Below are 56,820 nucleotides of genomic sequence, written 5' to 3' on the forward strand. Positions count from 1 at the left end.
CCGGTGCGGGCGATCGGCTTGTGCTCGGTGCCCCGGGGCACCGTGAAGACGGCTCCCTTGGTGAGCGTGACCGTGCGCTCCCCGGCGGGCCCTCGCAGGGCGATGTCCAGCTCGCCGTCGAGGACGAGGAAGAACTCGTCGGTGTCGTCGTGGACGTGCCAGATGTACTCGCCCTCGACCTTGGTGACGCGTACGTCGTAGTCGTTGACGTGGGCGACGATGCGGGGGCTCCACAGGGCGTCGAAGGAGGCCAGGGCGTCGTGCAGGGCAATGGGTTCCCGCCGGTGGACGGGGGTTTCGTTGGTCATGGACTCATCGTGGGCCTTGGACCGGGACGCCACGAGTGCTAGAAATCGCACATGGCGCAAGAAAACTCTCAAGGCTCCGGGCGGCGCGGCAGCGCCCCGCACCGCGTCGTCGTCATCGTCGACGAGAACTCCAACCCCTTCGAGCTCGGCTGCGTCACCGAGATCTTCGGGCTCCGCAGGCCCGAACTGGGCCGGGAGCTCTACGAGTTCACGCTCTGCTCGCCCGAGCCGCGCACCCTGATGCGGGACGGGTTCTTCACGCTCACCGGGGTCGCCGCGCTCGGCGCCGCAGACTCGGCGGACACCCTGATCGTGCCGAACCGGCCCGACACGGAGGTCCCGCGCCGCCCCGCCGTCCTGGACGCCGTCCGCCGGGCACACGCGCGCGGCGCCCGGCTCGTCGGCTTCTGCAGCGGCGCCTTCACGCTCGCCGAGGCCGGGGTGCTCGACGGGCGCAGGGCCACCGCGCACTGGCAGTGGGCGGACGACTTCCGGCGGCGCTTCCCCGCCGTCCGCCTCGAACCGGACGTCCTGTTCGTCGACGACGGCGACATCCTCACCGCCGCGGGCAGCGCCGCCGCGCTCGACCTCGGGCTGCACATCGTGCGCCGGGACTTCGGCGCGGAGGTCGCCAACTCGGTGTCGCGGCGCCTGGTCTTCGCCGCCCACCGGGACGGCGGACAGCGGCAGTTCGTGGAGCGCCCCGTGCCCGACGTACCCGACGAGTCGCTCGCGCCGCTGCTCGCGTGGGCGCAGGAGCGCCTCGGCGAACAGCTCACCGTGGCCGGGCTCGCCGCGCGTGCCGCGGTCAGCCCGGCGACGCTGCACCGCCGCTTCCGCGCCCAGCTCGGCACGACACCGCTGGCCTGGCTGAACGGGGAGCGCACCGCGTTCGCCTGCCGCCTCATCGAGCGCGGCGAGGAGCGGCTCGACGTGGTCGCCCACCTCAGCGGCCTCGGCACGGCGGCGAACCTGCGGGCCCGGCTGCGCAGGGAGACGGGCCTGAGCCCGTCCGCGTACCGCCGCCGCTTCGGCCCGTCCTAGGGCGCCTGCGGCGGGCCTCCCCGCTGCGTCCATTAGCGCGCTCCGCGCGCGGGCGCCCCTTCCCGAAACCGGGGGCTCCGCCCCCGGACCCCCGCTATCGGCGCTCCGCGCCTCGTCCTCAAACGCCGGACGGGCTAAAACCTTGCCGCACCCGGCACATATCCAGCCCCAGCCAGGCCTACCCCCGCACCAACTCCAGCACCCGACCGCCCACCTCCAACGCCTCCCCCGGCTCCCGCACGCACTGCTGAAGGTCGACGAAACAGCTCTCCGCCCCGGACTCCCGCACCCCGCGCAGCACCGACGCGATCTCCTCCGCCGAGGCGCCGGGCTTCGGGTTGCAGCGGATGTGGCGGCGCAGCGCCTCAGGGTCGCGCCCCGCCTCCTCCGCGCCGCGCCGGGCCATGCCCCACAGCCCGGCCAGGGTTCGGCAGCGTGGTGCGGGCCGCCGAGGCGGCGGTGGGCGCCCCGATGCCCACGATATGGCTCACCCCGGCGCGCCACCCCGGCCTGCCGTTCACGGACATCGACGAGGTGCGGGCCTGGTTCCGCACCGAGCACGCGCTGCTCGCGGCCGTCGTCGAACAACTCCTCAACTCCGGGCCGCAGTTCCTGCGCAAGGCGATCGACCTGCTGATCATCGTCGCGGCCAGCGGCATCTTCCTGGGCCGCGCCCACTACGCGGAGGTGGCCCGGATCACGGGCCTGGCCGCCGACCGCGCGCGGGCCCTCGGGGACGACGAGTGCCAGGCGCGCGCCCTGCACACCCGGGCCTGGCTGTCCGTCGTCGTGACGCGGTACGCGGCCGCCGAGGCCGACGAGCGCGCAGCCCTCGACTGCGCGGCCCGCATCGGCAACGCGCTGCGCCACCACATGTCCGGCGTTCTCCTCGCCCTGATCCTGCGGGCGACGGGCCGCACCGCCGAGGCCGACGAGGCCATGCGCACGGCCCAGCGCTACGCGGGCGACCCCGAGGACCCGTCCAGCCCCGCTTCCGTGGCCCGCTTCGTGTCCCGGCTGCACGTGATCCTCAGCCCCGAACAGCCCGGCCTGTCCGTGATGACAACGGCGATGCGGGCGGTCGACGCGACGGGCGCATCCCTGACCACAAACGACGGGGTGGCCCGCCTGGGCAGCGAACTGCACCGGGCGGCGCCGTTCAGCGGTTGTTGACCCCATCGAGACAACGGTGTCGCACAGTCACGCCATGACCGACAGCACGCCTTCGCCCGCCGCCCGCACCGCCGACACGGCCCACGACCTGACCGGCATCCGCCTCGCCCACCGGGCGATCCTCGGCGACATCGACCGCCTCGTCACACTGCTCGCGGACCTCACCTCGACGGCCGTGGACCCCGCTCACGCCCGCGCCGTCGCGGCGTACGTACACCGCTACAACGCCGCCGTGCGCCACCACCACCGCAACGAGGACGAGATCCTCTGGCCGGTCGTCGCGGCCGCCACCGAGGGGGGCTGTCGACCTGGCGCCGCTCTCCGCGGAGCACGACGCCCTCGACCCGCTGCAGGACGCCTGCGACTGGGCGGCGACGCTCTTCGGCGAGGCCCCGGCAGGGCACGCGGGCCGCCTCGCCGAGGCCCTCACCGCACAGCGTGACGTGCTCGTCGACCACATCACCGCTGAGGAGCGCGACCTCTTTCCCGTCATCACCCGCCATGTCCGCGCCCAGGACTACGCCGACGCCGAGGCCAGGATCCGCCGCGCCGTCCCGGTCGAACACGCGACGTGGATGCGGGGCTGGCTGATGTCGTACGCCACCACGGAGGGCCTGCGTGTCCTGGCACCGGGCGGCGCGAGCACGCCCGCGGCGGGCGCCGAGTCGGTGTTCCGCGCGCACGCGGACCACGAAGTGGAGGTGTTCGGCGCGCACGCGGACCACGAAGTGGAGGATCTCGGCGCCACGCCTGGCCATAAAGATGCTGCCTCCCCAACCCTGTCTTTCCTTACCGTTGGTGGATGAACCTGGTCGAAACGCGGCAGCCGACGAGCGACCTCCCCGTGCGTCGCGAGCGCGAACACCGCGCCCACCGGCTCCTGCTCGCCGTCTGCGCCGCGTTCGCGCTCGCCTCGCTCACCCTCGTACCACTGGATCTGCGCCTCGGCTGGGACGAGCTCGTCTACGCGAGCCGCTTCGGCCCGTACGCCCCCGACCAGGCCCCCGACGTGCCGTTCAGCGCGCCCCGCACCCGCGGCGTGCCCGTGCTCCTCGCGCCCGTCGCCGCCTGGAGCGACTCGGTCGTGCTGCTCCGGCTGTGGCTGACGGTGCTCTCCACCGCCGCGCTCTACCTGGGGTTCCGGCCCTGGCTGCGGGCCGTGCCCCGGCTCCCGGAGGTCGCGGCGGCCGCCGCGGCGCTGTACGGCAGCCTCTGGTTCGCGGTGTTCTACGCCAACGCCGCGATGCCCAACCACTACACCGCCATGGGCGCGACGGGCGCCGTCGGCCTCTTCCTGCACCGGCGGCCCGGGCCGCGTACGTACGCGGGGATCACCGCCGGACTCCTGCTCGCCACCCTGATGCGGCCCAACGACGGCGCCGCCCTGGCGGTGCCCCTGCTCGCCGCCGCCGCGCTGGTGCCGCTGTGGCGCTCGCGCGGGCGGGCGCTCGCCGTGCTCGGCGGGTTCGGGGCGGGTGTGCTGCCGTGGGTGATCGAGGCGTACGTTCGCTTCGGTGGCGTACGCGAACGGCTCGACGACGCGAGCGAAGTGCAGGGCGGGCTGCGGTTCACGGACTCCGCGCTGCATCAGCTCACCGCGATCGACGGGCCCCTGCTGTGCCGTCCGTGCGCGGGCGACGGCGTGCGGGCGCCCGCCCTCGGGTGGTGGGTGCTGCTCGCGGTGTTCGTGCCGCTCGGGCTGTGGTCGGTGCGGCGGTTCCGGCGGACGGCGGCGGGGGGTTGGCTGGCCCTGGCCGTGGGGCTGTGCGCGGCGCTGCCGTACGTCGTCGTGGTGCCGTACACCGCGCCGCGGTTCCTGCTGCCGACGCACGCGCTGCTCGCGGTGCCCGCGGGGTTCGGGGTGCTCGCGGTGGTGCGGTGGGCTCGGGAGGTGCGGGGGGCGCGAGGGGCGCGGTGGGCGCGGGGGCAGCGGGTGCGGGTGCTCGCCGTGGGCCTGGCGGCGGTGTTCCTCACGGGGCACCTGGTCGTGCAGGGGGTCCTCCTCTCCACCTTCTCCGGTATCCAGTCGGCCGCGAGGGAGGACTGGGAGCGGGTGGCCCGGGTGGCGCACCGGGAAGGGGTGCGGGCGCCCTGTCTGCTGGACGGCAATACGTCGGTGATTCCGCTGGCGTACGTGGCGGGCTGTGAGCCCGCGCCGCGGGGAGCCGAACGGCGGGCGGCCGAACGGCGGGGGGACATGCGGCGGCCGTCCGTCCTCGTGCTGCGGCAGCACGCGGCCCCGGAGTGGGCTCGGGCGTGGCACACGTTTCCGGTGCCGGACACCTACGCGCCGGGGTGGCGGGTCCTCGTGCCGTCGACTCCGTAGCCCCGGGCTCAGGCACAGCATCAAGCGACTCCCCGGGCCGGCACAGCACTTGGCGACTCCGGGGACCCACGTACAACCCCCAGCGACTCCCCGTTATGCGGAACAAGCCGTCCGGATCCCGCTCTTGACGTGAACTCAACAGCGCTCCACCATCGGGCACTCCAGGCTCATTCGGAATTCAACTCAACTCCAGACTGACCTCACGGAAGCCGGAGCCCCCCACATGAGACTCTCCGTATCCGGACGCAGCGCGGCAGCCGCCGTCATAGCCGCCACCGCCCTCCTGACGACCAGTGCGATATCCACCGCGGCCACCGGCTCCCCCGGTACGACCGCGCCCCCGCGAGCGGCCGCCCCGGACATACCCGTGGCCAACGTCACGGCACACCTCTCGCAGCTCCAGTCCATCGCCTCCGCCAACGGCGGCAACCGCGCCCACGGCAGCGCGGGCTACAAGGCCTCGATCGACTACATCAAGGGCAAGCTGGACGCCGCCGGATTCACCACCACCGTCCAGCAGTTCACCACCAGCGGCCGCGTCGGCTACAACCTCATCGCCGACTGGCCCGGCGGCGACGCCAACCAGATCCTCATGGCCGGCTCGCACCTCGACAGCGTCAGCCGCGGCGCGGGCATCAACGACAACGGATCGGGCTCGGCCGCCGTCCTGGAGACGGCGCTCGCGGTGTCCCGTGAGCAGTACAAGCCCACCAAGCACCTGCGGTTCGCCTGGTGGGGCGCGGAGGAGCTGGGCCTGATCGGCTCCTCGAACTACGTGCGCGGCCTGCCCGCCGCCGAGCGCACGAAGATCAAGGGCTATCTCAACTTCGACATGGTCGGCTCGCCGAACCCGGGCTACTTCGTGTACGACGACGACCCCACCATCGAGAAGACGTTCAAGGACTACTACGCGACCAAGAACGTGAGCACCGAGCCGGACCGCGAGGGCGACGGCCGCTCCGACCACGCGCCGTTCAAGAACGCGGGCGTCCCCGTCGGCGGCGTCTTCGCCGGCGCGAGCACCGCCAAGTCCTCGGCCCAGGCGCAGAAGTGGGGCGGCACGGCCGGTCAGGCCTTCGACCGCTGCTACCACTCGTCGTGCGACACCACGTCGAACATCAACAACACGGCGCTCGACCGCAACAGTGACGCGGTCGCCTACGCGGTATGGGGGCTGTCCTCCTAGCCTCCGCGCCCCCTGGGCATTGCCCCTGGACGAGAATGCTTGCGCGTGCATATAGTGCACACGCAAGCATTCCTCGTACGCAAGCAAGCACCCAGGGGGCACCCCATGACTCGCTCGTTCCTCTTCGTCCACGGCAGCGCCCGCCCGAAGGGCAACACCGAGATCCTGGCCCGCAAGGCGGCCGAGCAACTGCCGCCGGACGTCGAGCAGCGCTGGATCGACCTCGCCGACCACCCGCTCCCGGACTTCCAGGACCTGCGGCACGACGACACGGGCCCCCGCGCCCGCCCTCGTCCGCAGGGCGACACCGAGGCGCTGCTCCTGGACGCCACGCTCGCCGCCACGGACATCGTCATCGCGTCCCCGCTGTACTGGTACTCGGTGTCGGCCACCACCAAGCGCTACCTGGACTACTGGGACGCGTGGCTGGAGGTTCCGGAGCTCGGCTTCAAGGCCGAGATGGCGAAGCGCACGCTGTGGGGCGTGACGGCGCTCGCGGACCGCAACGAGGCGGCCGCGGACCCGCTGGTCGGCACGCTGCGCAACACGGCCGCGTTCTTCCCGATGCGCTTCGGCGGCGTGCTGCTCGGCAACGGCACCCGGCCGGGGCACGTCCTGAACGACACGGAGGCGCTGGCCCGCGCCAAGACGTTCTTCGCGCAGGAGGACATCCCTCTGGCCCGCTTCCCGTTCAGCTCCGGGTCGTACGGCGAGTAGGCCCGTTTGTACGAGTTGGCCCGTCGTACGAGTTGGCCCGTCGTACGAGTTGGCCCGTTCGTACGAGCAGCAGGCCTACGAGGCGATGTCCTTCGCCCCGAACCGCGCCCACGCCGCCGACCCGAACACCCCCGCGTACAGCGCCTGCAGGCCGAGGTTCTTGACCAGGTCGTCCCAGTAGACGGGGTCGCGCATCAGGTCGGCGAAGGACAGCCAGTAGTGCGAGAACAAGTACGGGTGGACCGCGTGCAGCTGGGGGATCTGGTCGACGATCTGGACGGTGATGAGCAGCCCGACGGTCGTCGCCATCGCGGCGATGCCGCTGCTCGTCAGCGTCGACACGAACAGGCCGAGCGCGGCCACGCCGACCAGTGAGGCGGCCACGACCAGTGCGATCAGCAGGGCGCGCAGCAGCCCGTCGCCGAAGCCGATCCGCGTCCCGGAGATCGTCGTGACCTCGCCGAGCGGAAACAGCAGTGCCCCCACCGCCAGCGCGGACGCCGCCACCACCAGCGTCGCGACGAGGCAGAACGTCAGCGCCGTGACGTACTTGGCGAGCAGCAGCCGGGTGCGGCCCGCGGGCGCCACCAGCAGGTAGCGCAGCGTCCCGGCGCTGGCCTCGCCCGCGATCGCGTCGCCCGCGACGACGCCGATCGCCATCGGCAGGAAGAACGGCAGCGTCGCGGCCAGCGCGGTGAAGACGAGGAACAGTCCGTTGTTGGTGACCTGCGCGATGAACGCGGGTCCGCCGCCCCCGTCCGGGCCCCCGCCGCCGATCGAACCGCCGTCGCTCGTCTCGATCTTGACGGCGATGCCCACGAGCACGGGCACGGCGGCGAGCACCGCGAGCAGCGCGAGGGTGCGCCAGCGGCGGAAGGTGAGCGACAGCTCGCTGCGGAACAGGCCGAGGGTCCAGGCGAGGCGCTCCGCCCGCGGCGCGCTCGCCTGCCCGCCGCCCTTCCCGGCGGCGTCCACCGCCGCGCCCGGCTCCGTCCGGACCGTGGCCTCAGCCCGCGACATCGAATCCCTCTCCTGTCAGCGCGACGAACGCGTCCTCCAGGGAGGCCCGTTCGACGCCGAATCCGCGGACGCGCACGCCCGCCTCGACCAGTGCGGCGTTGATGTCGGCGAGGTCCGTGCCGGGCGGCTCGCCCGTGACGCGGTCCTCGGCGGCGACCAGGTCGGCCACGCCGAGTTCCTTCAGTACGCGGGCCGCGTCGCCAGGGTCCGGCGTCGTCACGGTCAGCCGTCCGCGCGCGCCCGCGGCGAGTTCGGCGACCGGGCCCTGGGTGATCAGCCGGCCCTGGGTCATCACCGCCGCGTGCGTACAGACCTGCTCGATCTCGTCGAGGAGGTGCGAGGAGAGGAAGACGGTGGTGCCTTCGGACGCCAGCTCCCGCACCAGGGAGCGGATCTCGCGCATGCCCTGCGGGTCGAGTCCGTTCGTCGGCTCGTCGAGTACGAGGAGTGCGCGCGGTTGCAGCAGGGCCGCCGCCAGGCCGAGGCGCTGCTTCATGCCGAGCGAGTACGCCTTGGCCTTCTTGCCCGCGGCGGCGGTCAGGCCGACCCGGTCGAGGGCCGCGTCGGCGCGGGCCCTGCGGGTGCGGGGGTCGGCGGTCGGGTCGGCGGAGTCGTACCGCAGGAGGTTGTCGCGGCCCGAGAGGAAGCCGTACAGCGCCGGGCCCTCGATGAGCGCGCCCACCTTCGGCAGGACCTTGCGGCTTTCGTACGGCATGGGGCGGCCGAGGACCTTGGCGCGGCCGGAAGTCGGCTCGATCAGGCCCATCAGCATGCGGATCGTCGTGGTCTTGCCGGAGCCGTTGGGGCCGAGGAAACCGAAGACGCTGCCGCGGGGCACGGTGAGGTCGAGCCGGTCGACGGCCAGGTGCTTGCCGTACCGCTTGGTCAGCCCGAACGTCTCGATCACGCTGGCCGTGACCCCGCCGCCCTTGGTGCTCGGCACCGTCTTCCTCCCGTTGCCCGGCCGGACGAGGTGTCCGGCGGAACGATGGGGCGGCGGTTGGGAGGTACCGGACCGGTACCTCCCAACCGCCGCCCGCTGTCACGTACTCACGGCCGCACCCGCGGTGCGTCGCGCCGCCCCCTAGTGGGCCGCGTTCGCCGCCTTGACCAGCGCGTCCTTCGTGACCGCGCCGACGTACACCTTGCCGTCGTCGGTGACCAGGGCGTTGATCAGGCGGGTCTTGAAGACCGTGCCCGAGCCGAAGTCGCCGTTGACCTTGTCGCCGAGGGAGTCCAGGAACTTCTCGGCCTCCGGCGGTACGTCGCCGGAGTCGGCGCCCGAGCCGGACGTGGGCAGGCCCTGGCCGCCCGGCATCTTCAGCTCGGCGATGGACGTCCAGCCGTCACCGATGACGTTGAGGCCGCCGGGCCCTTCGCCCATGAAGTCCTCGGCGTCCTTGCCGTGGCGCCCGGTCGTCGTGTCGCCCTCCTCGGTGACCTTCGTGCCCTTCGCGGGCTTGAAGTCGAAGGTGGACGCGGCCGGCTTGCCGAAGTCGACCTTCGTGAAGCCCGCGTCGACGACCGCGGAACCGCCGCCCGCCGGGGACAGCGTGAACTTCAGCGGCGTGCCCGTCTTGGCGTCCACCGCGATGGTGACCTGGCCGACCGTCGAACCGGAGTCCTTCGGCTTCAGCACCAGGCGGTAGGCGTCACGGCCCGCGACCTGCGCGCTGCCGTCGACCTTCACGGACGTCGAGGACTTGTCGGCCGCCTTCAGGGCCTGCTCGGCGAACTCCTTGGGCGTGGCGGGGACTTCCTTGCCTTCCTGGCCGAGGCTCTTCTCGCCGTGCCGGTCGTGCTTGCCGTTGCCGGCGCCCTTACCGGCGTCCTTGGAGTGATACGCCTCGTTCGAAGCGCTGTCGTACGCCCACACGTCGTCGCCGTTGTGGATCAGGCTGTACTCGGCGGCGTCGTCGAGCACCGACAGCTTCTGCTTGTCCGGGCCGTCGGCGGCGACGCGCAGCGTGTGCGTGCCGGAGGCCAGTTCCATCAGCTTGGCGCCCGGGTCGGCGGCCGAGCCCTTGCCGCCCTCGCTCCCGTCCTCACCCGCGCCACCGGCACCGCCCGCGCCCGGTGCGAAGCCGCCGGTCATGCCGGAGGCGAACGACGGCAGGCCGAGATCGGTGCTGATCTTCACCGTGCCGGAGAGCTGCTCGGTGTCCGACGCGGCTATCTTCTCGATGAGTTCCTGTGCGGTGATGTCCGGCAGATCCGGGTCGCCCGAGGTGGCGAGCGCCGGGACCAGTCCGATGGTCGCCGCGGCCACCCCCGCCACCGCGAGCGGGACGACATAGCGGGCCGCCTTGCGTCGGCCCGCGCTCAACTCGTCCGCCTCGTTGGTGTCCTGCTCCGGTTCGTACGGTGCCATTGTGTGCCTTACCTCCGTCGTCGGCGGCGGCGTTCCGTCCTCGCGTGCACTCGTCCACCCCGCGCCGCCATTCTCACCCGAATTGGTCAGGAGTGGTTGTCCCTGTTGGTTTTCGGCTGTCTCCATCCGACCAAATCGGCCAGCCAGAAGCGTCAGACCGCGGGAGCAACTCGGCGTACTGCTCTGGGATGACAAAAAGAGGCGGCGCCTCCCCTGTCCCGTAGGGGGAGGCGCCGCTCGGGCAGGCGACGATCGCCTCAGTGCTGGACGAATACGTAGTCCGCGCCGTACGGCACCGACGTGATGCTGCCGGACTTGCAACTGCCGGACGGCTGGACGCCGCCGACGGTGTTGAGGCGCAGGATCTCGGTGGTGCCCGCGAGCAGCCCACGCTTCTTGCCGAGCTTCTCGCCGACCTTCTTGCCGAGCTCCGTGCCGATCTGCTCGGCCTTCAGGTCGAGTTCGGGGATGTTCTTCTCGCCGTTGGGCGTCTTGGAGATCAGCTTGCCGGTGACTCCGCTGCGGTCGGGGGCGACCCAGCGCGGGGTGCCGGAGTTCGGGGCGACGAAGTCGTGGGCGATGTGGCCGCGGAGGGCCGCCCGCACGTCACGCTGCTGGAACGTGAACGCGCCCGAGCCGTCCTCGGCCTTCTTGCACTGGTAGATCTGCTTGCCCTTGACCACGGACGCCTGGAAGCTGCGCGCGGCCGCGTCCAGGGAGACGTTCGCGGTGACCTTGTGCAGCTGGCCCCGAACGGCTCCGCCGGGGAACTCGGCGGTGTGCAGGTTGGCGTAGAAGCCGTTCGGGTCCGCCTTGAGCTGCTTGAGCAGGGCGGCATCCGTGACCTTGACCGTGCCGGTCACGCGCTGGTGCTTCGCCTTGGCGAGCAGCTTGGTGAAGTCGACCTTGATGCCTCCGTTGGTTCCCCTGGCGCCCTGGTGGATGTGCAGGGCGGACGGCTTCGCGGTGCCGCGCCACTTCACGGTGACGCTGACCTTGTCACCTTTGACCTGCACGAACTGCAGGGCCGCACCGTCCTTGTCGCCGACGGCGGGGCCACCCTGGACGGGCACCTCGTTGGCACCGTTCATGCTCGCCACGAAGAGGGCGCCGTGCGCGCCACTGTTCCGGCTCCCGTCGGCTCCGCGTGTCCCGCTCGCGCCGCTCGCCCCGCTGCCGCTGTCCGCCATCGCGGGTGGCACGGCAGCGACCACACCGGCGGCCACGGCGACCGCGACGCCCGTGACGAGCAGAGTGCGGCGGCGGTTCTTGGCATACGTGATGACAGTGCCCATGACCAGAAATCTCCCCGTCCCACGACCGACACCCCCTGCGCCGGCCCTGGCCATGAGTACGGAACAATTCCGACCCGGGCCTCAATCCAGACTCGGGACTTCGATGTGACGTGCGTCACACATGGTGCAGTTCCCATTTGTGCCCTGCTGACCCACTGTGGGCAATCGTCCCGCAGGGCGGGTCTCGACCCTTAAATGCAGCCCAGGCCGACGGTACCGATATGTGGGCGGCGAGAAATCCCAGGCCAAGGGCACCGCTACGCGCAGCGGACACCCCGCAAGTCGGCCAACGGAGCCCCGAGGGCACCCCTCATCCAGCCCGATGAACAACCAAGTCGCACAGCTCGACCAACGACGCCTTGGCGTCACACTCAGGCAGCGGGGCCAAAGCGGCCCGAGCCTCCTCGGCGTACCGCACGGTGTCCCGCCGAGCCTGCTCAAGAGCCGGATGCACCCGCAACCGAGCCAACGCCTCCGCATGCCGCGCGTCATCACTGAGGTCGGAGTCGAGCAGCTCACACAGCGCGACGTCCTCCGCGACCCCCAGCCGAGCGACCCGCTCCCGCAGCCGCAGCACCGGCAGCGTGGGAATCCCCTCGCGCAGATCCGTACCCGGTGTCTTCCCGGACTCCGTCGACTCGGACGCGATGTCCAGCACGTCGTCCGCGAGCTGGAAGGCGACCCCCAACCGCTCCCCGTACTGCGTGAGCACGTCCACCACGCCCTCGTCGGCCCCCGACATCATCGCGCCGAACCGGCACGCGACCGCGACCAGCGAGCCGGTCTTCCCGGCCAGCACCTCGAGGTAGTGGTCGACGGGGTCACGCCCGTCGGACGGCCCCGCGGTCTCCAGGATCTGCCCGGTGACGAGCCGCTCGAACGCCTCGGCCTGGATGCGGACGGCCTCAGGACCGAGGTCGGCCAGCGTGTGGGACGCGCGCGCGAACAGGAAGTCGCCGGTGAGGACCGCCACGGAGTTGCCCCAGCGCTGGTTGGCGCTCGCCACGCCCCGGCGCACATCGGCCTCGTCCATCACGTCGTCGTGGTACAGCGTCGCGAGGTGCGTCAGCTCCACGACCACGGCGGACGGCACCACTCCGGGCGCGTACGGGTCGCCGAACTGCGCCGTGAGCATCACAAGCAGTGGCCGAAAACGTTTGCCGCCGGCCCGCACGAGGTGCTGCGCGGCCTCGGTGATGAAGGGGACCTCGCTCTTGGTGGCCTCGAGCAGGCCTTCCTCGACAGCCGCCAACCCGGCCTGGACATCGGCTTCGAGAGCCTGGTCCCGCACGCTCAGCCCGAAGGGCCCGACGACGGTCACGAGGGGTTCTCCTGTCTGCTGACGATCACAAGTCGATCACTCGGTCGATCATTCGTCGATGACACGGTTTGTCGATGTGTCGCTGCCATCACTCAAGTCAGCGTATCCGGTCGCCTTTCGATCACAGCCAGCGCCCGCCCGAGCAGAGGAGACCAGCCTGCCCGATAGACATGGAATGACCGAATTACTCCACAGACAACGATGTGCCCCACATGAAGGGAGTGATTCCTCTTCCCCCACGGACGGCCGCCCATCCCTCGGCACCAGCACGGAACCGGACACAGGAGGGCGCAGGAGACGCGCCGAACCGTCCGAAGCACCGGACGAAGCACCGGACGAAGCACCGGACGAAGGACCGGACGCGCACCCGAGACACACCCGGCCGGCCCCCGGCAGCGGCACCCCCGCCCCACCCACCGAACCGGATCCCCCCGCTCCGTCACCTGCCGACATCCGGCCAGACATCCACCCCCCATACATTTCCGGCCACACACCGCCCACAGCACACGAGCCACACACCGCTCACGACACACAAACCACCCACCCCGCCCCCGGCACAAGACCACCCACCCACCCGGATACACCCCAAACGGAACCACCGGCACGAGACCGCCCGGCACGAGACCGCCCGGCACGAGACCGCCCGGCACGGGACCACCCGGCACGGGACCACCCGGCACGGGACCACCCGGCACGGGACCACCCGACGCCAACACACTCAGCCCGGCCGCCGACACGCTCAGCCCAGCGCGGCACCCGGCACCGGCACCCGGCACCGGCGCACTCGGTGACCAGCCACACCAGCCACCCCCACCCGCAGGGCACCCCACACCAGCCGCACCCACCCGCAGCGGGGCACACCCACACCGAAAACGCGGCGCGAGCCACCCCTCACCTCACCAGCCGCTCCAGCACCACCGCGATCCCGTCCTCCTCGTTGGACGCCGTCAACTCGTCCGCGACCGCCTTGAGTTCATGGTGAGCGTTGGCCATGGCCACCCCGTGCGCGGCCCACGCGAACATCGGGATGTCGTTCGGCATGTCACCGAAGGCGATCGTGTCGTCGGCCCGCAGCCCCATCCGCTCCGCCGCCAGCGCGAGCCCCGTCGCCTTCGTCACCCCGCACGGCTGGAGCTCCACGGTGCCGGGCCCGGACATCGTGACGGTCGCGAGCGACCCCACCGCGCCCCGCGCCACCTCCGCCAACTCGTCGTCGGCCAGCGCGGGGTGCCGCAGCAGCACCTTGCTGATCGGCTCCTCCCACAGCACGTCGCGCCGGGGCACCCGCACCGCGGGCAGCGTCGGATGCGGCATCTCGTACCCCGGCTCGATCAGCGTCAGACCGTCGACCCCGTCCTGGTCGACCGCGGCGAAGACCTGCCCGACCTCGGCCTCGATCTTCCCCAGCGCGGCCTCCGCGAGCTCGCGGTCCAGCGTCACCGACCACACCATGCGGCCACTGCCCGCGTCGTAGAGCTGCGCGCCCTGCCCGCACACCGCGAGCCCGTCGCAGTCGAGCTCGTCCAGGAGCGGGCGCACGCGGGGCGCGGGGCGCCCGGTGACGACAAGGTGCCGCGCTCCGCCCTCGCTCGCGGCGGCCAGCGCCCTGCGCGACCGGTCGGAAACCGTGTCGTCACAGCGCAGCAGGGTTCCGTCCAGGTCAGTGGCGATGAGGGCATATGCGAGGGGAGCGGCCATGATCCGAAGAATACGGATCTGACGCCGGGCGGTAAGCCGTGTGGCAGGAGCTGTGACGGTTGAGGTGCGCCCGGCGCACTCCCGGCAGACACCGGGTCGTGGGCCCTGATACGCCGGGTGATGCGCGCCCGGGGCGCACAAGCGTGCCGGACTTGACGGCCCGCTCCCGGTTCACCGGAACGAGGCGACCCGCGACCGTCCGCCCCGGACCCGGACCTGAACTCCCTTGCGCGGACTGCTGGTTGCCGACCGCGGAAGTCACCCGAAAGCCCGACGCTGCCGAGGGCGGACGGCTCGGGCGCCAGGCTCGGGCCCGCCGGGCTGGGGCTCGCCGGGCCCGAGCCCGCCCTCACCGGAGGGTCCTCACTTCCACGGGCCGGTGAACGACCGGCCGGGCACCGGCTTGGCTATGAGCGCCACGGCGATGAAGAAGTTGACCTGACCGATCGCGAACATCAGGGTGGCCAGCGCCTTGGGCTCGAAGTGCTCCGCCGCGCGGGCATACAACTCGTCGGACACCCGCTCGCCGTGCGCCGACGGCTGCAGCACAGCCTCCACGAGCGCCAGCGCGGCACGCTCGGCCCCGGTGAAGTACGGCGAGTCCTGCCAGGACGCCACCGACGTGATCCGCTCCTCCGACTCCCCCGCCTTGCGCAGGAATCCCGTGTGCAGAACGGTCAGATAGGTGTTGCCCACGATCTGTCCTGCGCGCAACTGCACCAGGCTGATCGTCGAGCGCGGCACCGACCCGTTCCCGGTCACCTTGAACAGCGCCGCCGACACCGCCGCCAGCTCGGGGACGAGCTCCGCCGGGTCCTCGGCCATCCGCGGCACCATCGGGACCTCGGCCGTGATCGAACGCGTTTCCATCGCCATCTCCTCAGGGCTTCCTCAGGGCTTTCACGTTGCTGTCACTCCCCTGACGGACGGCGACGAAGGAATGTGACCGGCGGAAGGCAGTCGTTCTTGTTCGTCGTTCTTGTTCGTCGTCCGTGTCCGGCTTGGGACGCCAACCCGGCCGACCCCTCGGACAGCCCTGGACCGCCACTGGACCGCAACTAGTCCGCTGGTCCGCCTAGTCCGCCGCCCCCGCGGCGACCACCCCCACACCCCCGCCCGCCTCCAGGCGCGGGATGCGGCGTATCGCCGCGTACGCAGCCGCCGGATAGCGGGGGTCCGGCCGCAGCGCGTACTCCCGCAGGCATGCCTCGGTGAACTTGATGACGTGCTCGTCGCCGTGCTCGACGGCCCGGGCGCCGAGCTCGTCGAGCGGGGGCAGGTCGGCCGTCTCGGCCCGCCAGGCAGCCGTGCCCTCGTCCCGCCGGTCCGTGGTGAAGGCGAGGAGGAAGGCCGACTGGACCTGCCACACCTGGGCGAGCGTCGGCCCGTACAACTCCTCGGGCAGGTGCGGCAGGACGAGGCGCGCGGCGGCGGGCGCGGTGACGCCGTGGACGAGCGGCACCGGGAAGACCTCGGGATGGCCCAGATAGACATCGGCGAACTGGAGCGTCATGTCACTGAGCAGGCGGGACGCCGGGGGCGGTGCGAGCCGCTCCAACGAGTCCGCGTAACCCGGCAGTTGTCCGAGGGTGTCGAGGCGCCCCAGGGCGACGGCCGGGCGGCGCGGCCCGTCGAGCGGCACCCGGGGCAGCGCGGCGACCGCGTCCGCCACGGTGTCGGTGCCGACCAGGGCCGGGCTGCCGGGCAGCGTGCGGTGCCGCGCGGCCCAGTACCCGAGGCCCCTGGCCAGCTCGTCGAGCTGGAGCCGGGTCGGCGCGTCCCCGGCGGCATCGAGCCCGCGCACCGCGTGCGCCGTCCGGATCAGGCCGTGCGTCAGGCCGGCGAAGAGACCGGGAATCAACCGCGGCCACCAGCGGGCGAGGACGTCGCGCCAGGACGCGGTGGCGAGTTCCCGCGTGAACAGTCGCTCCCAGTCCCCGGCTCGGCCGAAATCACCCAGCGCGGGGCGCCAGGACTCCTCTTCGGCGGGGTCCAGGGCGAAGCGCGCGGCAGGCGGCTCGTGGTGGGCGAGCGCGCGGCGATAGCGGCCGGTCCAGTGCGCCACCTCGTCCCCGTGGCCGAGCACTGCGATGGCCTCGGCGCCCATGGGTCCGTGGTTGGCGAGGTCGACGCCGACACCTCGCTCGTAGCCGAGGTCTTCGAGTCGTTCCAACGCGTCGTTGACGGCGTCGCTGTAGCTGATGGACGGCATGTCGTGATCCCCCTTGAACTGAACGTGCGGAGCCTCCACACTTTGGATACCCAAACACTTCGGCAATCCAAACACTCAAATTTTCCGAACAAACTACACTCGCGGCATGCGACGCGTGCCAGACCCCGGGAAGCCCACCGCCGTCGAGGCCCAGATCGTGGGCCTCGTGCCCCTGCTCGAGCCCTACTTCCGGGGCGCGGTGGTGAGCGAGCTGATGCCGGAGCGGCTGCGTGAGGCGATGGACAGCCATGGCCTGACGCCGCGCCACGGCGCGGTGCTCCCCCAACTCCTCGCGTCCGCCGAGCCGTTGACGGTGAGCGGGATCGCCCACCGGCTGCAGGTGTCGCTGCCCACGGCAAGCGAACTGGTCGGCGGCCTGGCCCGCGCCGGGATCGTCACGCGCGCCCCGGACGAGTCGAACCGCCGCCGGGTCCTGGTGTCCCTGGCCGAGGACTACCGCCCGCTGCTCGAATCATTCGTCGTACGTCGTGGCGAACCGCTGCTCCGCGCGCTCGCCGGGCTCTCCCCCGAGCAGCGAGAGGGCTTCACCGCGGGGCTGCGGGCATGGGTGCGGGAGGTGCAGGGGAGCCAGGAGGGGCCAGCAGCAGGTGCGTGACGGAACCTCCTGGCGGCGGGGCGCGTCACATGGGTGACGTAACCCCGGCCAACCCGGCCGACCCGACCGACCCGACCGGCTCGATCAACTTGACGACAAGGAACGCCATGGCACTGCCCCGGACCCGCAAACTCGCCCTCGCCACCGCGAGCGCCCTCGCGCTGCTCACCGCGGGGCTCGCCTGGCAGGCGTCGGCGGCGGACTCGGACGGCACCGGCCGCACGTCGTCACCGGGGGCGAAGCCGGACACCGTGAGCAGCAAGGAGGTCGCGCACGACGCCTCCTCCGCCGCGGAGTACTGGACGCCGGAGCGCATGCGCGCGGCCGATCCGGCGCCGATGCCGGTGGCCCCGGGGGACGCGGCCGCAGGCCGCTGAGCCGGACCGACGCCGAGGGCCGCGGGCCGCTGCGGGACCGACGCCGAGGCCGCGGCCGTCCACGCCGACGGACGGCCGCCCTCACCGCCGCGGGATCCGCGGGCCCCGCAGGACCCGCGGGATCACCGCGCCATCAGCCTCTGTACGCCGCCGCCAAGTGCCGTGCCAGCCGCGGCGAGGCGAACTCCGTGCCGCACACGAACCGCATCACCGGGCCGTACGACGACCCGGCCAGCATGCCCGTGAAGTACAGGCCGGGCACGGACGAGGCGTAGCCCGGGCCCAGTTTGGGGGTGCCGCGGCTGACGGCGAGGCGGGCGCGCAGGCCGTGGCCGAGGAAGCTGAGGGCGGCGAGGTCGACGCGGTACCCCGTGGCGGCGATGACGTGGTCGGCGGTGAGTTCCTGGGGGCGGCCGCCGAGGGTTTCCACCGTGAGGACGGGGCGGCCCTCGCGCGTGCCGGCCGTCGCGATGCGCCGCACCTCGCGCGCCTCGACCTTCCCCTCGAACCGCTCCCGCAGCCACCACGCCCCGAGCGGGCCGAGAATGCGACGGGTGAGGAAGTGCCGGGTGGCGGCGGGGAGATGGCGATACGCCTGGGCGTAGTGGCTGACCGCGTACAGCGACCAGGCGCGGCCGAACGGCGACTCCGGGCGCAGCTTGGGCTGCTCCCACGGCGGCCCGCCGAACGCCACCGAGCGCCGGCCACGGGCCACCACCCGCACGCGCGCGCCCGCCTCCGCCGCGAGCACCGCCGTCTCCAGGGCGGACTGGCCGGCCCCGACGACGAGCAGTTCCTGGCCCGCGTACCGCGTGAGGTCGTGGTGCTGGGCGCTGTGCGAGACGGGGCCCGCGGGCGAAGGGCCGTCCGGCACGGCCGCGGTGAGCTCGCGCGGCAGCCGCGCGAGGCCGGACAGGCCGGTGGCGACGACGACCGCGCGGGCGGCGAACTGCTCCCCGGAGTCCAGCTTCAGCTCGAACCCCCCGGCAGGCCGCTGCTCGACGGACACCACCCGCACCCGCTCCAGGCCGGGCACGAGCTTCTGCTGGAACCACTGTCCGTACCCGACGAACGTCTCTACGGGGATGATGTCCTCGTCGGCGACCAGGCGGGGCAGGCCCGCCGCGGCGCAGTAGTCGACGAGGGTGTGGCCGCGCTGCGGCGCGTCGATGTTCGACGCCACGGGTGTCGACTTCAGGAGCATGCCCGCGGGCATGTGCGCGTGCCAGCTCACCATGGGTTCGCCGAACACACGCACCCGTACGCCGCGGGCCCTCAGGTGCGCCGCGGTCGACAGGCCGTAGGGCCCCGCCCCGATGACGGCGACTGGTTGGAATTGTCGGTCATGTTGACTCTGTTGATTCACGAAGTCCCTCCCCAAGGACGTGCATGTGCGCCGTGCCGTCGCACGGGCGCACCGTCACTTCGTGGTCGTGCTGCCGTGGCGGTTGGTCCGCCACAGTTGATAGAGATGCTTCGCCCCCGGCCGTACGAAACGCGCGAGCATGGTGAAAAAAGGCAGCATGTCGTCCGCCGCGAGCCAGGCGAGCTCCGTGCCGCTGGCGCGCGCCGGCGCGTGCGGCGTCACATAGCCGCTGCGGCGGTAGGCGAGATAGGCGGGCAGGTCGATGTTCTCCACGACATAGCGGTGTCCCGCGCGCTGCTCCCCCTCGGGGACGGCGCGGCCGGTCAGATGCAGGTGCATCGCCCGGACGACGTCGATCCCCGCCTCGTTCTCGAAGAGGCGGAACTGGGCGCCCATGCGTGGGTTGAAGTCGAGCAGTTTGTACTGACCGTCGCGGCGGTCGAAGCGGAGGTCCAGGTCGATGATGCCGGTGAAGCCGATCTGTTTGATGAAACGTGCGGCGAGGTCGGCGAGTTCCGGGTTGTCGACGACGTACGCGTTCGCCGTCATGCCCGCGTGCGGCGGCCAGGAGCGGACCTTCACGCCGGTGAACAGGGCGAGCGGCGTCGAGTCCGCGTCGCAGTAGGCGTGCACGACCCAGTCCTCGGCCTGCTCACGCGGCAGGTACTCCTGCAGGATCACGCCGGGCCGCTCCGCCCAGCCGCCCGCCAGCTTCAGCAGGCCTTCGGGGGTGTTGATGCGCGTGGTGCCGTTCACCGCGGGCTGTTCGCGGCGCTGGAACGCCTCGCGGTTCTTGGCGACGACGGGGAACCGGGCCGTCGCGGCGAATTTCTCCACGTCGTCCCGGCTCTGCGGGCACACCGAGGCGGGCGAGGCGAGGCCGTGCTCCGCACACAGTTCGTGCAGGCCCTGCTTGCTGGCGAGCCGTCTGGGCAGCGCGGGCTCCACGCGCGGGAACAGGAACCCGCCGAAGTCCGTGTCGCCCAGCTCCCGCTGGTGCTCGGCGATCAGCACCGCCGCTTCCTCGTCCGTGGGGATCAGGACCGTCGGCCTGCCGATCCGCCGCCCGATCCGCAGCAGCCCCTCCACCAGGAACGCGGGGTCCTCGGTGCCGGTGGTCGGCCATGGGAACGCACGCGTGAGGTAGCGCGACGCCGCGGCCGGCGTGTGCCGGTCCTCCGTGATCGCGAACATGGGGATGCCGAGGCGCCCGAGACTGCGGATCGCACCCACCCCGCCGTGGTGCAGCGGGTAGTCGCCGAACTTCACGACGAGTCCGGGCACTTCACGGTCGGGCCGCAAGCCCACGCCGCCGCTGGAATTGGTCACGGGTCCCCCCACGCGTCCCCTCCGCACCGAACCCGGACCCACCCCTGTCCGCGTCCCCCAAATGGAAGCTAAGCAGGAACTGACCACTCCACCCAAGGTTTATCCGGACATTGCGAACTCTTTAGACACTGCCCCGACCCGTGCTTCCCACGTAACGTGTGGGGCACCCAGATTGGAAAGCGAGGCAGGCACGCATGTCCGAGCAGAACCCGCTCGACCTCCCCGAGGGCGACCCCTTCGGCCCGCACAATCTTCCGTACGGAGTCTTCTCCCCGGCCGGGTCCGCAACGGACCCCGCGCCCGGATCAACGCCTGGTTCTGCCGCCGCCGACGGGCATGCCGCCGCCCGGGACGGGCGCCGGGTCGGTGTCCGGCTCGGCTCGTACGTCCTCGACGCGGGCGCGGCCGCCGCCGCCCTCGGCTCGCCCTACGTCTCGCTGCTCGACCGGCCCACGCTGGGCCCGCTGCTCGCCGCGGGCCGCCGGACATGGAGCGACGTCCGCCGCGCCCTCACCGCCTGGGTGACGGTCCCGGCCCACCGCGACATCGTCCGCCCGCTGCTCCACCCCCTCTCCGACGTCACCCTGCACCTGCCCTTCGAGGTCGCGGACTACGTCGACTTCTACGCCTCCGAGCACCACGCCTCGAACCTGGGCCGCATGTTCCGCCCGGACGCACCCAGCCCGCTCACCCCCAACTGGAAGCATCTGCCCATCGGTTACCACGGCCGGTCCGGCACCGTTGTGGTCTCCGGAACGGACGTGGTACGCCCCACCGGCCAGCGCAAGACGCCCGCCGACACGGCGCCCGTCTTCGGCCCGTCCGTCAAGCTCGACATCGAGGCGGAGGTCGGCTTCGTCGTCGGCGCGCCCTCCACGCTCGGAACTCCCGTGCCTCTCGCCGACTTCCGCGAGCACGTCTTCGGGCTCTGCCTCCTCAACGACTGGTCGGCCCGCGACCTCCAGGCCTGGGAGTACGTCCCGCTCGGCCCCTTCCTCGGCAAGTCCTTCGCCACCTCCGTCTCGGCCTGGATCACGCCCCTGGAGGCCCTGGACGCGGCGCGTGTCACCCCGCCCGAGCGCACCGAGGCGCTGCTCCCCTACCTCGACGACTCCGCCGAGTCCGTCGCGGACGAGCCCGGCGGCTACGACCTCCGCATCACCGTCTCCCTCAACGGTCACGTCATCTCCGAACCCCCCTTCTCCACCGTCTACTGGACCGCCGCCCAGCAGCTCGCCCACATGACCGTCAACGGCGCCTCGCTGCGGACCGGTGACCTCTACGGCTCCGGCACCGTGAGCGGGCCCTCCCCCGAGCAGTTCGGCTCCCTCATCGAGCTGACCTGGAACGGGCGGGATCCGCTCGAACTCCCTGACGGGAAGCGGACGTTCCTCGAGGACGGCGACGTGGTCACCATGACCGCCTGGGCCCCCGGCCCCGGCGACACCCGGGTGGGCCTCGGCGAGGTCACGGGGCGCATCGCCCCGACGGGCGGCTGAGGCGGGCCGGCTGGCGGCTCCCCAATCCCGCCCCTTCCCGAAACCGGGGGCTCTGCCCCCGGACCCCCGCTCCTCAAACGCCGGAGGGGCTATATCCCTCACCCGCCCACCCTTCTAGCCCGTCCGGCGCTTGAGGACGAGCCGCGGAGCGGCGATAAGCGGGGGTCCAGGGGGCGGCAGCCCTCTGCCCGCGGCGGAGCCGCTGATCGATGCAGCGGGAAGGGGCGGGCTAGGGGAGCCCCCGGCAGGGCCTACACCCCCGCCAACACCTCCAGCACCCCTTCCCCATACGTCGCCAACTTCTTCTCGCCCACCCCGCCGATGCCCCCGAGCTCCGCGACGGAGGACGGCCGCGCCGTCGCGATCTCCCGCAGCGTCGCGTCGTGGAAGATGACGTAGGCCGGAACCCCCTGCTCGCGAGCCTGCGCGGCCCGCCACGCCCGCAGTGCCTCGAAGACGGCCACGGCCTCCTCGGGCAGCTCCGCCACCGCGGCGGCCGCCCGGGCCTTCCGCTCCCCCTTCGCCCCCGAACGCGCCGCGGTGGCAGGCTTCTTGGGCTCCTTGCGCAGCGGTACCTCCCGCTGCCGGCCGAGGACGGCACCGCTGGTCTCGGTCAGCACCAGCGTCCCGTACTCCCCCTCGACCGCGAGCAGCCCCTGGGCCAGCAACTGCCGCACCACGCCCCGCCATTCGCCCTCACCCAGCTCCTCGCCGATGCCGAAGACGGAGAGCTGGTCGTGGTCGAACTGGATGACCTTGGCCGTTCTGCGGCCGAGGAGGATGTCGACGATCTGGCCCGCGCCGAACTTCTGGCCGCGCTCCCGCTGCAGCCGCACCACCGTCGACAGGAGCTTCTGCGCGGCCACCGTGCCGTCCCAGGTCTCCGGCGGGGTGAGGCACGTGTCGCAGTTGCCGCACGTCGGCGCCGTGGGGTCCTGGCCGAAGTACGTCAGGAGCTGGGCTCGGCGGCACTGGACCGTCTCGCACAGGGCCAGCATGGCGTCCAGATGGGCGGCGGCGCGGCGCCGGAACGCCTCGTCGCCCTCGCTGCCCTGGATCAGCTTCCGCTGCTGGACGACGTCCTGGAGGCCGTACGCCATCCAGGCCGTGGAGGGCAGTCCGTCGCGGCCCGCGCGGCCCGTCTCCTGGTAGTACCCCTCGACGGACTTGGGCAGGTCCAGGTGGGCCACGAAGCGGACGTCCGGCTTGTCGATGCCCATGCCGAAGGCGATCGTGGCGACGACCACCAGGCCGTCCTCCCGCAGGAACCGCGACTGGTGCAGCGCGCGCGTCCCGCTGTCCAGACCGGCGTGGTACGGCACCGCACGCACTCCGTGCGCGCACAGGAAGTCGGCGGTCCGCTCCACGCCGTTGCGGGAGAGGCAGTAGACGATGCCCGCGTCGCCGTCGTGCTCCTCCTTCAGGAACGTCAAGAGCTGCTTCTTCGGGTCGGCCTTCGGCACGATCCGGTACTGGATGTTCGGCCGGTCGAAGCTCGCCACGAAGTGCTTGGCGTCCGGCATGGCAAGGCGCTGGGTGATCTCGCGATGGGTGGCGTCCGTCGCCGTCGCCGTCAGAGCGATGCGCGGCACGTCCGGCCAGCGCTCGCCGAGGACGGACAGGGCCAGATAGTCGGGGCGGAAGTCGTGGCCCCACTGCGCGACGCAGTGCGCCTCGTCGATGGCGAAGACGGAGATCGTGGCCCGGGAGAGCAGGTCGAGGGTGGTGTCCAGGCGCAGCCGCTCCGGGGCCAGATACAGCACGTCCAGCTCGCCCGCGAGGAGCTCGGCCTCCACCACGCGGCGCTCGTCGAAGTCCTGCGTCGAGTTCATGAACCCGGCCCGCACGCCGAGCGCCCGCAGCGCGTCCACCTGGTCCTGCATCAGCGCGATGAGCGGCGAGACCACGACGCCCGTGCCCGGCCTGACCAGCGCCGGGATCTGATAGCACAGGGACTTGCCGGCGCCGGTGGGCATGAGGACGACCGCGTCGCCGCCCGCGACCACGTGGTCGATGATCGCGCCTTGCTCGCCGCGGAACGAGTCGTACCCGAAGACGCGGTGCAGTGTCTCCAGTGCGGTGCCGCTGCTCGCCGCGGCTCCGCCTGCGCCCCCGCGCGCGCCCGGGCCCGCTCCCGAGGACCCCTGCCCGCTCATGAACGGGTCCTCGCCCGCGAACGGGTCCTCGTCCTCGAACGGGTCCTCAAACGGGTCCGCGAACGGACGCGAGCCCTCGTCCATCTCTGTCATGCCACCGATCCCATGCTTCGCCCAGCCCCCGTACGTCACGCCTCGACCACCGCGTGCTTCCACCACTGCGTCCACGATAGGGGTCGGCGCCGACACCTCTCGAAGTTATCCACAGGCTCGCCCCCCGCAGTGTGACGAATGCGCCATCACCGTGGCGCCCCCGCACACGCCACCGCCCGGCACCCCGTGGAACCGGGGTGCCGGGCGGCACCGTACGCGAACAGGCCCGGCGGAGCCGAAGCCCCGGGCCGGAGCCCCGCCTACCGGACGAAGACTCCCGCCTGCCCGGCCAGATCGAGGAAGTACTGCGGCGCCACACCGAGCACCAGCGTCACCGCCACCCCGACCCCGATCGCCGTCATCGTCAGCGGCGACGGCACGGCCACCGTCGGGCCGTCCGCCTTCGGCTCGCTGAAGAACATCAGCACGATCACGCGGATGTAGAAGAACGCCGCGATCGCGGACGAGATCACACCGACCACGACCAGCGCGCCTGCGCCGCCCTCCGCCGCCGCCTTGAACACCGCGAACTTCCCGGAGAATCCGGAGGTCAGCGGGATGCCCGCGAAGGCGAGCAGGAAGACCGCGAACACCGCGGCGACCAGCGGGGAGCGGCGGCCGAGCCCCGCCCACTTCGACAGGTGCGTCGCCTCGCCGCCCGCGTCCCGCACCAGCGTGACCACCGCGAACGCGCCGATCGTCACGAACGAGTACGCGGCCAGGTAGAACAGCACCGACGACACGCCCTCCTCCGTCGTCGCGATGACACCGGCGAGGATGAAGCCGGCGTGCGCGATCGAGGAGTACGCGAGGAGCCGCTTGACGTCGGTCTGGGTGATCGCGACGATCGCACCGCCCAGCATCGTGATCACGGCGACGCCCCACATCACCGGCCGCCAGTCCCAGCGCAGGCCGGGAAGCACGACGTACAGCAGGCGCAGGAGCGCGCCGAACGCGGCCACCTTCGTCGCCGCCGCCATGAAGCCCGTGACCGGCGTGGGCGCGCCCTGATAGACGTCGGGCGTCCACATGTGGAACGGCACCGCGCCCACCTTGAACAGCAGGCCCATCACGATCATCGCGGCGCCGATGAGGAGCAGCGCGTCGTTGCCCATGGTGCCCGCGAGGGCGGGGTCGACCGTCGTGAGCGTGCCGTCGACGACCTTCGCGATCGTGCCGTACGACACCGAGCCCGCGTAGCCGTAGATCAGCGCGATGCCGAACAGCGTGAACGCGGAGGCGAAGGCTCCGAGGAGGAAGTACTTCACGGCCGCTTCCTGCGACATGAGCCGCTTGCGGCGCGCCAGGGCGCACAGCAGGTACAGCGGCAGCGAGAAGACTTCCAGGGCGATGAAGAGCGTCAGCAGGTCGTTCGCCGACGGGAAGACCAGCATGCCGCCGATGGCGAAGAGCGCCAGCGGGAACACCTCGGTGGTGGTGAACCCAGCCTTGGTGGCGGCCTGTTCGCCCGCGCTGCCGGGCACGGCGCCGGCCTGCGCCACGAAGGAGTCGATGCGGTTGCCGTGTGTCACCGGGTCGAGCCTGCGCTCCGCGAACGTGAAGATCGCGACCAGGCCCGCCAGGAGGATGGTGCCCTGCAGGAAGAGCGCGGGGCCGTCGACCGCGATCGCGCCCATGGCGGCGATCCGGGCCTTCGTGGTGCCGTACCCGCCGGAGGCGAGGGCGACGACCGCGGCGAACGCGGCGGCCAGCGCGACGACGGACACGAACAGTTGGGCGTAGTAACGGGACTTGCGCGGCACGAAGGCTTCGATGAGCACTCCGATGACGGCCGCACCGATGACGATCAAGGTCGGCGCCAGCTGGCCGTACTCGATCTTTGGCGCGTCGATCTTGTCGATCGGATCGGCCGCCGCCATTGTCCACAGGTTGTGGACGGCTGTCGCACTCACTTGGCCGCCTCCACCTCGGGCTGGGGGTCCTTCTTCTGTACGTCGGACATGGTGTGCTTGACCGCCGGGTTCACCAGCTCAGTGAGCGGCTTCGGGTAGACACCGAGGCCGATCAGGAGCGCGATCAGCGGGGCGACGACGGCGAGTTCACGCACCCGCAGGTCCGGCATCGCCGATACCTCCGGCTTCACGGGGCCCGTCATCGTCCGCTGGTAGAGGACGAGGGTGTAGAGCGCGGCGAGCACGATGCCGAGGGTCGCGATGATCCCGACCGCCGGGTAGCGCGCGAACGCGCCCACCAGGACCAGGAACTCGCTGACGAAGGGCGCGAGGCCCGGCAGCGAGAGCGTGGCGAGACCGCCGACCAGGAAGGTGCCCGCGAGCACCGGTGCCACCTTCTGCACTCCTCCGTAGTCCGCGATCAGGCGCGAGCCGCGGCGCGAGATGAGGAAGCCGGCGACCAGCATCAGGGCGGCCGTGGAGAGGCCGTGGTTGACCATGTAGAGCGTCGCGCCGGACTGCCCCTGGGACGTCATCGCGAAGATGCCGAGGACGATGAACCCGAAGTGCGAGATCGACGCGTACGCCACCAGGCGCTTGATGTCGCGCTGGCCGACGGCGAGCAGCGCTCCGTAGATGATGCTGATCAGCGCGAGTACGAGGATGACGGGTGTCGCCCACTTGCTCGCCTCCGGGAAGAGCTGGAGGCAGAAGCGCAGCATCGCGAACGTGCCGACCTTGTCGACCACCGCCGTGATCAGCACGGCGACCGGGGCCGTGGCCTCGCCCATCGCGTTCGGCAGCCAGGTGTGCAGCGGCCAGAGCGGGGCCTTCACCGCGAAGGCGAAGAAGAAGCCGAGGAACAGCAGCCGTTCGGTGTTGGTCGCCATGTCGAGCGAGCCGTTGGCCCGTGCTTCGGCGATCTCCTGGAGCGAGAAGTTCCCCGCGACTACGTAGAGCCCGATCACGGCGGCCAGCATGATGAGGCCGCCGACCAGGTTGTAGAGCAGGAACTTCACGGCTGCGTACGAACGCTGGGCCGAGGCCTTCTCGTCGCTGCCCGCGTGGGCGCGGTCTCCGAAGCCGCCGATGAGGAAGTACATCGGGATGAGCATGGCTTCGAAGAAGACGTAGAAGAGGAAGACGTCGGTGGCCTCGAAGGAGATGATCACCATCGCCTCGACGGCCAGGATCAGGGCGAAGAAGCCCTGAGTGGGCCGCCAGCGCGACGACTTCGTCTCCAGAGGGTCGGCGTCGTGCCAGCCCGCCAGGATGATGAAGGGGATCAGGAGGGCGGTGAGCGCGATCAGGGCGACACCGATGCCGTCCACCCCGAGTTCGTACCGCACCCCGAAGTCCTTGATCCAGGAGCGCGATTCGGTCAGTTGATAGCGGTCGCCGTCCGGGTCGAACCGGACGAGGACCACGACGGCCAGCGCGAGCGTGGCCAGCGAGAAGAGCAGCGCGAGCCACTTGGCGGCGGTCCGCCGCGCGGCCGGAACAGCCGCCGTGGCGATCGCGCCCACCGCGGGGAGCGCGGCCGTCGCTGTCAGCAGAGGAAAGGACATCGGTATCAGACCGCCCTCATCAGCAGCGTCGCGACGATGAGGACCGCCGCGCCGCCGAACATCGAGACCGCGTAACTGCGTGCGTAGCCGTTCTGCAACTTGCGCAGCCGCCCGGAGAGCCCGCCGACCGAGGCCGCCGTGCCGTTGACCACGCCGTCGACCAGGGTGTGGTCGACGTACACCAGGGAGCGCGTGAGGTGCTCGCCGCCGCGCACCAGGACCACGTGGTTGAAGTCGTCCTGGAGCAGGTCGCGGCGGGCCGCGCGGGTGAGCATCGCGCCGCGCGGGGCGACGGACGGCACCGGACGCCGGCCGTACTGCACCCAGGCCATGCTCACGCCGATGACCAGGACCACCATGGTGGCGCCGGTGACCGTGGCGGCGCTCAGCGGGGAGTCGCCGTGGTCGTGGTGCGTGACCGGCTCCAGCCAGTGCATGAAGCGATCGCCGATGCTGAAGAAGCCACCCGCGAACACCGATCCGACGGCGAGCAGGATCATCGGGATCGTCATGGACTTCGGCGACTCGTGCGGATGCGGCGCGTTGCCCTGAGCGTCGGGCTCCCAGCGCTTCTCTCCGAAGAAGGTCATGATCATCACGCGCGTCATGTAGTACGCCGTGATGGCCGCGCCGAGCAGCGCCACCGAGCCGAGGATCCACCCCTCCGTGCCGCCCTTGGCGAACGCCGCCTCGATGATCTTGTCCTTGGAGAAGAAGCCGGACAGACCCGGGAAGCCGATGATCGCGAGATAGCCGAGACCGAACGTCACGAAGGTCACCGGCATGTACTTCCGCAGGCCCCCGTATTTCCGCATGTCCACCTCGTCGTTCATGCCGTGCATGACCGATCCGGCGCCGAGGAAGAGCCCGGCCTTGAAGAAGCCGTGCGTCACCAGGTGCATGATCGCGAAGACGTAGCCGATGGGGCCGAGGCCCGCGGCCAGGATCATGTAGCCGATCTGGGACATCGTCGAACCGGCGAGTGCCTTCTTGATGTCGTCCTTCGCGCAACCGACGATCGCACCGAAGAGGAGCGTCACGGCGCCCACGACGGTGACGGCCAACTGGGCGTCCGGGGCGCCGTTGAAGATCGCCCCGGAGCGGACGATCAAGTACACACCGGCGGTCACCATCGTCGCCGCGTGGATGAGGGCCGAGACCGGGGTCGGGCCCTCCATCGCGTCCCCGAGCCAGGACTGCAGCGGCACCTGGGCGGACTTGCCGCAGGCCGCGAGCAGCAGCATCAGGCCGATCGCCGTCAGCTTGCCCTCGCTCGTCTCACCGGTGGCCCCCAGGACGGGCTCGAAGGCGAACGTCCCGAAGGTGGTGAACATCAGCATGATGGCGATCGACAGGCCCATGTCGCCGACGCGGTTGACCAGGAAGGCCTTCTTGGCCGCGGTGGCCGCGGTGGGTTTGTGCTGCCAGAAGCCGATCAGGAGGTACGAGGCGAGGCCGACGCCCTCCCAGCCGACGTACAGGAGCAGGTAGTTGTCGGCGAGGACCAGCAGGAGCATCGCCGCGAGGAACAGGTTCAGATAGCCGAAGAAGCGGCGGCGCCGCTCGTCGTGCTCCATGTACCCGACCGAGTACAGGTGGATCAGCGTGCCCACACCGGTGATCAGCAGGACGAACGTCATCGACAACTGGTCGAGCTGGAAGGCCACGTCCGCCTTGAAGCCCTCGACGGGGATCCAGCTGAACAGGTGCTGGTGCAGGGACCGCTCCTCGGTGCCCTTGCCGAGCATGTCGCTGAAGAGCGCCAGGCCGATCACGAAGGAGACGGCCGCGAGCACCGTGCCGAGCCAGTGGCCCACGCGGTCCAACCGGCGCCCGCCGCACAGCAGTACGGCCGCTCCGAGCAGAGGCGCCGCTACCAGCAGCGCAATCAAGTTCTCCACGATTCAGCGACCCCTTAGAGCTTCATCAGGCTGGCGTCGTCGACCGAGGCCGAGTGGCGGGAGCGGAACAGCGACACGATGATCGCGAGGCCGACCACGACTTCGGCGGCGGCGACGACCATCGTGAAGAAGGCGATGATCTGGCCGTCCAGGTTGCCGTGCAGCCGGGAGAAGGCGACGAACGCGAGGTTGCAGGCGTTCAGCATCAGCTCGATGCACATGAAGACGACAATGGCGTTGCGCCTGATGAGTACGCCCGTGGCGCCGATGGCGAACAACAGCGCCGCCAGATACAGGTAGTTGACCGGATTCACTTCGACGCCTCCTCGGTCTCCTCGGCGGGATCGCCGTCGCCGTTCCGGTCGATGTCCGTCCGGCGCAGGTCGGGCCGCTCCAGGCGGTCGGTGGAGCGCTGCTCCAGGGCGCGCAGGTCGTCGAGCGCCTCGCTGGAGACGTCCCGGATCTGGCCGCGCTCGCGCAGCGTCTTGTTGACCGTGAGCTCCGACGGCGTGCCGTCCGGGAGCAGGCCCGCGATGTCCACCGCGTTGTGCCGGGCGTACACACCCGGGGCCGGCAGCGGCGGCAGGTGCTTGCCCTCGCGCACGCGCTCCTCGGCGCGCTCGCGCTGGGTCTTCGCGCGCTCCGTGCGCTCGCGGTGGGTGAGCACCATCGCGCCGACCGTCGCGGTGATCAGCAGGGCGCCGGTGATCTCGAAGGCGAAGACGTACTTCGTGAAGATGAGGGTCGCGAGGCCCTCCACGTTGCCGCCCTCGTTGGCCTTGGCCAGGCCGTTGAAGTCGTTCAGGGAGGCGTTGCCGATGCCCGCGAACAGCAGGATGGCGAAGCCGAGACCGCACAGGGCGGCCAGCCAGCGCTGGCCCTTGATGGTCTCCTTCAGGGAGTCGGCGGCGGTGACACCGACGAGCATGACCACGAAGAGGAACAGCATCATGATCGCGCCGGTGTAGACGATGATCTGGACGACGCCCAGGAAATACGCGCCGTTGGCGAGGTAGAAGACCGCCAGAATGATCATGGTCCCGGCCAGGCAGAGCGCGCTGTGCACCGCCTTCTTCATGAGGATCGTGCCCAGCGCGCCGATCACGGCGACCGTGCCGAGCACCCAGAACTGGAAGGCCTCGCCCGTGGAGGTGGTGTAGGCCGCGAGGGCGGTCATGCGCGCGCCCCCTTCTCCCGCGAGGCCCCGGCCTCTCCACCGGAGGCGGCCTTCTCGGCGGACGCCGCCGGTTCCCCGGAGGCGGGCTGCTCGCCCTTGGAGACGGCCACTTGGGGCTCGGTGCCCGGCGCGGCCTGCGTCACCAGACCGCGGTAGTAGTCACCCTCGTCCATGCCGGGGTAGATCGCGTGCGGCGAGTCGACCATGCCCTCTTCGAGGCCGGCGAGGAGCTGCTCCTTGGTGTAGATGAGGCTCTCGCGGCTGCTGTCGGCCAGCTCGAATTCGTTCGTCATCGTCAACGCGCGCGTGGGGCACGCCTCGATGCACAGGCCGCAGAGGATGCAGCGGGCGTAGTTGATCTGATAGACGCGGCCGTACCGCTCGCCCGGGGAGTAGCGCTCCTCTTCGGTGTTGTCCGCGCCCTCCACATAGATGGCGTCCGCGGGACAGGCCCAGGCGCACAGCTCGCAACCGATGCACTTCTCCAGGCCGTCCGGATGGCGGTTGAGCTGGTGCCGACCGTGGAACCGGGGAGCGGTGGTCTTCTGCTGTTCCGGATACTGCTCGGTCAGCCGCTTCTTGAACATGGCCTTGAAGGTCACGCCGAAGCCCGCGACGGGGTTCTGGAACCCCTGGTTGGACTGGTTCGACTGCTGCGGGTCGGCCGCCTGCTGCTGCTCGGGCAGCTGCGAGCGCTTCGGCCGGTCCGGCATGTTCGACTGATCAGCCATCGGACGCCTCCTTTCCGTCACTTTGAGTATCGGGCCCACCACTGACAATCAACTCCCGCTCATGGCGCGGGCGTCGGCGCGGCACCGGCGGCAGGCTCTGTCCGGGCAGCGGCGGCACCGGGAATCCCCCGGCCATCGGGTCGAAGGCCTCGGATTCCGCGGGCGGCGCGGCCCCCGCCTCCTGCTTCTCGCGCTTGTCGCGGAAGATGTCCACGAGTACGGAGAGCAACAACAGGGCGAGCACTCCGCCGCCTACGTAGAGCGCGACCTCGCTGAAGTCGTAGTCCTCGTTGCGTAGCGCCCGGACGGTGGCGACGAGCATCAGCCAGGCCACCGAGACGGGGATGAGGACCTTCCAGCCCAGCTTCATCAGCTGGTCGTAGCGGACCCGGGGCAGCGTGCCGCGCAGCCAGATGAAGAAGAACAGCAGCAACTGCACCTTGAGCACGAACCAGGCCATCGGCCACCAGCCGTGGTTCGCGCCCTCCCAGAAGGTGCTGATGGGCCACGGGGCCCGCCAGCCTCCCAGGAAGAGCGTCACGGACACGGCCGAGACGGTGACCATGTTGACGTACTCGGCGAGCATGAACATCGCGAACTTGATCGACGAGTACTCGGTGTTGAAACCGCCGACCAGGTCGCCCTCGGACTCCGGCATGTCGAACGGCGCGCGGTTGGTCTCACCGATCATCGTCACGATGTAGATCAGGAACGACACCGGAAGCAGCAGGACGTACCAACGGCCCTCCTGCGCCTCGACGATCCGCGACGTCGACATCGAACCGGAGTACAGGAAGACCGAGGCGAACGCGGCGCCCATCGCGATCTCGTACGAGATCATCTGCGCGCACGAGCGCAGGCCGCCGAGCAGCGGGTACGTCGAGCCGGAGCTCCAGCCCGCGAGGACGATGCCGTAGATCCCGACCGAGGCGACCGCGAGGATGTAGAGCATCGCGATCGGCAGGTCGGTGAGCTGCATCGTGGTGCGGTGCCCGAAGATCGAGACTTCGTTGCCCGCCGGTCCGAAGGGGATCACCGCGATCGCCATGAAGGCGGGGATGGCGGCGACGATCGGCGCGAGGACGTAGACCACCTTGTCCGCGCGCTTGACGATCACGTCCTCCTTGAGCATCAGCTTGATGCCGTCCGCGAGGGACTGGAGCATGCCCCAGGGGCCGTGCCGGTTCGGGCCGATGCGGAGCTGCATCCAGGCGACGACCTTGCGCTCCCACACGATGGAGAACAGCACGGTGATCATCAGGAACGCGAAGCAGAAGACGGCCTTGATGGCGACGAGCCACCAGGGGTCCCGGCCGAACATCGACAGGTCTTCGGCCGCCAGGGGCACCGATGTCTGCGCGGCGTGCACTGCCTGAAGCATCACGACGTCACCTCCGTGGCCTCGGCGGACGCCGGCAGGGTGGCCGGGCCGATGCGGACGAGTTCGCCGGGCCGGGCGCCGGTGTCCGAAGTGACGCCTCCCCCGGTCGAGTTCAGCGGGAGCCAGACCACGCGGTCGGGCATCCGGGTGACCTGCAGCGGCAGCGTCGTCACGCCCGCGGAGCCGGTGACGGCGAGCGTGTCGCCGTCCTTGACGCCCGCCTCGGCCGCGGTGGCCGCGGAGAGCCGGGCCACCGCCGCGTGCCGCGTCCCGGCGAGCGCGTCGTCGCCCTCCTGGAGGCGGCCCTGGTCGAGCAGCAGCCGGTGACCCGCGAGGACGGCCTCTCCGGCGGCGGGCCGGGGTGGCTGGACCGCCGTCTCCAAGGGCTCCGTCGCGTGCGGCCCGTCCCAGCCGCCGAGCCGGTCCAGCTCGCGCCGGATGCTCAGCAGGTCGGGCAGGCCCAGGTGGACGTCGCCCGCGTCGGCCAGCATGTGCAGGACGCGCGCGTCGGTCGGGGCGAGCCGACGGATCATCTGGTCCGGCTTGAGCGCGGCTTCGAAAAGCCGGGCTCTGCCTTCCCAGTTGAGGAAGGTGCCCGGCTTCTCGGCGACGGCGGCCACGGGAAGCACCACGTCGGCACGTTCCGTCACCTCGCTCGGCCGCAGCTCCAGCGAGACCAGGAAGCCCACTTCGTCGAGTGCCTCACGCGCGCGTGCCGGGTCGGGCAGGTCGGCGACCTCCACGCCCGCGACGAGCAGCGCGCTCAGCTCGCCGGTCGCGGCGGCCTCGACGATCTGGCCGGTGTCGCGGCCGTAGCGGTGCGGGAGTTCGGCGACGCCCCAGGCGCCGGCGACCTCGTCCCGCGCGCGCGGGTCGGTGGCCGGCCGGCCACCCGGAAGCAGCGACGGCAGCGCGCCCGCCTCAACAGCCCCACGCTCGCCCGCGCGGCGCGGGATCCACACCAGGTGGGCCCCGGTCGCCGAAGCGGTCCGTACGGCGGCGGTGAGGGCGCCCGGCACGGCCGCGAGCCGCTCCCCGACGACGATCACGGCGCCTTCGGAGCGCAGCGCCTCGGCGGCCGCGGCGCCGTCCTCGTCCAGGCCGACGCCGGACGCCAGCGCGTCCAGCCACTCGGTCTCGGTGCCGGGCGCGGCGGGCAGCAGCGTGCCGCCTGCCTTCTCCAGGCCGCGGGTGGCGTACGTGGCGAGCGAGTAGGTGCGCTGCCCGTGCTTGCGCCAGGCCTTGCGCAGCCGCAGGAAGACCCCGGGCGCCTCCTCCTCGGACTCCAGGCCGGCGAGCAGGACGGCGGGGGCCTTCTCCAGGGCGGTGTACGTGACTCCGCCGCCGTCGAGGTCCCGGCCGCGCCCGGCGACGCGTGCCGCGAGGAAGTCGGCCTCCTCGCTGGAGTGCACCCGCGCGCGGAAGTCGATGTCGTTCGTGTCGAGCGCCACGCGCGCGTACTTGCTGTACGCGTAGGCGTCCTCCAGGGTGAGCCGCCCGCCGGTCAGCACCCCGGCGCGCCCGCGCGCGGCCGCGAGCCCCTTGGCGGCGGCCTCCAGCGCCTCGGGCCAGGAAGCCGGTTCGAGCTCTCCGGAGTCGGCGTCGCGCACCAGGGGCGTGGTCAGGCGGTCCGGCTTCTGCGCGTACCGGAAGCCGAAGCGCCCCTTGTCGCAGATCCACTCCTCGTTGACCTCGGGGTCGTTCTGCGCGAGCCGCCGCATGACCTTGCCGCGGCGGTGGTCCGTACGGGTCGCGCAGCCGCCCGCGCAGTGCTCGCACACCGAAGGCGACGACACCAGGTCGAAGGGGCGCGACCGGAAGCGGTACGCGGCCGACGTGAGCGCGCCCACCGGGCAGATCTGGATGGTGTTCCCGGAGAAGTACGACTCGAAGGGGTCGCCCTCGCCGGTGCCCACCTGCTGGAGCGCCCCGCGCTCCAGGAGCTCGATCATCGGGTCGCCCGCGATCTGGTTGGAGAAGCGGGTGCAGCGCGCGCACAGCACGCACCGCTCGCGGTCGAGCAGGACCTGCGTGGAGATCGGCACGGGCTTCTCGAACGTGCGCTTCTTGCCCTCGAAGCGGGTGTCCGAGTCACCGACCTGCATGGACTGGTTCTGCAGCGGGCACTCGCCGCCCTTGTCGCAGACCGGGCAGTCCAGCGGGTGGTTGATGAGCAGCAGCTCCATCACACCGCGCTGGGCCTTCTCCGCGACCGGCGACGTCAGTTGCGACTTCACCACCATGCCGTCGGTGCACGTGATGGTGCAGGAGGCCATCGGCTTGCGCTGGCCCTCCACCTCGACGATGCACTGCCGGCAGGCGCCGGCCGGGTCGAGCAGCGGGTGGTCGCAGAAGCGCGGGATCTCGATGCCGAGGAGTTCGGCGGCCCGGATCACCAGCGTGCCCTTGGGGACGCTGATCTCGACGCCGTCGATCGTCAGCGAGACCAGGTCCTCCGGCGGAACGGCCGGCTCTCCGCCCCCGGAGGGAGCGCTATTAGTGGTCACTGTCATGCGTTCACCTCCGAGTGCTTGTCGGACCGGCCGTTCCGGTCGGCCCAGAGCGTCGACTTGGCGGGGTCGAAGGGGCAGCCCCTGCCGGTGATGTGCTGCTCGTACTCCTCGCGGAAGTACTTGAGCGACGAGAAGATCGGCGCGGCGGCGCCGTCGCCGAGGGCGCAGAAGGACTTGCCGTTGATGTTGTCGGCGATGTCGTTCAGCTTGTCGAGGTCGGACATGACGCCCTTGCCGGCCTCGATGTCGCGCAGCAACTGCACGAGCCAGTACGTCCCTTCGCGGCAGGGCGTGCACTTGCCGCAGGACTCATGGGCGTAGAACTCGGTCCAGCGCGTCACGGCCCGCACCACGCAGGTCGTCTCGTCGAAGCACTGCAGGGCCTTGGTGCCGAGCATGGATCCGGCGGCGCCCACGCCCTCGTAGTCGAGCGGCACGTCGAGGTGCTCGTCGGTGAGCATCGGCGTCGAAGAGCCGCCGGGCGTCCAGAACTTGAGGCGGTGCCCGGGCCGCATGCCGCCGCTCATGTCGAGGAGCTGGCGCAGCGTGATGCCGAGCGGCGCCTCGTACTGGCCGGGCGAGGCGACGTGCCCGCTGAGCGAATAGAGCGTGAAGCCGGGCGACTTCTCGCTGCCCATCGACTTGAACCAGTCTTTCCCGCGATTCAGGATCGCGGGAACCGACGCGATGGACTCGACGTTGTTGACAACAGTGGGGCACGCGTAGAGGCCCGCGACCGCAGGGAAAGGGGGACGGAGTCGCGGCTGGCCACGGCGGCCTTCCAGCGAGTCGAGCAGCGCGGTCTCCTCACCGCAGATGTACGCGCCCGCGCCCGCGTGCACGGTGAGTTCGAGGTCGAGTCCGCTGCCCAGCACGTTCTTGCCGAGATAGCCCGCCGCGTAGGCCTCACGCACGGCCTCGTGCAGCCGCCGCAGCACGGGGACGACTTCACCACGCAGATAGATGAACGCATGCGAAGACCGGATCGCGTAACAGGCGATCACGATGCCCTCGATGAGGCTGTGCGGGTTCGCGAAGAGGAGCGGGATGTCCTTGCAGGTCCCGGGCTCCGACTCGTCGGCGTTGACAACTAGATAGTGCGGTTTGCCGTCGCCCTGGGGAATGAACTGCCACTTCATTCCGGTGGGGAAGCCCGCGCCGCCGCGGCCGCGCAGGCCGGAGTCCTTCACGTAGGCGATCAGGTCGTCCGGCGCCATGGCGAGGGCCTTGCGGAGCCCCTCGTAGCCGTCGTGGCGGCGATAGGTGTCCAGCGTCCAGGACTTGTCCTCGTCCCAGAAGGCCGAAAGCACCGGCGCGAGCAGCTTCTCCGGGCTGGTCTCGTGGTCGATCTCGGCGGCCAACGTCATCACTCCCCCTCCTCGGCAGTCGGTCCGGCCGGGTGGGCCGGGTCGGAGGCCGAGGTCTTCTGCGGCGCGTCGTGCGAGCTGAGGTGCTCGCTGGGAGACGGGTCGTGCGGCTGGGTGCCCTCCGGTCCGCCCGTGCGCGGGTGGACCACGCGCGCGGGGGGTGCCTCGCCCTTGGCCAGACGCAGTCCGATCAGCGAGGCGGGGCCCGCGCCGCCGCTCGCCTCGACGGCGCCGGTGCGCTCGTCCGGGAAGCCCGCCAGGATCCGCGCCGTCTCCTTGAAGGTGCACAGCGGGGCGCCGCGGGTCGGCTCGACCTGGGCGCCGGAGCGCAGGTCGTCGACGAGGCGCTTGGCGCTCCCCGGGGTCTGGTTGTCGAAGAACTCCCAGTTGACCATCACCACGGGCGCGAAGTCGCAGGCGGCGTTGCACTCGATGTGCTCCAGCGTCACCTTGCCGTCGTCGGTGGTCTCGCCGTTGCCGACGCCCAGGTGCTCCTGGAGGGCCTCGAAAATGGCGTCGCCGCCCATGACCGCGCACAGCGTGTTGGTGCAGACGCCGACCTGGTAGTCACCGGACGGCTTGCGGCGGTACATGGAGTAGAAGGTGGCGACCGCCGTCACCTCCGCGGTGGTCAGGTCCAGCATGTCCGCGCAGAACCGCATGCCGGTGCGCGTCACGTGTCCCTCCTCCGACTGCACCAGGTGCAGCAGCGGCAGGAGCGCCGAGCGGGAGTCGGGATAGCGGGCGATGAGCTCGCGCGCGTCTGCCTCGAGGCGGGCGCGGACGTCGTCCGGGTAGTCCGGCGGGGGCAGTTGGGGCATGCCCAGGCCGACGCCCTCGGGGGAACTGGTGGTCACCGGTCGACGCCTCCCATCACGGGGTCGATGGACGCGACGGCGACGATGACGTCGGCGACCTGGCCGCCCTCGCACATCGCCGCCATGGCCTGCAGATTGGTGAAGGACGGGTCCCGGAAGTGGACCCGGTAGGGGCGGGTGCCGCCGTCGGAGACGACGTGCACGCCGAGTTCGCCCTTGGGCGACTCCACGGCGGCGTAGGCCTGGCCGGGCGGCACCCGGAAGCCCTCCGTCACCAGCTTGAAGTGGTGGATCAGGGCCTCCATGGAGGTGCCCATGATCTTCTTGATGTGGTCGAGCGAGTTGCCGAGGCCGTCCGGGCCGAGGGCGAGTTGGGCGGGCCAGGCGATCTTCTTGTCGGCGACCATGACCGGGCCGGGCTCGAGCCGGTCCAGGCACTGCTCGACGATGCGCAGCGACTGCCGCATCTCCTCCAGGCGGATCAGGAAGCGCCCGTAGGAGTCACAGGTGTCGGCGGTGGGGACGTCGAAGTCGTACGTCTCGTAGCCGCAGTAGGGCTGGGCCTTGCGCAGGTCGTGCGGGAGGCCGGCCGCGCGGAGGATCGGGCCGGTGGCGCCGAGGGCCATGCAGCCGGCCAGGTCGAGATAGCCGACGTCCTGCATGCGGGCCTTGAAGATGGGGTTTCCGGTGGCGAGCTTGTCGTACTCCGGAAGGTTCTTGTGCATCTTCTTCACGAACTCGCGGATCTGGTCCACCGCGCCGGGCGGCAGGTCCTGGGCGAGGCCGCCGGGCCGGATGTACGCGTGGTTCATGCGCAGGCCGGTGATCAGCTCGTAGATGTCGAGAATGAGTTCACGATCACGGAAGCCGTAGATCATGATCGTCGTGGCGCCGAGTTCCATGCCGCCGGTGGCGATGGCCACCAGGTGCGAGGACATCCGGTTCAGCTCCATCAGGAGCACCCGCAGGACGGTCGCGCGGTCGGGGATCTGGTCCTTGATGCCGAGCAGCTTCTCGACGCCCAGGCAGTAGGCGGTCTCGTTGTAGAAGGACGTCAGGTAGTCCATGCGCGTGACGAACGTGGTGCCCTGGGTCCAGGTGCGGTATTCGAGGTTCTTCTCGATGCCCGTGTGCAGATAGCCGATACCGCAGCGGGCCTCGGAGACCGTCTCGCCCTCGATCTCCAGGATGAGCCGGAGCACGCCGTGCGTGGAGGGGTGCTGGGGACCCATGTTGACGACGATGCGCTCGTCGTCGGCCTGCGCCGCGGACTGGACGACCTCGTCCCAGTCACCGCCGGTGACGGTGTAGACGGTGCCTTCGGTGGTGGCGCGGGGAGTTGCGTGAGTCACAGGGGCCTCCCGAAGGGAGTCGTTGAGGGGTGGTGGCCGGGAGACGGGTGGGCGGTCACGAGTACGACCTCCGCTGGTCCGGAGCCGGGATCTGGGCGCCCTTGTATTCGACGGGGATGCCGCCGAGGGGGTAGTCCTTGCGCTGCGGGAAGCCCTGCCAGTCGTCCGGCATCATGATCCGCGTGAGGGCCGGGTGGCCGTCGAAGACCAGGCCGAAGAAGTCGTACGTCTCGCGCTCGTGCCAGTCGTTCGTCGGGTAGACCGCGACCAGCGAGGGGACGTGCGGGTCGGCGTCCGGGGCGCTGACTTCGAGGCGGATCAGGCGGTTGTGGGTGATCGAGCGCAGGTGGTAGACGGCGTGCAGCTCGCGGCCCTTGTCGCCGAGGAAGTGCACTCCGGAGACGCCGGTGCACAGCTCGAAGCGCAGGGCCGGGTCGTCGCGCAGGGTGCGGGCCACCCGGACGAGGTGCTCGCGCGCGATGTGGAAGGTGAGCTCGCCGCGGTCGACGACGGTCTTCTCGATGGCGTTCTCGGGGACGAGGCCCTGTTCCTCCAGGGCGCCTTCGAGTTCGTCGGCGACTTCGTCGAACCAGCCGCCGTAGGGGCGCGAGGCCGGGCCCGGGAGCCGGATGGAGCGGACCAGACCGCCGTAGCCGGAGGTGTCGCCGCCGTTGTTGGCGCCGAACATGCCGCGCTGGACGCGGACCTCCTCGCCGTGCTCGCCGCGCTGGCCGGGGAGGTTGGAGGCGCCCAGGTCCTTCTCGGGGTTGACCTCGTGCGGCCCGTTGCCGTTCGTGGCGTTGTTGTTCGCGTCGCTCACCGCAGCAGCCCCTTCATCTCAATGGTGGGGAGTGCCTTGAGGGCCGCCTCCTCCGCCTCGCGGGCCGCTTCCTCGGCGTTCACGCCGAGCTTGGAGGTCTGGATCTTCTGGTGCAGCTTGAGAATGGCGTCCAGCAGCATCTCGGGCCGGGGCGGACAGCCGGGCAAATAGATGTCGACCGGGACGACATGGTCGACACCCTGCACAATCGCGTAATTGTTGAACATTCCGCCCGAGGACGCGCAGACCCCCATGGAGATGACCCACTTGGGGTTCGGCATCTGGTCGTAGACCTGGCGCAGGACGGGCGCCATCTTCTGGCTCACCCGACCGGCCACGATCATCAGGTCCGCCTGGCGCGGTGAGCCGCGGAAGACCTCCATGCCGAAGCGCGCCAGGTCGTACCGCCCGGCGCCGGTCGTCATCATCTCGATGGCGCAGCACGCGAGTCCGAACGTGGCGGGAAAGACGGATGACTTGCGCACCCAGCCGGCGGCCTGCTCGACGGTGGTCAGCAGGAATCCGCTCGGCAGTTTCTCTTCGAGTCCCATGCTCAGTGGCTCCTCAGTCCCATTCCAGGCCGCCGCGCCGCCATACGTACGCGTAGGCGACGAAGACGGTGAGCACGAAGAGCAGCATCTCCACGAGCCCGAAAATCCCCAGGGCGTCGAAGGTGACGGCCCAGGGGTAGAGAAAGACGATCTCGATGTCGAAGACGATGAAGAGCATCGCCGTCAGGTAGTACTTGATGGGAAAGCGCCCGCCGCCGGCCGGCGTGGGGGTCGGCTCGATACCGCATTCATAGGCCTCGAGCTTCGCGCGGTTGTACCGCTTTGGACCGATAAGCGTGGCCATGACCACGGAGAAGATCGCAAAGCCTGCCCCGAGGGCTCCCAGTACGAGGATGGGCGCATACGCGTTCACCGCTCCTCGCTCCTCTCAGTCGGCACTGACTGCTGGCGGTTGCGTCGGGCCCGCGAAGATCGCTTACATGTGAAGCAGGTCACAAGCCCAACTGCCCCGCATCTTATGCCTGCCGGTCTGTGATCTGCGACACGGGGTGCGACAACGGCTTTGTGATCTCCACCACCTGACGAAGGATCATGAAGTCGGATGAGCAGTGATCTTCGTACGCGAAGCGCCTGAGTGATCACCAGAGGTGACATCTCGGTGCGTCAGGCCTGGTCGGGGCGGGGTTGCACTATCAAGAGATGGCCGCTACAGGCAAATTGGTGCTGGACTTGATCACTTGATAGAGGAGCACGTTCACACTTTGGCGGCAGAGATGTGGACGGGTGTGGACGTGTGCACCGATTCACGAGTCGGCTGCCACGGATCCGCCGTCGAGCGCCCGCCGCCGAGGGCCGCCCCTCAAGGTCCGGCCGCGAAGATGTCGGCACGGAGTCATCACCGCGCCGCCACGGACCCGCCACCGGGAGACCACCGCGGCGGCACCGGAAGATCTCGGTGCGGTCTCGGCGAGGTCTCGGGGAGGTTCACCGGGGCCCCCGAGGTGACCTGTGCCACACCCGAACTGGTGGGCAAACAACCGGGCTTGGCCAACCGGCTCACTGGGTGGTAGTCCATGGGCAATTCGGACGTAACGCGGAAAACCCATGATCACAGGCGTGATCACGACTGTCCACATTGCCCGTTACGGCGTCAATAAGAAGCGACACGCCCGAGATTCAGCCGCTCGCCGGGCAACTGTGGTGCAGCACACGTTTCTTGAAGGGAACCGTGTGTCCCTGATAGCGGTTGTTCTCATGTCCCACACCGCTCACATACCCAGCCACCGGAAGCCCCGCCGCAGCGCGTCGAAGATGGCTCTGCGCGCCGGAGTTGCCGGTGGCGTCCTCAGCACCCTGGCAGTGGCCGGCGCCGCTGGTACGGCGAACGCCGCCGAGCCGGTGACCGAGACCATCGAACTGCCCACCCTGACGGCCGATCTGTCCGCGCAGATCGCCCAGTCGGCGGACGCCACCGCGCAGACCGCCGACAGCTACGAGGCCCGCGCCCAGCAGGACGCCGCGGCCGTGAAGGCCGCCAAGCAGGCCGCCAAGGACCAGGCCGACGCCAAGAAGAAGGCGGCGGAGGCCAAGAAGAAGGCCGAGGCCGAGGCCAAGCGCAAGGCCGCGCAGGAGCGCGCCGCGCGGGACGCCGAGCGCACCCAGCTCAGCACGGCCTCCGCGCCCTCCTCCGGCGGCTCGTCCGCGGGCTCCTCGGCCTCCTCGCCCTCCTCCGATGCCCCCGCGCCCTCCAGCGGCAGCGTCGCGTCGGTCGTCAGCTTCCTCAAGGCGCAGGTCGGCGACGCGTACGTCATGGGCGCCTCGGGCCCCAACGCGTGGGACTGCTCCAGCCTCGTGCAGGCCGCGTTCAAGCAGGCGGGCGTGGACCTGCCGCGCGTCTCGCAGGACCAGTCGACCGTCGGCACCGAGGTCGGCACCTCCAACCTGCAGGTCGGCGACATCCTGTACTGGGGCGGCAAGGGCTCCGCGTACCACGTCGGTGTCTACATCGGCGGTGGCCAGTACCTCGACGCCGCGAACCCCAGCAAGGGCGTCGTCATCCAGGACCTGTCGGGCTACCCGGCCTCGGGTGCCGTGCGCGTCCTCTGACGGCTTCCTGTACGTCCTCCACGTACACACGAAGGGCCGGAACCCCCAGCGGGGTTCCGGCCCTTCGACGTGCGGCCCAGAGGCCGGGTCAGGCCTTCGGCGCGACCTTGCTCAACCCGTTGATGATGCGGTCCATCGCGTCGCCGCCCGTCGGGTCCGTGAGGTTCGCCAGCATTTTCAGGGTGAACTTCATCAGGAGCGGGTGGGTGAGGCCCCGCTGGGTGGCGATCTTCATGACCTTCGGGTTGCCGATGAGCTTCACGAAGGCGCGGCCGAGCGTGTAGTAGCCGCCGTAGACCTCCTTGAGCGTCTTCGGGTAGCTCTGCAGGGCCAGTTCGCGCTGGGCGGGCGTGGCGCGGGCGTGCGCCTGCACGATGACGTCGGCGGCGATCTGCCCGGACTCCATGGCGTACGCGATGCCCTCGCCGTTGAACGGGTTGACGAGGCCGCCCGCGTCGCCGACGAGCAGCAGGCCGCGGGTGTAGTGCGGCTGACGGTTGAAGGCCATCGGCAGGGCGGCGCCGCGGATGGGCATCGTCATGTTCTCGGGGGTGTAGCCCCAGTCCTCGGGCATCGAGGCGCACCAGGCCTTGAGGATCTCGCGCCAGTCGAGCTCCTTGAAGGCGGCGGAGGTGTTCAGGACACCGAGGCCGACATTCGACGTGCCGTCGCCCATGCCGAAGATCCAGCCGTAGCCGGGCAGGAGCCGGTCCTCGGCGCCGCGCCGGTCCCACAGTTCGAGCCAGGACTCCAGGTAGTCGTCGTCGTGGCGCGGCGACGTGAAGTACGTACGCACCGCGACGCCCATCGGGCGGTCCTCGCGGCGGTGCAGGCCCATCGCGAGCGACAGGCGCGTGGAGTTGCCGTCCGCGGCCACGACCAGCGGCGCGTGGAAGGTCACCGGGGTCTTGTCCTCGCCGAGCTTGGCGTGCACGCCGGTGATGCGGCCGGTGCGGTCGTCGACGACCGGGGCGCCCACGTTGCAGCGCTCGTGCAGCCGCGCGCCCGCCTTCTGCGCCTGCCGGGCGAGCTGCTCGTCGAAGTCGTCGCGCTTCCGTACGAGTCCGTAGTCGGGGTAAGAGGCGAGATCCGGCCAATCCAACTGCAGCCGTACGCCGCCTCCGATGATGCGGAGGCCCTTGTTCCGCAGCCAGCCCGCCTCTTCGGAGATGTCGATTCCCATCGACACGAGCTGCTTGGTGGCGCGCGGCGTGAGGCCGTCGCCGCAGACCTTCTCCCGTGGGAACGCGGTCTTTTCGAGCAGCAGCACATCCAGTCCGGCCTTCGCCAGGTAGTACGCGGTGGTCGAACCGGCTGGCCCGGCCCCGACGACGATGACGTCAGCGGTGTGTTCGGAGAGGGGCTCGGTCACGGCGGGTTCTCCCCAAGGCTCGAAATCTGTGTGCCGACGGGCACGGGATATGGGCAGTCTATGAGGCGGTACCGATCAACCAGTCGAAGGGCCACTTGTGAGCGATGTGAGCGACGTGAGCGACGTAAGCCCCGTGCAGGACGCGGGCGCCGTGAGCGACGCGGGCGCTGTGCACGAAGCGGGCACCGTGGGCGTCGCGGCCCCGGCCGTCCGGCTGCGTGTCCCGACCGACGAGGACGCCTTCGTCTGGCACCGGCTGTTCGACGACCCGGAGGTCATGGAGTTCGTCGGCGGCTGGAGCGGGGAGCGGTCGACGTACGAGGAACTGACCGCGCGGCAGCGCCGGCACGACGCCGAACTCGGCTTCTGCCTGTGGACCCTGCTCGACCCCGAGGGCGAGCCGGTGGGCTTCGCCGGCGCCATGCCGTGGCCCAGGGAGTGGGGGCCGACGGGCGAGATCGAGATCGGCTGGCGGCTCGCACGGTCGGCGTGGGGCCACGGCTACGCGACCGCGGCCGCGCGGGCGACGCTGGAGCGGGTGCGGGCGGCGGGCGTGCGGTCGGTGGTCGCGATGATCGACATACGCAACGAGCGGTCGATGGCGGTCGCGCGGCGGCTCGGCATGGATCGCGCGGAGACGTTCACGTCGCCGAGCACGGGCGTGACGGCGTACTGCTACCGGCTCACGCTTTAGCGGTCAGCGGCGCCCGGGCTCCCGACGGGGACGGCCGCCCCCGGCCGGGGTTGTGGTCGGCCGGGGTTGTGGTCGGCCGGGGTTGTGGTCGGCCGGGGTTGTGGTCGGCCGTGCCGGAGTTACCCTGCCCCTACCGCTGGGGGGTGACGCCTGTGCCGAAGAGACCTGGGCCCGCCGGGCCGCCGGAAGTGCGCGTGCCGCGCTTCGTCGGGCTGATGGCGATGGACGTGCGCGAGACGGCCGCCAGGCACGGCGTCCGGCTCGCGGCGCCCGACCGGCCCGACTTCCACGACCTGGTCCTCGACTACGTCGTACGCCAATACCCCCCGCCCGACGTCGAGATCCCGCGCGGAGCCGTCGTGACCGTGTGGTTCGACGTGGGGCCGCAGGAGGGCGGGGGCGGTGCGGGCGTGCGTGAGCCGCGGCGCCCGGCGCCTCCCGACGGCGGGCTGCAGCGGGAGCTGGACGAGCCGGACGTGACCGCGCGGACGTGACAGAAGCGGCGCGCCGACGTGACGGAGGCGGCGCGCCGACGTGACGGAGGCGGCGCGCGGACGTGACTGAGGCGGCGCGCGCCTGGGGGCGTGCGCCGCCTCGAACTTCCGTCCGCCGGAGAGCTATCCGGTGAGGTGCCAGGTGTCCAGCGCCGTCTGGTGCGTCTTCGCGCCGTGCCCGGCCGGCCAGAAGTCCTCGCGCCAGGAGAGCTGGAGCGCGTACTCCGTGCCGTTGTCGGCGATGTAGCTGTGGTTGATCGCGTGGATGGTGCGGTCCGCGCGGTCCGTGTACGTGTACTCCCAGACCGCGGCCGGGCGTCCCCGGAAGGTGGTGTCCTCCAGGCGGACGCGCCGGTAGTCCGACTTGTCCGGGTCCTTCTTGGCGTGCACCTCCATGTTCTTGAGGTTCCCGTACGAGGTGTAGTCGGCGTTGTCGATGACGCCGATCTGGAAGTTCTCCGGGCCGGTCGGGGCTCCGTACGTGATCTGCGTCGGGTTGTCGCCCCGCTCCCGGCTCCAGCCGTCGGGGACCGCGAACGAGAAGCCCATCGTGTCGGTCACCCGCTCCGAACCGGCGGGCACGGGGGCGACGTCGGCGCTGTCGGTGGCCGCGTCGTCAGTGCCACCGTCCGTACTGCCGTCGGTGCCGCCGGTGTCCGTCGACGCGTCGGACGGCGTGGGCGCGGCGTCCTCGGTCGGGTCGTCCGACGAGGGCCCCTGGGAGGACTCCTCGGTGCGGCTGACGGCCGGCCGATCGTCCTTGCCCTTGGCGTCCGACTTGTCGTCGCCGTTGTCCTGCCAGAGCAGGATCCCGGCCGCGGCGCCGCCGCCGATGACGAAGGCCCCGGTGAGCGTGGCCACCCAGACGCCCGCGCGCCCACGCGGCCTGCCGGAAGCGGGCGGCGGGGCCTGCGGGTGGCCGAGTTGGAAGGTGTGGGCGGCGTCGTACGAGGCGGGGGCGGGGCCGCCTGGCGGCGGAGGGCCGCCGTGGGCCGGGGTGCCGGTGCCGTGGGCCGGAGTGCCCGGGGCGGGGGCCGGAGAGCCCGGAGCCGGAGAGCCCGGAGCCGGAGAGCCCGGGGCCGGGGCCGGAGCCGGAGAGCCTGGGGCCGGGGCCGGACCCGCGGCGCCGTGGAGCGGCAGGGCGCTCTGGGTCGGCACGGCATGCGCGTCGGGACCCGCGCCCGGGCCCGCCGCACCACCCGGCGCCGGGGCCGCCCCCGGATCGGGTGGCACCGGCGTGCCACCGGACCCGGGCGGCCCGGGCGGCATCGGCGGTCCACCCACCCCGCCCCCCTGCCCGGCCATCCGCACCAGGAACGGCCCGACGACCACCGCGCCGGCCACCCACAGCAGCCCGAACAGCAGCGCGTCCGGCAGGCTCACGCCGCCCTCGATGGTGGCCTTGGCCGAGTCGCCGCCGAAGCCCACCTCGCGCGCGGAGGTCTCGACGCCGAAGCCGCCGACCGCCGCGAGCAGCAGGTACAGCCCGAAGAACAGCCCGGCGGCCAGGACCTGCTCGCCCCGGCCCGCGCACCGGCGCGCCGCGAGGACGCCGATCGTCAGCGCGCACACCAGGCCGAGCGCCAACGCGCCCACCACCGCACCGGAGTTGAACAGGTCGCCGAGTTCGGAGAGCCCGAACGACTGGCTCTCCTGGTCGCCGCCGTACGTCGAGCGCCGCCCGGTCGCCTCCGCCTCCAGGGGCGCGCCCCAGCCGACGCCGAGCGCCGCGAGGCCCAGGTTCGGCAGGATCAGCAGCGCGGCGACGTACGGCGAGATGCCGGCGTCCTCGGTGTCGGCCGCGTCGGACAGGTCGTCGATCTGGGTGAGGGCGAGGTAGCCGGCCACGGAGGCGAGCACGAGGGCGATCGCGAGGGCGCGCAGGGCCACGCCGGCGGCGCGCACGAAGGCCTGCGCGCCGGGGCGCGCGGCCAGCCAGTACGCGAGGTCGTCGCCGTGCAGCACGCCGCCGGAGACGACGAGCGCGAGCCCGAGGGCGCCGAACATGGCGAGGAACGGGGCGGAGGACAGTTCGACGCCCTCGATCTCGGGCTGCGCGAACAGCGCGAGCACCAGCACGCCGACGGCGGTCAACACACCGACGCGGAGGGCCGCTTCGAGCCCGGCCGTGGTGCCCGTGTGCCCCGCTCCGTACGCGGCGGCGCGGGTGCGCAGCCGGTTCCTGAGGATGCGTACGCCGATGAACAGCGCCACGACGAACAGCGCCGTCACCGTGAGCGGGACCAGATGCACCGACACGGTGCCGTCGATCGCGGCGTCCGACGAGCCCGACGAGGAGCCGTCGAAGCTCCGCTCCTCGCGGCCGGTGAGCGTGACGTCGCCGCCGACCGCCTGGAGCACCGTCGCGAGCGCGATCCGCAGCCGGTCGCCGAACCCGACGACGTCCTCGCCGTCCTGGCCGTACGAGGGGATGGCGCACCCCACGGCCGTGACGAACAGCAACGCCAGCGGCCACAGCGCGGCTTGGGCGGCCCCGGCCCAGTCGCCCCGCATCGCCCGCCCGAGGTAGGCGCCGACGGGCGAGGGGCCCGCTGGGGCGGGTGTGTAGCCCGGGGGCGGGGGTGGCGGGGGTGCACCCGGAGCGGGGGGCGGGGGTGTGGCGGGGGGTGCCGCGGCGGGGGGCGCCGGGGTGGCGGGAGGAGCGGGAGCGGGGGCGGCGGCGGGTGCCGGTGACTCCGGGGCTGGGGGAACCACCAGGGTCGGGGGGTGAGTTGGGGCTTCGGGGGCCTTGTCTTCGGGTCCCGGTCCCTCGGGGTCGGCTTCGCCCGGCTCGGCGCGTTCCGAATCCTTGGGCCCCGGTGGGGACTTGGGCCCCGGTGGGGACTTGGGCCCCGGTGGGGATGTGGGCGCCTCGCCGGGCTCCGGCGGCACCGCGTCCTCCCGTTCGGCCGCCGGCACGGCATCGCGTTCGCGCCCGCATCTCATGCAGAATCGGGCCTCATCGGGAGCTGGAGCCCCGCAGTGCGGGCAGTACGACGCCATCGGAATAGCTCCGTTTTTGGGGAGAAAAATCAGGGGACGTGATCGGCGTGCGCCGACCGTCACGCCCCGGCCACGGCAAGTGGCCGAGACATATCAACTGACACATCTTCTCCAGCAAACGGTTCCCGTCAACTCCCCTGCGGGGAAGCTAGTCCCGCTTGAAACCGCGGTGCAGCGCGACGACCCCTCCGGTCAGGTTCCGGTAGGCCACCTTCGACCAGCCCGCGTCCTGCAGCCGGGCGGCGAGCTGGGGCTGGTTGGGCCACGAACGGATGGACTCGGCGAGATAGACGTACGCGTCCGGGTTGGAGCAGACCGTACGCGCGACGGGCGGCAGCGCACGCATCAAGTACTCGATGTAGACCGTGCGGAACGGCCCCCACGTGGGCTCCGAGAATTCGCAGATGACGACGCGGCCGCCGGGGCGGGTCACCCGGTACATCTCGCGCAGCGCGGCGTCCGTGTCCTGGACGTTGCGCAGGCCGAAGGAGATCGTGACGGCGTCGAACGTGTCGTCCTTGAACGGCAGCCTCATCGCGTCGCCCGCGGTGAACGGCATCCACGGGTGTCGCTGCTTGCCGACGCTCAGCATGCCGAGCGAGAAGTCGCACGGCACTACGTACGCGCCCGCCTGCGCGAAGGGCTGCGAGGACGTGGCCGTGCCCGCCGCCAGGTCCAGGACCTTCTGCGCCGGCCTCGCGTCCACCGCCTGCGCGACCGCCTTGCGCCAGAGGCGGGCCTGGCCGAGCGAGATCACGTCGTTGGTCAGGTCGTACCGTTCCGCCACGTCGTCGAACATCGAGGCGACTTCGTGCGGCTGCTTGTCCAAAGATGCGCGGGTCACGCGGAACAGTCTCTCAGGTGCCCCGCACCGGGGCTGCCCTGACCCGTGCCGGGGCACCGCCGCACGGAACGGCGCCGTCGGACTGGGCTGTGCCCACCCGTTCCGCCCTCTGGGCGGACCAGCTGCCCACAGCAGGAAACGGCAGCTCAACGGCGGCGGAACAGCAAGCGGCCCTTGATCGCCGTTGCCATGCAGGTGCCGTCGGGGGTCAGTACCGCGAAGTCGGCGTCGCCGCCTGCTTCGGGTGGGGGGACCGGGCGGTCGCGCAGGCCGGAGCGGGCCACGGCGATGCGGACCGAGGGGTGGGTGAACGGGCCCCTCAGGGCGGTCGTGCCCGTTGCGAGCAGGCGCTGGATGCCCCGGCGGGCGCTCGCGCCCCAGCGGGTGTCCGTCATGTCCAGGGCGGCGAGGGCCGTGCCGGTCAGTGGATCCGTGCCCAGCTCGGTGGCCTCGCGGGGGTCGGGCCAGTAGGCGGACTCCAGCAGGGCCACGGCGTCGGACTCGTAGCGGCCCGGGGTCAGGATTCCGTCGTCCCACTCGCGGACGCGGGCCCGCTCTCCGTACGCCGCCAGCAGCTCCTCGTACGGACCGACCGCCGCGAACCGGGCGCCGTCGACGACGACGGCGTGCCCCAGGGCGATCGCGCCCTCGTCGGGTCCGACCCCGCGCACGCGGTGGATGGTGAGCAAGGCGGCGCCCGCCGGGCTAGTTCGCGGAGAGGAGCTTGAGCTCCGGGTGCGCCGTGCCGCCCTCGATCGCCGTGGAGGAGATGTGCGAGGCGACGCGCTCGTCGACCGGGTCGTTCGCCGGGTCGTCGTGCACGACGAGGTGCTCGTACGTCGTGGCGCGCTGGGCCGGGACCCGGTCCGCCGTGCGGATCATGTCGATCATCTCGGCCAGGTTCGAGCGGTGCTTGGCGCCGGCCGAGGAGACCACGTTCTCCTCCAGCATCACCGAGCCCAGGTCGTCCGCGCCGTAGTGCAGGGTGAGCTGGCCGGCCTCCTTGCCGGTGGTCAGCCAGGAGCCCTGGATGTGGGCGACGTTGTCAAGGAAGACGCGGGCGATCGCGATCATGCGTACGTACTCGAAGATCGACGCCTGCGTGCGGCCCTTGAGGTGGTTGTTCTCGGGCTGGTACGTGTACGGGATGAAGGCCCGGAAGCCACCGGTCCGGTCCTGTACGTCACGGATCATGCGCAGGTGCTCGATGCGCTCGGCGTTCGTCTCGCCGGTGCCCATGAGCATCGTGGACGTGGATTCCACGCCCAGGTTGTGCGCCGTCTCCATGATCTCCAGCCAGCGCTCGCCGGACTCCTTGAGCGGGGCGATCGCCTTGCGCGGCCGCTCGGGCAGCAGCTCCGCGCCCGCGCCCGCGAAGGAGTCGAGCCCGGCGGCGTTGATCCGCTGGATGGCCTCCTCGACGGAGACCTTGGAGATGCGGGCCATGTGCTCGACCTCGGACGCGCCGAGGGAGTGGATGACCAGCTGCGGGAACTCCTTCTTGATGGCCGCGAAGTGCTTCTCGTAGTACTCCACGCCGAAGTCCGGGTGGTGGCCGCCCTGGAACATGATCTGCGTGCCGCCGAGCTCGACCGTCTCCGCGCAGCGGCGCAGGATGTCGTCGAGGTCGCGCGTCCAGCCCTTCTTGGTGTCCTTCGGTGCGGCATAGAAGGCACAGAACTTGCAGGCCGTCACGCAGACGTTCGTGTAGTTGATGTTCCGCTCGATGATGTACGTCGCGATGTGCTCGGTGCCCGCGTAGCGCCGGCGGCGTACAGCGTCGGCGGCGGCGCCCAGCGCGTGCAGCGGGGCGTCCCGGTACAGGTCGAGCGCCTCTTCGGCGCTGATCCGCCCGCCGGCGGCGGCACGGTCGAGGACGGACTGAAGGTCGGCCTTCTCGGTCACCGGGGCGCCTTTCGTAAAGGTCCATACAGCGGAGCGCGGAACTTCTTCAGCCTACGCCAGGCCCCCGCTCACGCCGCGTACGCCCCCAGCAGGACCCCGGCGAACGCGCCGCCCAGCAGGAACGGGCCGAACGCGATCGCCGTCCTGCGGCCCGCCTTGTGCACGACGACGAGCCAGCCCCCGTAGACCGCCGCGAACACGAAGCCCGCGAACGTGCCGAGCAGCAGGGCGCCCCAGCCGTACCAGCCGAGTGCGGCGCCGAGCGCCAGCGCGAGCTTCACGTCGCCGAACGCCATGCCGTTCGGGTTGATCAGGAACAGCACGAAATACCCGCCGCTCAGGATGAGCGCGCCGAGCAGCGCCGTCGTCCAGGAGCCGCCCTGCTCCGGCAGGACCGCGGCCACGCCGAGCAGCACGAGCGCCGTGGCCGCCATCGGCAGGGTCAGCACGTCCGGCAGCCGCATCACGGCGAAGTCGACGACCGCGAGGACGACTGCGGGCGGGGTCAGGAGCAGCCACACTGCCAGTTCCGGCCGGGGGCCGGTGGCGGCCGCCAGTGCCGCGCAGGCCGCTGCCGTGACCAGGGCGAGGGTCACGGGCCGGGGGCCGTACCGGCCGCCGTCCGGGCATTCGTTGCGACCGCCGAGCCAGCCCCTGACCTCGTGCTCGCCGTCCGGGCAGTGGGTGTGCCAGGGCTCCCCCGCCGGGGTGGAGAAGCGATACGCGGCGCGGGGCAGCAGCAGGCCCGCGACGGCGCCCCAGAGGGCGGCCCCGACGACGATCAGGGTCTGCTGCACGGTGCGCTCCGGTTCGGGTTCGTTCGTTCAGGGGCGAGCGGGAAGGCCGAGGCAAGGGTGAGGCAAGGGCGATCGGGAAAGCCGGGGTCAACCGGCCGACGCGGCCCCCGTCCGCCACGCGGGCAGCAGCTCGTCGAGCAGTGCCTCCGTCCGCGGCGGCAGCCCCCGCGCGCCGCTCCGGGCGACCAGGTCCGCGGCGAGCGCCCGCAGCCGCGCGGGATTCCCCGCCGCGTGCGTCGCCCGCAGCAGCTCGTTCCAGAGCCGCTCGTCGCCCGGCGCGGAGCCGAGCGCCGCGTTCAGCGCCTCGATCGCCTTCTCGGCCCGGTCCTTCTCCAGGTGGAACTCGGACAGCGCGAGCCCGATGTCCGCGACGAGCAGCGGCAGTTGAGCGTCGATGATCTCGTGCGTGAGCCAGCCGTACCGCCCCTGCGGCCGGTCCGCGAGCAGCGGTCCCCGCACAAGCACCAGCGCGTCCGTGAGCATCCGCCCGCGCACGGCGCGGTTGCCCGCCCCGCGCCCCTGCGTCGCCTCGTGGTACAGCGACCGCAGCACGTCCAGGTCGGACACGACGGACTTGGCGAGCGTGAGCCGGCCGGTCTCGTCGGCCCGCAGCCGGGGCGCGCCGTCGGGCTCGCTGCCGAGCCAGTCCCGCAGCCGGTCCACGAGGGCGTCGCGCACGTCGTCGGTGACCCCGCGCGGCCACAGCGCGGAGGCAAGCACCCGCGGGTGCACCCCTTCGCGGTGGAGCAGCAGCAGCGCGAGCGCCTCGTGCAGCAGCGCGCTGCGCTCGCCGTCCGGCGTCTCCAAGCCGATGATCTCGTACGAGCCGACAAGGCGTGCGTACACCGCGGGCCGCCCCTGCTCGCTGACGTCCACGAGGAACGGCGGGGCCGCCGCCGCGCCGCCGTCCGAACCGTCGCCGCCTCCCCCGGGCCTGGGGTCGGCGTCGACGAACAGCTCGACCACCGCGCGCCGCAGCGCGTCCGGCAGCTGCTGCGCCTGAAGTTCGAGGCCGAGCAGCGGGGCGAGCAGCTTGCCCTCGCCGGTGATCCGCATCTCCCAGGCGGCGCCGGGGAGGTCGCCGGACTCGGAACCGACCACGTAGCCGATGCCCAGGCGGCTTGCGTCCGCGGCCAGTTCGGCGAGCTTGACGGCGTCCTCGGGGCTCGGCTCGGCCGCGAGCAGCACCAGGTGCGGGGCCCAGCGGGTGTGCTGGGCCGGTCCTGTGCGGCCGGTGAGCACCGAGTCGTGGCCGGCGGCGCCGAGCGCTCCGCGCCGCTGCCGGGTCTCGGCCTCCATCGTCTCGATGAGCGCCTCGACGTCTTCGAGGTGCCGCAGCCGGTTCGGCGCGAGCGGTGTCAGGTCGTCGCCGAAGCCGACGAGCGTGATCGTCATGCGGTCCGACCAGCCGTTGGTGGCGAGTTCGGCGGCGACCGACGCGAACACGGCCGCCCGGTCGGCCTCCGTGCCCGCGAGCGACACGATGCCGGGCACGGCCTCCAGGTTGAGCAGCAGCCGCGAGTCGTCCATGGTGCCGAGGCAGACCAGACCGGGGTAGGGCGCGGCGGTGTCCACGTCCCCGAACCGCACGGCGTCCGTGCGGGCGAGCATCCAGAACGTCTCGTCCTGCCCCAACTGCCAGGGCGCGGGCGGCCGTCCGGACGGCTGGGCGAGCTGGAGGTGCAGGTCGCCGTTGCTGAGCCAGGCCGCGTACACCGTCGGCAGCGGGCGGGACTCCGCCGCGAGCGCGGCGGCGAGGCCGCGCAGGGAGCGGTCCAGGAGGCGTACGCCCTCGGGGTCGGCGCCCACGAGCAGCGCATCCTGGGCGTCGGCCGCGGAGCCGGTCGGCGTCGGCGGCTCCATGCCGCGGCGCAGGCCGACGGCGCCCATCGCCGACTGCCACAGGGCCTGCCGACGGCGCCGGCCGAGGGCGCCGAGCAGTCCGGCGGCGAGCAGCGGCGCCCCGATGAGCGCCTCGGGCAGCCCGAAGGACGAGTCCGAGGAAGAGGAAGACGAGTCCGAGGAATCCGACGACTCCTCGGCTCCGGTGCCGGGCATCTCTCGGCCCGTCTCCTTGCCGCCGCCCTGGCCACTGTCCTGGCCGCCGTCTTGGCCCCTGTCCTTGCCGCTGTCCTTGCCGCTGTCCTTGCCGTCTCCGCGCTCGCCGCCCTCGGGGCGCTGCTCGGGGATGGTGATGTGCGTCGTGTCCCGGTCGACGGAACCGCCGCCGCCCTGCCGGTCGCCGCCGCCCTGCCGGTCGCCTCCGCTCTCCTGGGCGCCGCCGCCCTGGCGCTGGTCCCCGGTCCTGGCGTAGTCGGAGATCTGCTCGCGGACTTCCTCGGACACCTTGGGGGCCTCGTCGGGCATCTCCACCAGCTCGCCGCCGTGCGCGTCGGCGGGCATCTCCATGATCCAGCCGGGCCGGATCAGGCTGGCCTCGGAGAGCCGCGAACCGTCGGGCTGCTCGCGGTCCTTGTTGAGCTGGTAGATCTCCTTGTACCGCCGCCCGTCCCCGAGGTGGCGCTCCGCTATCTCCCAGAGCGAGTCGTGGTGGCGTCCCTCTGGGGGCTGGATGCGGTAGAACTTCGTGTCCCCGTCCTGCCCCGTGCCCGCCTTCGCGGCGGCGTGCCCCGCCTGCTCCGCCAGCGCGCCCGCGGCACTCGCCGCCGCGGACTGCTGGTCCTGGCCGAACACACCCGGCGTCTGCTGCGCGGCGGCCGCGGTCGGCTTCTGGTTGCCCTCCAGGGACTGCCCGAACTGCGAGAGCCCCGGCGCGAAGCTGGCCGCCGTGGCGCCGACGAGCAGCAGCGCCGCGACGAGTTGGCGCGCGAGCACCTGGCTCGGCCCGGCCCCCGGCACCCGCCCCGGCATGCCGACGCCGGACAGCGCCGCCTTCACCTCCACGAGCACGCACGCGGTGAACTGCGCCCAGGCCAGCCAGACCACGACGGTCAGCACGTTGATGAACGTGCCGACGGTGATCTCCTGCTGCAGCCAGTCCAACGACGGCGCCCCGCCGGGCAGCGGCCACCCCACGAAATACGCCAGTGCACCGGGCACGCCGACGACCAGCGCGGCGAGCGCCACGAAGGCGAAGAACGCCTTGACGAAATCGCCTGCCGAGCGCCGACGCCCCGGCAGGGGCTGAGGCGTCCGGTTCCGCGGACCCGTCGAGCTTGGGGTGGTACGTCGCGCCATGGCGGGTGTCCTGGTCCTGATCCTTGTGTGGGATGCGTATGTGCGTACTCGGGTATGCGTACTCGGGCGATGTTACGGAAGGTGCCGATGCCCTGGCAGGGGCTGTGGATAACTCCCTGTGGACAACTCCGGGGCCGGCCAACCGGCCTGCCTCGGTCCGGCGCCTACCCGACCTCGTTCTCCGCCGCCGCCCGCCCGTGCACCGTCACGTCGCCGCCGAAGAACATCCCGGTGAACACCGGGCTGTACGTCATCTGGACCTCGACCTCGACCTGTTCGGCGGTGGCGGTGACGCAGTGGGTGGCCGCCACGTCCGGGCCGTTCAGGCCCATTTCGCGGGCGAACTTCTTGACCCGGGCGCCGCAGTTCTCGTAGTTGATGGGGGCGCCCTTCGCGCCTTCGTACAGGCCCTCCGTGTCGAGGTCCTGCGCGGCGTAGCGGGCGGCCTGTTCGGCGATGTCGGCGGCGCGTTCGCGCTTGGAGATGGACAGGCCGCCGTCGATGACGAACGCGGTCAGGGTGAGGAAGACGAGCGCGAAGACGATGACGGCGCCCGCGCCCGAGCCCCGGTCGTCCAGCCGGGCCCGCCGGGCGCCGGCCCACGCGCGTACGGCGCCGCAACCCCGTACGACCCGAGAAACTGCCCTGCTCACGCCGACCTCCGGTACGGATCCAGCGGGGAGCTGAAGCTCGCCTCCAGCGTCGTCGGGATGTCCAGGCCGAGCATCGCGAGGCCCCGCACCTCGCAGCTCACCTCGACCGTGAAGAGCGTGTCGGGTTCGAAGCCCGCGCTCTTCTGGACGACATGGACCGGGCCCGAGCAGACGTCCTCCAGGTCGGCCTTCGCGGCCTTGCGCGCCTCGGCCATCGCCGTGCCCTGGTCCTTCTGGATCGAGCCCGCGCGGGCGGCGTCGCGGGCCGCGCCGTCGATGGCCCCCCGGCCGTCGACGAGCTGCCCGAAGGCCACCAGGACCAGGATGAAGAGGATCATCACCGGTGCCAGGATGACGACTTCGACGGTCGAGAGCCCCCGGTCGTCGACGGTCGAAAGCCCCCGGTCGACGGCGCCCGCGCGGCGCTCCCGCACCCACGCCCGTACGCGTCGCACGCGTCCCCGAAGCCCGGCCCCCGCCGGTACCCCCCGCATCAGCCGCCCTCCTCGACGAACCGTTCCACCGGCCCCGACGACTGCGCGTGCACCGTCAGGTCGAGCCCCGGGAAGACCGAGGGCACGTCGGCCGTGATCTCCACGCCGACCGTGTTCTGCTCCGGCTGGACCGTCTTGACGTCGGGACCGAGCACCAGCTTCGGGCCGAGCTGGCGGATGTAGGCGTCGACGACGTCGGTCGCCTCGCCGCGCCAGCCGCCCGGGTTCTCGTCGGCCGTGGCGCGGGCCTTGCGCGCCCCCGCCTGGGCCGCCGCCTGCGCGACGTGGTCCGCGAAGAAGTACAGCGCGAACTGCACCGTCGCGAAGATCAGGAAGAAGAGCACCGGGGTGAGCAGCACGAACTCGATCGCGGTCATGCCGGATTCGCCGCGGGCGGAGACGGCCTCCACCCTTCGGCGTACGAAACCCGGCATCCGGTCACGATTCACGGTTCAGCAGGTCTTGCTGGCGTCGGCGCCCTCGATGCAGTCGCTGACCTTGTCGGCGCCGCCCTTGAGCGCGTTGTTGATGATCGCGGCGACCACGCCGACGATCGCCACGACGACCGCCGAGATGATCACCCACTCGACCGCGGACGCGCCGCGGTCGAGCTCGCCGGAGCGGGCGCGCTGCACGCGGCCCCGCAGGAAGGTCACGAGGAAGTCGACCGCCGGGATGCCGGTGTTGAAGTTCCGTCCGTTCATGGTGAGTTGTCCTCTCGAAAACAGAGTGTGTGGGGGGATGTACGGGTCTGTGGAGCTGCGTTCGACGTGTCCCCGTCAGAGGGTTCAGGGGTTCAGGCCTGGAACACGCGCATCGCCGCCGGAAAGATGAGGAACACCAGGAATCCCGCACACAGCAACAGCTGTGCCACCAGCATCGACTGTGACTTCTCGCCCGCGCTGCCCTCGATCTCGGCGAGCTCGCGGTGCCGCATGGTCTCCGCGCGGGAGGCGAGCGACTCGCGCACCTTCGCGCCGTCGTCCGCGACCAGGGCCAGGGACGCGGAGAGGTCCTTGAGCTCTTCGACGCCCAGGTCCTCGCCGAGCGCGCCGAGCGCCTGCCACTGGCTGATGCCGGTGATCCGGGCGTCGGCCAGG

At 71.4% G+C, this 56,820-nt stretch carries 52 protein-coding genes and 1 pseudogene (2 of these 53 running past the window's edge); 13 read left to right on the forward strand and 40 right to left on the reverse strand.

Annotated elements, in window-relative coordinates:
* On the reverse strand, nt 1–308 hold the 5' portion of the coding sequence (locus AC0KTA_RS15535) for a cupin domain-containing protein (protein WP_481055708.1). Its footprint begins 109 nt before the window's first position; 308 of the gene's 417 nt are visible here — the first part of the coding sequence; it begins with the start codon at nt 306–308; its stop codon lies beyond the left edge, outside the window.
* Between the two features lie 51 nt (nt 309–359).
* Here AC0KTA_RS15535 and AC0KTA_RS15540 point away from each other — a divergent pair, with 51 nt between their 5' ends.
* Nucleotides 360–1,352 (forward strand): helix-turn-helix domain-containing protein, encoded by a 993-nt coding sequence (locus tag AC0KTA_RS15540; RefSeq protein WP_481055709.1) that lies wholly within the window; start codon nt 360–362, stop codon nt 1,350–1,352.
* Between the two features lie 178 nt (nt 1,353–1,530).
* Here AC0KTA_RS15540 and AC0KTA_RS15545 read toward each other — a convergent pair whose 3' ends face one another.
* Nucleotides 1,531–1,758 carry a hypothetical protein gene (locus tag AC0KTA_RS15545; protein WP_481055710.1) on the reverse strand — a complete coding sequence of 76 codons (228 nt, stop codon included), beginning with the start codon at nt 1,756–1,758 and terminating at the stop codon, nt 1,531–1,533.
* A gap of 65 nt (nt 1,759–1,823) precedes the next feature.
* Here AC0KTA_RS15545 and AC0KTA_RS15550 point away from each other — a divergent pair, with 65 nt between their 5' ends.
* The 6 genes from AC0KTA_RS15550 (at nt 1,824) to AC0KTA_RS15575 (ending at nt 6,754) form a co-directional block, all read left to right on the forward strand.
* Nucleotides 1,824–2,525, forward strand: coding sequence for a hypothetical protein (locus tag AC0KTA_RS15550; RefSeq protein ID WP_481055711.1), 702 nt, complete (start codon nt 1,824–1,826; stop codon nt 2,523–2,525).
* A gap of 34 nt (nt 2,526–2,559) precedes the next feature.
* Nucleotides 2,560–2,967 carry a hemerythrin domain-containing protein gene (locus AC0KTA_RS15555; protein ID WP_481055712.1) on the forward strand — a complete coding sequence of 136 codons (408 nt, stop codon included), beginning with the start codon at nt 2,560–2,562 and terminating at the stop codon, nt 2,965–2,967.
* 1 nt (nt 2,968) lies between these two features.
* Nucleotides 2,969–3,331, forward strand: a complete 363-nt coding sequence (locus AC0KTA_RS15560; protein ID WP_481055713.1) for a hypothetical protein — start codon at nt 2,969–2,971, stop codon at nt 3,329–3,331.
* Nucleotides 3,328–4,851, forward strand: a complete 1,524-nt coding sequence (locus tag AC0KTA_RS15565) for a hypothetical protein (protein ID WP_481055714.1) — start codon at nt 3,328–3,330, stop codon at nt 4,849–4,851. The genes AC0KTA_RS15560 and AC0KTA_RS15565 overlap by 4 nt, the downstream gene beginning before the upstream one ends.
* Before the next feature lie 223 nt (nt 4,852–5,074).
* Complete coding sequence (locus AC0KTA_RS15570) at nt 5,075–6,037, forward strand: M28 family metallopeptidase (RefSeq protein ID WP_481055715.1); 963 nt, start codon at nt 5,075–5,077, stop codon at nt 6,035–6,037.
* Between the two features lie 105 nt (nt 6,038–6,142).
* Nucleotides 6,143–6,754: a flavodoxin family protein gene (locus AC0KTA_RS15575; RefSeq protein ID WP_481055716.1), complete on the forward strand. Its 612-nt coding sequence runs from the start codon at nt 6,143–6,145 to the stop codon at nt 6,752–6,754.
* 75 nt (nt 6,755–6,829) lie between these two features.
* On the opposite strand, the gene AC0KTA_RS15580 is transcribed toward AC0KTA_RS15575, so the two are convergent.
* The 8 genes from AC0KTA_RS15580 to AC0KTA_RS15615 all read right to left on the reverse strand — a co-directional run bounded on the left by AC0KTA_RS15580 (nt 6,830) and on the right by AC0KTA_RS15615 (nt 16,671).
* On the reverse strand, nt 6,830–7,774 hold the full coding sequence (locus tag AC0KTA_RS15580; RefSeq protein WP_481055717.1) for an ABC transporter permease: 945 nt from the start codon (nt 7,772–7,774) through the stop codon (nt 6,830–6,832).
* Entirely contained in the window at nt 7,761–8,717 is a 957-nt protein-coding gene (locus AC0KTA_RS15585; protein ID WP_481055718.1) for an ABC transporter ATP-binding protein, read from the reverse strand. Before AC0KTA_RS15585 ends, AC0KTA_RS15580 begins: the two co-directional genes overlap by 14 nt.
* Before the next feature lie 141 nt (nt 8,718–8,858).
* Nucleotides 8,859–10,145, reverse strand: coding sequence for a LolA family protein (locus AC0KTA_RS15590; RefSeq protein WP_481055719.1), 1,287 nt, complete (start codon nt 10,143–10,145; stop codon nt 8,859–8,861).
* Nucleotides 10,146–10,402: 257 nt separating this feature from the next.
* Nucleotides 10,403–11,440: a CHRD domain-containing protein gene (locus tag AC0KTA_RS15595; RefSeq protein ID WP_481055720.1), complete on the reverse strand. Its 1,038-nt coding sequence runs from the start codon at nt 11,438–11,440 to the stop codon at nt 10,403–10,405.
* Between the two features lie 310 nt (nt 11,441–11,750).
* On the reverse strand, nt 11,751–12,761 hold the full coding sequence (locus AC0KTA_RS15600; RefSeq protein WP_481055721.1) for a polyprenyl synthetase family protein: 1,011 nt from the start codon (nt 12,759–12,761) through the stop codon (nt 11,751–11,753).
* A gap of 891 nt (nt 12,762–13,652) precedes the next feature.
* Nucleotides 13,653–14,459 (reverse strand): HAD family hydrolase, encoded by an 807-nt coding sequence (locus AC0KTA_RS15605; RefSeq protein WP_481055722.1) that lies wholly within the window; start codon nt 14,457–14,459, stop codon nt 13,653–13,655.
* 363 nt (nt 14,460–14,822) lie between these two features.
* Nucleotides 14,823–15,329: a carboxymuconolactone decarboxylase family protein gene (locus AC0KTA_RS15610; RefSeq protein ID WP_481055723.1), complete on the reverse strand. Its 507-nt coding sequence runs from the start codon at nt 15,327–15,329 to the stop codon at nt 14,823–14,825.
* Between the two features lie 205 nt (nt 15,330–15,534).
* Complete coding sequence (locus AC0KTA_RS15615) at nt 15,535–16,671, reverse strand: questin oxidase family protein (protein WP_481055724.1); 1,137 nt, start codon at nt 16,669–16,671, stop codon at nt 15,535–15,537.
* A gap of 106 nt (nt 16,672–16,777) precedes the next feature.
* On the opposite strand from AC0KTA_RS15615, the gene AC0KTA_RS15620 reads away from it, so the two are divergent.
* Nucleotides 16,778–17,287, forward strand: a complete 510-nt coding sequence (locus AC0KTA_RS15620; protein ID WP_481055725.1) for a MarR family winged helix-turn-helix transcriptional regulator — start codon at nt 16,778–16,780, stop codon at nt 17,285–17,287.
* 29 nt (nt 17,288–17,316) lie between these two features.
* Entirely contained in the window at nt 17,317–17,664 is a 348-nt protein-coding gene (locus tag AC0KTA_RS15625) for a hypothetical protein (protein WP_481055726.1), read from the forward strand.
* A gap of 133 nt (nt 17,665–17,797) precedes the next feature.
* Here the strand turns inward: AC0KTA_RS15625 and AC0KTA_RS15630 are convergent, their stop codons facing one another.
* Together AC0KTA_RS15630 and AC0KTA_RS15635 are read right to left on the reverse strand one after the other, a co-directional pair.
* Nucleotides 17,798–19,045: an FAD-dependent oxidoreductase gene (locus tag AC0KTA_RS15630; RefSeq protein ID WP_481055727.1), complete on the reverse strand. Its 1,248-nt coding sequence runs from the start codon at nt 19,043–19,045 to the stop codon at nt 17,798–17,800.
* A 39-nt stretch (nt 19,046–19,084) separates the two neighbouring features.
* Nucleotides 19,085–20,359, reverse strand: a complete 1,275-nt coding sequence (locus AC0KTA_RS15635; protein ID WP_481055728.1) for a carboxylate--amine ligase — start codon at nt 20,357–20,359, stop codon at nt 19,085–19,087.
* Between the two features lie 194 nt (nt 20,360–20,553).
* Here AC0KTA_RS15635 and fahA point away from each other — a divergent pair, with 194 nt between their 5' ends.
* A complete protein-coding gene (gene fahA / locus AC0KTA_RS15640; RefSeq protein WP_481055729.1) occupies nt 20,554–21,858 on the forward strand; it encodes a fumarylacetoacetase in 1,305 nt (434 codons plus the stop codon).
* Nucleotides 21,859–22,109: 251 nt separating this feature from the next.
* Here the strand turns inward: fahA and recQ are convergent, their stop codons facing one another.
* The 15 genes from recQ to AC0KTA_RS15715 form a co-directional block, all read right to left on the reverse strand.
* Nucleotides 22,110–24,107: a DNA helicase RecQ gene (recQ, locus tag AC0KTA_RS15645; RefSeq protein WP_481055730.1), complete on the reverse strand. Its 1,998-nt coding sequence runs from the start codon at nt 24,105–24,107 to the stop codon at nt 22,110–22,112.
* Nucleotides 24,108–24,367: 260 nt separating this feature from the next.
* Nucleotides 24,368–26,020 carry an NADH-quinone oxidoreductase subunit NuoN gene (gene nuoN, locus AC0KTA_RS15650; protein ID WP_481055731.1) on the reverse strand — a complete coding sequence of 551 codons (1,653 nt, stop codon included), beginning with the start codon at nt 26,018–26,020 and terminating at the stop codon, nt 24,368–24,370.
* Nucleotides 26,017–27,588 (reverse strand): NADH-quinone oxidoreductase subunit M, encoded by a 1,572-nt coding sequence (locus AC0KTA_RS15655; RefSeq protein ID WP_481055732.1) that lies wholly within the window; start codon nt 27,586–27,588, stop codon nt 26,017–26,019. The genes nuoN and AC0KTA_RS15655 overlap by 4 nt, the downstream gene beginning before the upstream one ends.
* A gap of 5 nt (nt 27,589–27,593) precedes the next feature.
* Complete coding sequence (gene nuoL, locus AC0KTA_RS15660) at nt 27,594–29,489, reverse strand: NADH-quinone oxidoreductase subunit L (protein ID WP_481055733.1); 1,896 nt, start codon at nt 29,487–29,489, stop codon at nt 27,594–27,596.
* Nucleotides 29,490–29,503: 14 nt separating this feature from the next.
* Complete coding sequence (nuoK, locus tag AC0KTA_RS15665; RefSeq protein WP_016640174.1) at nt 29,504–29,803, reverse strand: NADH-quinone oxidoreductase subunit NuoK; 300 nt, start codon at nt 29,801–29,803, stop codon at nt 29,504–29,506.
* Complete coding sequence (locus AC0KTA_RS15670; protein ID WP_481055734.1) at nt 29,800–30,666, reverse strand: NADH-quinone oxidoreductase subunit J; 867 nt, start codon at nt 30,664–30,666, stop codon at nt 29,800–29,802. Before AC0KTA_RS15670 ends, nuoK begins: the two co-directional genes overlap by 4 nt.
* Nucleotides 30,663–31,397 (reverse strand): NADH-quinone oxidoreductase subunit NuoI, encoded by a 735-nt coding sequence (nuoI, locus tag AC0KTA_RS15675; protein ID WP_481055735.1) that lies wholly within the window; start codon nt 31,395–31,397, stop codon nt 30,663–30,665. The genes AC0KTA_RS15670 and nuoI overlap by 4 nt, the downstream gene beginning before the upstream one ends.
* Nucleotides 31,390–32,778 (reverse strand): NADH-quinone oxidoreductase subunit NuoH, encoded by a 1,389-nt coding sequence (nuoH, locus tag AC0KTA_RS15680; RefSeq protein WP_481056434.1) that lies wholly within the window; start codon nt 32,776–32,778, stop codon nt 31,390–31,392. Before nuoH ends, nuoI begins: the two co-directional genes overlap by 8 nt.
* The gene (locus tag AC0KTA_RS15685; RefSeq protein ID WP_481055736.1) at nt 32,778–35,291 is read right to left on the reverse strand and encodes an NADH-quinone oxidoreductase subunit G; all 2,514 of its coding nucleotides are present in this window, start codon (nt 35,289–35,291) and stop codon (nt 32,778–32,780) included. The genes nuoH and AC0KTA_RS15685 overlap by 1 nt, the downstream gene beginning before the upstream one ends.
* Entirely contained in the window at nt 35,288–36,658 is a 1,371-nt protein-coding gene (nuoF, locus tag AC0KTA_RS15690) for an NADH-quinone oxidoreductase subunit NuoF (RefSeq protein WP_481055737.1), read from the reverse strand. Before nuoF ends, AC0KTA_RS15685 begins: the two co-directional genes overlap by 4 nt.
* A complete protein-coding gene (gene nuoE, locus AC0KTA_RS15695) occupies nt 36,658–37,515 on the reverse strand; it encodes an NADH-quinone oxidoreductase subunit NuoE (RefSeq protein WP_481055738.1) in 858 nt (285 codons plus the stop codon). The genes nuoF and nuoE overlap by 1 nt, the downstream gene beginning before the upstream one ends.
* Nucleotides 37,512–38,828 (reverse strand): NADH-quinone oxidoreductase subunit D, encoded by a 1,317-nt coding sequence (locus AC0KTA_RS15700; RefSeq protein ID WP_481055739.1) that lies wholly within the window; start codon nt 38,826–38,828, stop codon nt 37,512–37,514. The genes nuoE and AC0KTA_RS15700 overlap by 4 nt, the downstream gene beginning before the upstream one ends.
* Nucleotides 38,829–38,883: 55 nt before the next feature.
* On the reverse strand, nt 38,884–39,648 hold the full coding sequence (locus tag AC0KTA_RS15705) for an NADH-quinone oxidoreductase subunit C (RefSeq protein ID WP_481055740.1): 765 nt from the start codon (nt 39,646–39,648) through the stop codon (nt 38,884–38,886).
* A complete protein-coding gene (locus tag AC0KTA_RS15710; protein WP_481055741.1) occupies nt 39,645–40,199 on the reverse strand; it encodes a NuoB/complex I 20 kDa subunit family protein in 555 nt (184 codons plus the stop codon). The genes AC0KTA_RS15705 and AC0KTA_RS15710 overlap by 4 nt, the downstream gene beginning before the upstream one ends.
* Before the next feature lie 13 nt (nt 40,200–40,212).
* Complete coding sequence (locus AC0KTA_RS15715) at nt 40,213–40,572, reverse strand: NADH-quinone oxidoreductase subunit A (protein ID WP_003992243.1); 360 nt, start codon at nt 40,570–40,572, stop codon at nt 40,213–40,215.
* 842 nt (nt 40,573–41,414) lie between these two features.
* Here AC0KTA_RS15715 and AC0KTA_RS15720 point away from each other — a divergent pair.
* The gene (locus tag AC0KTA_RS15720; RefSeq protein ID WP_481055742.1) at nt 41,415–42,266 is read left to right on the forward strand and encodes a C40 family peptidase; all 852 of its coding nucleotides are present in this window, start codon (nt 41,415–41,417) and stop codon (nt 42,264–42,266) included.
* Between the two features lie 88 nt (nt 42,267–42,354).
* Here the strand turns inward: AC0KTA_RS15720 and AC0KTA_RS15725 are convergent, their stop codons facing one another.
* Nucleotides 42,355–43,638, reverse strand: a complete 1,284-nt coding sequence (locus tag AC0KTA_RS15725) for a geranylgeranyl reductase family protein (protein ID WP_481055743.1) — start codon at nt 43,636–43,638, stop codon at nt 42,355–42,357.
* A 187-nt stretch (nt 43,639–43,825) separates the two neighbouring features.
* Between AC0KTA_RS15725 and AC0KTA_RS15730 the strand changes: the two genes are divergently transcribed.
* Both AC0KTA_RS15730 and AC0KTA_RS15735 read left to right on the forward strand, forming a co-directional pair.
* The gene (locus AC0KTA_RS15730; RefSeq protein ID WP_481056435.1) at nt 43,826–44,332 is read left to right on the forward strand and encodes a GNAT family N-acetyltransferase; all 507 of its coding nucleotides are present in this window, start codon (nt 43,826–43,828) and stop codon (nt 44,330–44,332) included.
* A 152-nt stretch (nt 44,333–44,484) separates the two neighbouring features.
* Nucleotides 44,485–44,826: a PASTA domain-containing protein gene (locus tag AC0KTA_RS15735; protein ID WP_481055744.1), complete on the forward strand. Its 342-nt coding sequence runs from the start codon at nt 44,485–44,487 to the stop codon at nt 44,824–44,826.
* A 123-nt stretch (nt 44,827–44,949) separates the two neighbouring features.
* On the opposite strand, the gene AC0KTA_RS15740 is transcribed toward AC0KTA_RS15735, so the two are convergent.
* The 12 genes and pseudogenes from AC0KTA_RS15740 to AC0KTA_RS15795 form a co-directional block, all read right to left on the reverse strand.
* On the reverse strand, nt 44,950–47,340 hold the full coding sequence (locus tag AC0KTA_RS15740; RefSeq protein ID WP_481056436.1) for a hypothetical protein: 2,391 nt from the start codon (nt 47,338–47,340) through the stop codon (nt 44,950–44,952).
* A 420-nt stretch (nt 47,341–47,760) separates the two neighbouring features.
* Nucleotides 47,761–47,829: pseudogene (locus tag AC0KTA_RS15745) on the reverse strand (zinc-ribbon domain-containing protein); the annotation flags it as partial.
* A gap of 148 nt (nt 47,830–47,977) precedes the next feature.
* Nucleotides 47,978–48,673, reverse strand: a complete 696-nt coding sequence (locus tag AC0KTA_RS15750) for a demethylmenaquinone methyltransferase (protein WP_481055745.1) — start codon at nt 48,671–48,673, stop codon at nt 47,978–47,980.
* 146 nt (nt 48,674–48,819) lie between these two features.
* Complete coding sequence (locus tag AC0KTA_RS15755) at nt 48,820–49,362, reverse strand: imidazolonepropionase-like domain-containing protein (RefSeq protein WP_481055746.1); 543 nt, start codon at nt 49,360–49,362, stop codon at nt 48,820–48,822.
* A 16-nt stretch (nt 49,363–49,378) separates the two neighbouring features.
* Nucleotides 49,379–50,578: a cyclic dehypoxanthinyl futalosine synthase gene (mqnC, locus tag AC0KTA_RS15760; RefSeq protein WP_481055747.1), complete on the reverse strand. Its 1,200-nt coding sequence runs from the start codon at nt 50,576–50,578 to the stop codon at nt 49,379–49,381.
* A gap of 68 nt (nt 50,579–50,646) precedes the next feature.
* Nucleotides 50,647–51,375, reverse strand: coding sequence for a prepilin peptidase (locus tag AC0KTA_RS15765; protein WP_481055748.1), 729 nt, complete (start codon nt 51,373–51,375; stop codon nt 50,647–50,649).
* 87 nt (nt 51,376–51,462) lie between these two features.
* Nucleotides 51,463–54,573: a BTAD domain-containing putative transcriptional regulator gene (locus AC0KTA_RS15770; RefSeq protein ID WP_481055749.1), complete on the reverse strand. Its 3,111-nt coding sequence runs from the start codon at nt 54,571–54,573 to the stop codon at nt 51,463–51,465.
* Between the two features lie 164 nt (nt 54,574–54,737).
* Nucleotides 54,738–55,226: a pilus assembly protein TadG-related protein gene (locus tag AC0KTA_RS15775; protein WP_481055750.1), complete on the reverse strand. Its 489-nt coding sequence runs from the start codon at nt 55,224–55,226 to the stop codon at nt 54,738–54,740.
* A complete protein-coding gene (locus AC0KTA_RS15780; RefSeq protein WP_481056437.1) occupies nt 55,223–55,660 on the reverse strand; it encodes a TadE/TadG family type IV pilus assembly protein in 438 nt (145 codons plus the stop codon). The genes AC0KTA_RS15775 and AC0KTA_RS15780 overlap by 4 nt, the downstream gene beginning before the upstream one ends.
* A 59-nt stretch (nt 55,661–55,719) precedes the next feature.
* Nucleotides 55,720–56,154 (reverse strand): TadE family protein, encoded by a 435-nt coding sequence (locus AC0KTA_RS15785; protein WP_481055751.1) that lies wholly within the window; start codon nt 56,152–56,154, stop codon nt 55,720–55,722.
* 18 nt (nt 56,155–56,172) lie between these two features.
* Nucleotides 56,173–56,424, reverse strand: coding sequence for a hypothetical protein (locus AC0KTA_RS15790; RefSeq protein WP_481055752.1), 252 nt, complete (start codon nt 56,422–56,424; stop codon nt 56,173–56,175).
* A gap of 92 nt (nt 56,425–56,516) precedes the next feature.
* A protein-coding gene (locus AC0KTA_RS15795) for a type II secretion system F family protein (protein ID WP_481055753.1) crosses the window boundary here: on the reverse strand, nt 56,517–56,820 show its final stretch. 626 nt of this gene lie beyond the right edge of the window; 304 of the gene's 930 nt are visible here — the last part of the coding sequence; the start codon falls outside the window, past its right edge; it ends in the stop codon at nt 56,517–56,519.

It is taken from the genome of Streptomyces sp. Y309 (assembly GCF_056712025.1).

What these genes read in the sequence shown, in the direction of transcription:
- AC0KTA_RS15540 (WP_481055709.1), top strand. Translation starts at nt 360, where the DNA reads ATGGCGCAAGAAAACTCTCAAGGCTCCGGGCGGCGCGGCAGCGCCCCG.
- AC0KTA_RS15545 (WP_481055710.1), bottom strand. Translation starts at nt 1,758, where the DNA reads ATGGCCCGGCGCGGCGCGGAGGAGGCGGGGCGCGACCCTGAGGCGCTG.
- AC0KTA_RS15550 (WP_481055711.1), top strand. Translation starts at nt 1,824, where the DNA reads ATGCCCACGATATGGCTCACCCCGGCGCGCCACCCCGGCCTGCCGTTC.
- AC0KTA_RS15555 (WP_481055712.1), top strand. Translation starts at nt 2,560, where the DNA reads ATGACCGACAGCACGCCTTCGCCCGCCGCCCGCACCGCCGACACGGCC.
- AC0KTA_RS15565 (WP_481055714.1), top strand. Translation starts at nt 3,328, where the DNA reads ATGAACCTGGTCGAAACGCGGCAGCCGACGAGCGACCTCCCCGTGCGT.
- AC0KTA_RS15570 (WP_481055715.1), top strand. Translation starts at nt 5,075, where the DNA reads ATGAGACTCTCCGTATCCGGACGCAGCGCGGCAGCCGCCGTCATAGCC.
- AC0KTA_RS15575 (WP_481055716.1), top strand. Translation starts at nt 6,143, where the DNA reads ATGACTCGCTCGTTCCTCTTCGTCCACGGCAGCGCCCGCCCGAAGGGC.
- AC0KTA_RS15580 (WP_481055717.1), bottom strand. Translation starts at nt 7,774, where the DNA reads ATGTCGCGGGCTGAGGCCACGGTCCGGACGGAGCCGGGCGCGGCGGTG.
- AC0KTA_RS15590 (WP_481055719.1), bottom strand. Translation starts at nt 10,145, where the DNA reads ATGGCACCGTACGAACCGGAGCAGGACACCAACGAGGCGGACGAGTTG.
- AC0KTA_RS15595 (WP_481055720.1), bottom strand. Translation starts at nt 11,440, where the DNA reads ATGGGCACTGTCATCACGTATGCCAAGAACCGCCGCCGCACTCTGCTC.
- AC0KTA_RS15605 (WP_481055722.1), bottom strand. Translation starts at nt 14,459, where the DNA reads ATGGCCGCTCCCCTCGCATATGCCCTCATCGCCACTGACCTGGACGGA.
- AC0KTA_RS15610 (WP_481055723.1), bottom strand. Translation starts at nt 15,329, where the DNA reads ATGGAAACGCGTTCGATCACGGCCGAGGTCCCGATGGTGCCGCGGATG.
- AC0KTA_RS15615 (WP_481055724.1), bottom strand. Translation starts at nt 16,671, where the DNA reads ATGCCGTCCATCAGCTACAGCGACGCCGTCAACGACGCGTTGGAACGA.
- AC0KTA_RS15620 (WP_481055725.1), top strand. Translation starts at nt 16,778, where the DNA reads ATGCGACGCGTGCCAGACCCCGGGAAGCCCACCGCCGTCGAGGCCCAG.
- AC0KTA_RS15625 (WP_481055726.1), top strand. Translation starts at nt 17,317, where the DNA reads ATGGGTGACGTAACCCCGGCCAACCCGGCCGACCCGACCGACCCGACC.
- fahA (WP_481055729.1), top strand. Translation starts at nt 20,554, where the DNA reads ATGTCCGAGCAGAACCCGCTCGACCTCCCCGAGGGCGACCCCTTCGGC.
- recQ (WP_481055730.1), bottom strand. Translation starts at nt 24,107, where the DNA reads ATGACAGAGATGGACGAGGGCTCGCGTCCGTTCGCGGACCCGTTTGAG.
- AC0KTA_RS15655 (WP_481055732.1), bottom strand. Translation starts at nt 27,588, where the DNA reads ATGTCCTTTCCTCTGCTGACAGCGACGGCCGCGCTCCCCGCGGTGGGC.
- AC0KTA_RS15670 (WP_481055734.1), bottom strand. Translation starts at nt 30,666, where the DNA reads ATGACCGCCCTCGCGGCCTACACCACCTCCACGGGCGAGGCCTTCCAG.
- nuoI (WP_481055735.1), bottom strand. Translation starts at nt 31,397, where the DNA reads ATGGCTGATCAGTCGAACATGCCGGACCGGCCGAAGCGCTCGCAGCTG.
- nuoH (WP_481056434.1), bottom strand. Translation starts at nt 32,778, where the DNA reads ATGCTTCAGGCAGTGCACGCCGCGCAGACATCGGTGCCCCTGGCGGCC.
- AC0KTA_RS15685 (WP_481055736.1), bottom strand. Translation starts at nt 35,291, where the DNA reads ATGACAGTGACCACTAATAGCGCTCCCTCCGGGGGCGGAGAGCCGGCC.
- nuoF (WP_481055737.1), bottom strand. Translation starts at nt 36,658, where the DNA reads ATGACGTTGGCCGCCGAGATCGACCACGAGACCAGCCCGGAGAAGCTG.
- AC0KTA_RS15710 (WP_481055741.1), bottom strand. Translation starts at nt 40,199, where the DNA reads ATGGGACTCGAAGAGAAACTGCCGAGCGGATTCCTGCTGACCACCGTC.
- AC0KTA_RS15720 (WP_481055742.1), top strand. Translation starts at nt 41,415, where the DNA reads ATGTCCCACACCGCTCACATACCCAGCCACCGGAAGCCCCGCCGCAGC.
- AC0KTA_RS15740 (WP_481056436.1), bottom strand. Translation starts at nt 47,340, where the DNA reads ATGCGGGGCGACTGGGCCGGGGCCGCCCAAGCCGCGCTGTGGCCGCTG.
- AC0KTA_RS15770 (WP_481055749.1), bottom strand. Translation starts at nt 54,573, where the DNA reads ATGGCGCGACGTACCACCCCAAGCTCGACGGGTCCGCGGAACCGGACG.
- AC0KTA_RS15785 (WP_481055751.1), bottom strand. Translation starts at nt 56,154, where the DNA reads ATGCCGGGTTTCGTACGCCGAAGGGTGGAGGCCGTCTCCGCCCGCGGC.
- AC0KTA_RS15790 (WP_481055752.1), bottom strand. Translation starts at nt 56,424, where the DNA reads ATGAACGGACGGAACTTCAACACCGGCATCCCGGCGGTCGACTTCCTC.